Source organism: Streptomyces sp. NPDC048506 (assembly GCF_040651315.1).
Classification (GTDB): Bacteria; Actinomycetota; Actinomycetes; order Streptomycetales; family Streptomycetaceae; genus Streptomyces.
On the sequence record NZ_JBEZIX010000069.1, the window covers coordinates 1 to 43,844 of the forward strand.

Below are 43,844 nucleotides of genomic sequence, written 5' to 3' on the forward strand. Positions count from 1 at the left end.
GGGCCGACGGGCCAATTTCGGGCGACTTCGCGTACAGCTCGAAGAGGTCCGACTGTCACTCAGAGTGGCCGTTTCACAGAAGTTGAGCCAGAGCCGGTTCTCGTGAACATAGCCACGTCGTGGGCGCACAGCGTCGTCAGGTCGAGGAAGAACCGTTCGCCCGGGATGAGACCGTCGTCGAAGGTGAACTGGATGAACACCGGTATCTCGGCGCGGTTGCGGTACCTGTACAGCGCCGTCACCGAAGCGGAGGTGACCGCCGCGACCGACGAGGAGGAGACTGCCCTCGACGGCTTCACCGAACTCCTCGTCCGCCCCGACGGCCACGTCGCCTGGGCCACCCGCACCACCGACCCCCGCGCCCTGCGCTCCGAGCGCGGACGAGCGCTCCGCGCATGGATCGCCCCGTCCCCGCGGTAGTGCTCGATGCGCGTCGACGCCCGAAGGGCACCGAACGTGACCCCGGCGCCTCCCAGCGTCACCAGGCCAACGCACCCTGATCTGAGGTACTTTCGATTTATAGCACCTTGTCCCGCATGTCCGCATGCCTGCGCCGCATCCCCGATGCGGCGCACGGGAGCAGCACCGCGGGTCATGAAGGTGATGAGAGGAGATGTGTACCGATGCGAGCTCGGAAGATGAGGCGCTCGCTCGCGGTGGCAACGGCCGGTGCGCTGCTGGCCGGCGGGGCCGCCGTCGGAACCGCAGGCACGGCGGTGGCGGCGAACACCGCCGCACCGACCGCCACCGTGGCGGCAAGCCACAAGATCCCCGCGAAGTGCATCTGGCACTCCGGTTACTGGACCAAGCGCTGGTACCCCGGCCACAGGGAGAGGCTCTGGCGCAACGGCCACTGGATCGAGCGCTGGTATCCCGGCCACTGGGAGAGGCACTGGCACAACGGGTACTACGTCTGTTACCGGTGAGCCGATACGGCACTCCCCCGCTCCCCCGCTCCCGTGCCGCCGCGCCGAGCGGGAGAACGCAGGGTAGGGGGCACGGGGGTTGGAGGAAGTGGGGTAGCGGGAATCGAGGTTCCGTCAGACCTTGCTGAAGCACATGGTGTAGCCGATCCTGCGGTGGGGGACGACCTCGATCGCGTAGTCGTACGACGAGCCGCACTGCTTGCCGGCCCCGTAGAGCCGTTCACCCGTCTTGTACTCGGCGTCACGGGAGGCGCAGTCGACGATGGTCGGCAGCGGTTCGCCGTTGACCTGGTCGACCTTGACGCAGTCGCCGGTCTGCGGGTCGTGCGTCTTGCCTTCTGCGACCCGCGCGGCGCGCTGGGCCTCCTTCTTGGCCTTGCCGCCGTTGGGGTTGGTGTTGTAGTCCCACACGTACCAGGCTCCGCCGCCGAAGACCGCCAAGACGATCACGGCGGTGATCAGGCCCCGCAGCGGGCTGCGTTGGGGCTGCCGCCGCGGGGCCGGCGCGGGCTGCTGCTGTGGGTACCCGTACGGCTGCTGCGGCTGCCCATAGGGTTGCTGCGGGTACTGTCCGTAGGCCTGCTGGGGCTGCTGCCCGTACGGCTGCTGCGGAGGGTGGTTCTGGAACGGCGGCGGTGCGGACATGGAGCAAATCCCCCTGAAATCACGGTAAAAGCAGGTCAGCGCGGCACTGACGGGACAGCAGGCTACCTTCCGTGCGAGCGCGTCGACGATCCGGGGCGCTGGGCCGGGTCGGGCAGTGGTGATCGATGAAGGGTGATCGATGAAGGGATCGTGGACGCGCCGGGTCGTCGACGACGTCGTCAGGCCCAGCGCCCCCCGCGAGCACGTACGCGCGTAGGCACGTAGACACGTGGGCGCGTGGGAGCTCGGGCGCGTAGGCACCGCCCGGCATCTCCCTGACCGCCCGCGAGTTACCGGTCGGCGAGCAGTCCATCGAGGATGCGGCCGTACAGCAGCCGCGCGCACCGGGACGTCACCGGGCCGAGCCGCTCGGGGAGGTGACGGACGCCGACGTCACCGCTCCAGACGACGCGGCAGCCGCCGCCGGGCCGCGGGCGCACCTCGATCTCGGCCCACCCCGTGACCACCCGCCCGCACTTCTCCAGACGGCACCGGCCCGTCGCGGGCGTGGCGTCCCCTGGCGGTTCCCACCGCACCACCCGCATGACGTCGTCGAATCCGAGGCCGCCGAGGCCGGTGCGGGCGACGAGGGTGGTTCCCACACGTGCCGGTGGCGCCGTCGTCACCGTGATCGCGGTCAGCGGCACGTGCGCCGCATGGCCTTCCCAGTGCGCCAGACGCCGCCATGCGCACGCGGCGGACAGGGGCGAGCCGCGCTCGATCCGGAACGTTGCCACTCTCCGATCGTACGGACTTCCGACGCCCGGTCCGTATGATCGCGGCCATGCCAGCGCCTGAGCCGACCATCGTTGCGACCTCGGGCTGATGAGGGACGGTGTCCGTTGATCCGCCGGCTCGGGGAAATGACCGGCGGCGCGTGCGTCAGGTGGTGCTGTGGGGGTGGCAGGCCGTCGCCGAGCGGGGTGGCCAGGCCTGGGGGGCGAGGATCCCGAGGACGTAGGCGCGGGCGACCAGGGCGCACCGGGTCGGGGCGTCCAGCAGGTCCCGGAGGCGGCTGAGGTGGTAGTCGACGGTCTGCCGTGACAGGTGCAGCGAGGTGGCGATCTCCCCGTTGCTGCGGCCGGCCGCCAGCAGGGACAGGATGCGGACCTGACTGGCCGTCAGGGGTGGGTGCGCTTCGTGGGCGAGGCTCTGGTGGGTGACCACCGCCCAGACGCTGGCCGCGCGGGACGCTCCCCGGCCCACCGTCGTGAGGTGCAGTCGGGCGCGGCGCTGTCGGCCGCCGCCGTCGACGAGGACGGCGGAGGTCTGGATCCGCCGGCTGCGGCGGGCGACGAGGGCGTGCCAGCTGCGCTCCAGAGCCGGTAACTCCGGGGCGGGTGCCAGCAGGGTGTGCGCCCGGCGGCCGACGAGCTCCGAGAGCCGGGTGCCCAGCAGTTCGGCGGCTGCCGCGCTCGCCTGAAGGATCCTCCCGCCTGCGGAGATCAGGGCGCACGGCAGCCCGCTGTGGTCGCGCAGCGCGCACAGGCTCTCCTCCGCCTCGCGGCGCTGGTGCAGCGCGCGGGTGTAGTCGCTGATGTCGATGTAGATCCCGGCCACACAGGCCTCGGTCCCCTCGTGCACCGGGAAGCGGTGGCCGGCCGCGTGCCCGCTGGTGCCGTCGGCGCGGTGGTAGGTGAGGGTGTGCCGCACCGGTTTGCCGCGAGCGAGCACGTCCTGGTCGAGCGCCAGCACCCGGTCGGCGTCGGCCGGGGCGTCGACGTCGCGCACGTGCTTGCCGATGACGCCCTCCGGCGTGGTGCCGTAGAGGTGGGCGTAGGCGTGGTTCGCCCAGCGGTAGCGCCCGTCGGCGTCGCGTATGAAGGCCGCGGCGGGGGCGAGGTCGGCGAAGGCGTCATAGCGGCGGGTGGTGGACGGGCAGGGGCCGACCTCCACCGCCATGCCGCGGGTGCGGTCCTGTCGGGGCGGGTCGAGGGGCCAGTTCACGTCGAAGAGCCGGCCGTCGAACTGCGCCTGCCAGCAGTGGTGTCCGGACTGGGCGGACGGCGCGGGCAGCTCCTGGCGCAGGGTGTCGAGGAATCGCTGGGCCGTCCGGATGTCACCGAAAGCCCCTCCCCCGCTGTCGACCACCCGCAGCTCACGGTCCGCCTCCCACCAGGACACCGGTAGGTGTTGGAGCAGCGACTTCAGAACGGTCTCGTCCACGACGACCTCTCTGGGCTGAGGAGTTCAGGTACGCGGCGCTCGCCACGGCCATGCGTTTCCCCCGCCCGCACGGCGTATGCCCGGTTCTCGGCCGATCTGGAGCGCGGGTGAGACCACTCCCATAGGGCATCACAGAACCTTCACAGCGGAGCGACGACCTCCACAACTCTGGCATTTGCCTGAGCGCTCGCGGCCCTCGGCGGCGTTCCGGGGCCCGCCCGACTGGTTCGCTGGAGGTACGGCGTCCGGGCATCGGGGGCGGACGCCAACCGCCGTTACGACGGCCCCACCCACCTGCGAAGGAGTCGAATTCCAGTGAGCACGGTGCTGTTTGTGTATGCCAAGGGCGGACCGCCCTTGGGGTATGCCCTGTCACGGGTCGCCGCGCGTTCGGCAGTGCACCTGCTGGCGCTCAGCACGCTGCCGCCCGCCGTCGCCGCGTCCGTCGGGCGCCGGTGCGCCTCCGTACTGACCGCCACCGGGCCCGAGCGTGGCGACCTGGTGTCGCTGATCGTCTCCCAGGCCCACGAGGTGGGCGCGGACGCGGTCATCACCTTCTCCGAGTACGCCGTCGTGGCGGTCGCGGAGGCTTGCGCGAAGCTCGGGCTGGCCGGCCCCGGCAGCGCCTGCGCACTCGCCCGCGACAAGCGGCTCATGCGGCGCGCCTGGAGCCGACGGGGCATACCGCAGCCCCGGTTCCGCGCGGTCGCCGACGAGCGGGAGCTGTCCGACGCGGTCGCCGAGCTCCGCCTCCCGCTGCTGCTGAAGGCCGCCTGGAGCGCCGGCTCCACCGCGCACCGGATCATCCGGTCCGCCGACGAGGTACCGGCGGCCTGGCGACGGGCCGTCGAGGTGATGGCCGAGTCCGCCGAGCTGGGCTACGCCGAACTGCACGTGGCGGGCGCCGGCGCCGACTTCCTCGTCGAGGAGATCGTGCCGGGCACCGCGGACGGCTGGTTCGACCAGGCGGGCTGGGGCGACTACGTGAGCGTCGAGGGCGTGGTCGTGGACGGCGCGTTCCGTCCGGTCTGCCTCAGTGGCCGGATGCCGACGGTGGAGCCGTTCACCGAACGCGCCGGCATCACCCCGGCCGCACTGCCGCCGGAGGCCCAGCAACGCGTGGTGGCCCTCGCACGGGAGGCGGTAGACGCCCTGGGCCTGGAGAACTGCGGTACCCACACCGAGATCAAGCTCGGTGCCGACGGCCGGATGTGGGTGATCGAGACCGCCGCCCGGTTCGGCGGGGCAATGACCGTCCCGCAGATCGAGGAGGTCTTCGGACTTGACCTCATCGGCCTGCTCGTCGACCACCTGCTGGGGCGTCCGGTGTCCTGGCCGGCGCGGGCCCGCACCCCTCAGGAGGCGCGCGGCGCGGCCGGCTCCCTCGTCGTCCTGGCCGTGAACGGCGACGGCGCCGCCTGGAGCGACCGGCGGCGCTGGGACTTCCCGACCGTACGGGACACGGTGCCGCTCAGCGCCGGCAGCCGGCTGTCCGTGGTGGCCGAGAACTCGCTCCCGGACGGGGCACCGGTACCGGTCTACGACCCGGCCGCCGGCGCCAACACCATGGCGGCCCTGTGCCTGCTGTCCGCCGCCGATCCCGAGACCGTGCTGGACGACTTCCGCACCCTCGTCGACGCCCTGCCGCACGCGCTCCCCGAGGCCGAGCCGATGGAGGCCCACTCATGAGCACCACCATGACCACCGCCACCCTCCCCTCCGGTACGCCGGGCCCGGCCCGCGACCGCACGACCGTCGGAGCACACCTCTCCCTCCCGCTCTTCCGCACCCTGGCCGGGACCCTGGCCGGACACCCCTACCTCAAGGTCGTGGTGGACCGCGCCGAGCACACCTGGCACCTCCTCGACACCGCCGTCCACCCCTTCCACGTCGACTACATCGCCACCCGGGTCCTCGGCATGGACCTGGCGGCGCTCGACTCCTGCCTGGACGCCTTCAACGCCTCGGTCTACGCCGACCCCGAGCGCCGGTTCCTGCTGGGGGTGCTCTCCCTGCATGCCGACCGGAACGCGGACGGCCGGGAGCGGCCCTTCCTCGTCCTGGAGACGACCGAGGCCGACACCATGGCCGGCCCGCTGCTGGAGGAGTTCTACACCTCCGTCCGCCACCGGCTCGACGGCCGGCTGCCGCTGCTGCTGAAGCCGGCCAACCACGGGCAGGAGCACGAGCTCGCCACGATCAGCGACGTCCGGGTGCCGCGGATCCTCAGTCATGAGCTCTTCGGCAGCCGCACCCGGACCCCGCTGAACCCCGGTGAGGCCGTCGGCCGGCTGCGCTACTTCCGGACCGCCGGTGAGTACGCCGCCGAGGCCGGTGCCCTCGGCTGGTCGGACATCGTGGCCATGCCGTGCCTGCCCGACGACGTGCCGCGCGTCGCCGGATTCATCAACACCGCGCCCACCACCCCGCTCTCGCACACCAACGTCCTCGCCTCCGGTTGGGGCATCCCCAATGCGATTGTCCGCGACCTGGAGCACCTCGCCGCGACGGACGGGCTCGACGGCGCATGGGTCCGATACGCGGTGGGCGACGACGACATCACCCTCGTCCGGCTCGCCCAGGCCCCGCCGCCCACCGCGCCGGCGTGGCACCAGCAGCGGGTGCGGCTGCGCTCCCCGCTCCTGGAGGACGTGCCCGCGCTGCCCCTGCACCGGCTGCGCCGCACCGACCAGGACCGCTACGGGACGAAGGCGGCCAACCTCGGGGAGCTGCACCACGTCCTCGCCAGCCGCACCGCGGACCTGACCGCGTTCCACGGCCGCCCGAGGCCGCCGCGGGCGGACCTCTACACCCACCTCACGGCACGCCTCGGCGTCGCACACTCCCTTCGCGGCGCGGAACTACGGGCCGCTGCCGCCGACTTCGTCCGCAGCACGATCGCCGCTCCCGACGGGATCGCGCTCCCCTTCGCCCTGCAACACCGCTTCCTGGTCTCCTGCCCCGCAGTCCAACAGGCCCTGGGGAAGCTGAAGATGGCCCTGGAGCTCGATGCCGCGGACGCGGTGGACGCGCTCTGCCGAGAGGTGCAGCGCATCGTCCGCCACGCCCCGATGCCCGACGAGGTGGCCCGGCACATCACCGGAGCACTGCCCGCCGGACCGGGCGCCGCCGGTCGTCTCGTGGTGCGCTCCTCCTCCAACGCCGAGGACCTGCCCGGGTTCTCCGCAGCGGGCGTCTACGACTCGGTCACCTCGGTGCACGGGACCGACGAACTCCTCGACGCGGTACGCCAGGTGTGGGCGTCCCTGTTGTCACCGCGCAGCGTACGGCTCCGCCACCAGGCGGGCATCCCTCTGGACGACACCTACATGGGCGTGATCATTCAGCGCTACCAGCCCGCGGACCTCGGCGGCGTGCTGGTGACCTGCAACCCGACCCGGCGCGCGGACTTCCGCAACGTCTACCTCAACTGCACCCCGGGCTCGCCGGAGACGGTCGTCGACGGCACCGCGCTGCCGCTCCAGTACCTGTACAACACGGTCGAGGGCGGCGGCCGCACCGTGGCACTGGGCTCGTGCGGCGCGGACCTGCCCGCCGGCACCCGGGACCGACTGGCCCAACTGGCCCTGGCCGGACGGCTGCTCCAGTCCCACTTCAGCGACCAGGACGTGGACATGCCTCTGGACATCGAGTGGCTGATGACCGAGCAAGGTGCCTGCCACCTGCTCCAGGTCCGACCCTACGCGCGGTGATCGGCCGCATCGGTCGCGGCCGTTCCCGCACGCCCCGTACCCCGGGCGGCGCGCCCCCGTCGCCGAGGGCCCGCCGCATCATCCGCCTCAACAACGGCTTCCAGCTCCTGTTCAACCTGCTGTGGTGGATGCCGGTGTTCTACGCCTACCAGCGACAGGCCGGTCTCACCGACGGCCAGATCTTCGGCATCCAGAGCATCTACTACATCGCGTTCTGCCTGTTCGAGATCCCCACCGGGCTGGTGGCCGACCGCATCGGGGCCCGCAACTGCCTGCGGGCCGGCGCGCTCGTGATGACAGCGGCGAACCTGGCCCCGGTCCTGACGCCCAACTACTCCGGATTCCTGGTCCACTTCCTGCTCATCGCCGCCGGCCGCTCCCTGACCTCCGGCGCCGCCAGCGCCTACCTCTACGACGGCCTGCGGGCCGAGGGCGCGCCCGAGCACTACCTCAAGGCCGAGGGGCAGGCCCGCGCGCTGGGCCTGGCGGCGAAGGTGCTGTGCTGGCCGCTGGTCGGCCCGTTGATGGCACTCGCGCACTCCGCCCCGTACGTGCTGAGCGCCGCGAGCGCCGGTGGCTCACTGGTCTGCGCCGTCCTGCTGCCACGCCAGTTGACGCCCGGCGGCCGCGACGCAGGCCGGCGCACCGCACCCCGCGCCCACGGCGGCTCCTTCCGCCACGAGGCGGCCGCCGCGCTGCGCTCGGTCCGCGCCACGCCCTGGCTCGCCCTGGTGATGGTGCAGGGCGTCGCCCTCTTCACGCTCTCCCGCATCTGCCAGGTCAACCTCTTCCAGCCGGTGCTGCTGGACCACGGGATCGCCGAGGACTCACACGGCGCGGTGCTGGCCGCCATGACCGTCGCCGAGGCGGTGGCCTCGGCCCGACCGCACTGGCTCACCGCACGGCTCTCCCCGGTGGCCTGGGTGTCACTGCTCAGCCTCGCGATGGCGGCGGCACTGGCGGGCAGCACGCTCGGCGGCCCGTGGACCGTCGTCGGCCTGCTGTGCCTGTTCGCCGCCGTCACCGGCTTCGCATATCCGCTCCAGCGGAAACTGGTGAACGACGCCATTCCCGCGGGTGCGCCCCGTGCCACCCTGCTGTCGGTCGAGAGCATCATCGACCGCGCGGTGTGCGCCCTGGCGGCGGTCGCCGCGGGCGGCTATCTCGCGGCCGGCCGCCTGGACGCCCTCCTCTGGCACAGTGCACTGGCCACCGTCGCCCTGTTGGCCGTGCTCCACCTGCTGCTGCGCCGGCACCGCAGATCCCCTGCCGCGCCACGCCCCGACAGGAAGGCCCTGGGCATCGCGGCCATACTGGAACTGTGCGGCCTGAGGAGGCCGGGCGGTACGGCGAGGACGCCTTCCGCCCGGAGGACACCGGCGAGGCCGACCGCATCGACCTGGGAGCGCTCGCCTACGACGCGCTGAGCACCGCGCGCCTCGCCGCGCTGGGGGCCGGCCCCGGATGGCACTGCCTCGACGTGGGCGCCGGGACCGGCACCCTCGCGCGGTGGCTGCTGGAATCGGCGGACGTCACCTCCGTCCTCGCCGTCGACCGCGACACCCGGTTCCTCACCACCGGACACCCGCCGGGACTCGTCGTCCAGACCGCCGACATCACCGCACCGGACTTCGACCCCGGCCGCTTCCACCTCGTGCACGCCCGCTTCGTCCTGATGCACCTGCGCTCCTGGCGGCGCCTGATCGCCAGGCTGAGTTCGCTGCTGGTGCCCGGCGGCGTACTGGTGCTCAGCGACGCCGTCGACCTGACCACCGCCTCCGCACCCACCACCCCGTACACCAAGGTCATGCGTGCGATGTGGCAGGCGCTGCACGACACCATCGGCACCGACGTCTCCTGGGTGCCCGACTACCCCCACCTCCTCCTGGACGAGGGGCTGCGCTCCGTGGCTGCCGAGATCCACGTCCCCCCGCTGCTCCCTGACAGCCCCGTCAGCCGCTTCTGGGCGGACACCTGGCAGCACATCCGGGACGCCGTGCTGGCGACCGGTCAGGTGGACGAGGCGGAGTTCGCCGCGGCCCTGGAGTCCCTGGTGGCGCCGGAGTGCGCCGCCCTCTCGCCCGGGATGCTCACCGCCTGGGGCTGGCGGCCCCGGCACGCGTCGGCGTCATGACGCACTCGGGTGCCGGAGTTGCCGGCACACCGTCCGGCTCGCCATCAGCGGCCCGGCCCCGATATGACGTCGGTCCGCTCCGTCGCCTCCTGGTCGGCGGTGGTTGCGGCGGCCGGGGCCCGCACGCCGAACAGCGGTATGCCCCACCGACTGCGGAACGTGCGGCTGCGGCGCACGGTGAGCACCGCCACCGCTCCCAGGATCGCCAAGGACTGGAACCTGCCGACCACCGGCACCAGGTCGACGGGCATCGACCACGCCTCCACGGCGCTCAGCGCCGCGTCGAGCACCTCGGCCCCGCCCCACAGCGCGGTCAGTCCGCGCAGCGCAGCCCGGAAGTCCGGCAGGTCGCGCCAGACCCGCTCCGCCTCCGCCTCGCCGTCACGCCCCCGCAACCGGCGTCCGAAGTGGAACGCGAACGGCCGTGCCGCCCACAGCGAACTCAGGATCCACGCCCCCAGGGCAGCGGGAATGCCCGCGTCCTTCAGCAGCAGCACCCGCGGACTCCCGCTGATCAGTGACAGGGCCGCCGACGCCGCCAGCAGCACGACCACCAGGAGATCGAAGACCTCCACACGCCGCCGCACCACGGCCGACACCAGGGCGTGCGCCGCGGGAACGGCACCGCTCAGCAACAGCGCCAGCCACGCAACGGCACCCTGCGACCGCAACGCGTAGTACAGGACGAGCGGCAGCACGACGTCGACCACCAACGGCACGGCCACCGCACGCCGCTGTCGCCCGTCGCGCACCCCGACAGCTTCCATGAGAACCCCCAGCCGTCCGGCAGCCGGACCATCCGGCCCAGGACGACCATCACCGACGCTAGAAGCCCAGCAGGTGGAGACGCCTCAACCCCAGGACCGGACTCCCGCGAGCCCGCACTCCACCCGAGCCTCCACCCGCGGGTGCAGGACGGTCCTCACACCGTCTTCTCGTGCTCGCCCTCGTGCTCGCCCACGGCCCCTGCATCCGGATCGGGTGCACCAGCACCGCGCAGCCGCCCGATGAGCGCCGTACCGACGATCACAAGGCCGATGGCCACTGCCTTGCCCGCTCCGTAGAGTGCCGTGGGGACGGCGTGCCCCTCGGGAAGACCGAGGAACGACAGCACCCCGGCGACGACACCCAGCAGGACCAGCACGGCTCCGCCGACCGGCCCCAGCCCGGCCCACCAGGGACTGGCGTCGTACGACACCCGCTCAGGAGCGTCCGGCTGCTCCATGGGCACCGCGCTCTTCCCGGCCCCCGCGTCCCGCTCGGACACCGCGCTCTTCTCATACACTCTGTTCTTCCCGGACACCCTGTTCCTCGCTCCCCTCGCCCCGGGCCGTCGGTGGGCGCCGGCGAGCCCAACTCCCCCAGCCCGTCCGCCCGTCCGTTCCGGCCCGGCACCCCACCCTGCCGAACACGCTAGCGCACGCCCTACCCGCGGGACCGTCGGCCACGGTCACCGGCCCGCGGCGCGGACACCCCTCGCGGAGGTTGCCGCACCGCAGGCCGCGAAGTGACCGTCCAGGTGCCGGGCGCCGCCCTCAGTGGGCAGCGGGGACCGCCGCGTTCTGCTCCACCTCACAGGGGCACGGGCGGAATTCCAGGCCGAGTTCGTGGTCCACGGCCTCGTTGCTGCGGGTGGCGGCGGCGCTGACCTCCGCCCAGGAACCGTACTTGGCGTACAGCTGGTCCGCCGTCGGCCCGAGCGGGTTGCCGTACTTCTTCTGGTTGCGCTCTTCCAGCCGCTTGACCTGCTCCGGGGCCACGCCGGCGCGGGTGATGTCCTTGGCGTCGTTGCGCATCTCGACCAGCCTCCGGGCGACCTCCTCCTCGGAGCGCCCCCGCACCCGCATCGCGCACGCCGTGCGGTCCATGTCCCCGAGCAGCCGGTGGTAACGCATCCGGGTCTCCCGGGACTCCATGCGCCCGTGGGGCGTCTCACGGCGAATCGTGCAGACGACCGGCTCGGGGCTGGTGCACGGCCCTCGCTCAGCGGCTCCTGAGAGATCGGGGCCGTGACGACCGAGCCACCGCAGGCGTGGTGCGCACACGCAGACATCGGGCGGCGTGGGTACGGCCAGGACCGCCTGAGCGGCCAGGAGGGCGGGCAGGGCACGACGAGCGAACGAGCGCAGGGTCGCGAGGCGGGGCCGGCGGGGTGCGCTACGGGTGGTACAGAGCCCGGGCACGTGCCAGGTCGACGGGCCCGCCCTCCCCCAGGGACAGGAAGTGGACCACCTGCCATTCCTGCGTCCTGTGCGCCTGACGATTGGTCGTGGTCACCCATGGCGGGTAGACACGGAACCCCCGCTTCCCACCGGAGCCGTTACGGGACACGATGCCGCGCTCGCACAGCACCTCCCGCGGGAACACGAACTGTCCGAAGTGGGCGCCGTCCCTGCTGCTGATGACGAAGACGTCCACCCCGTCGTCCGCGTCGAAGGGCCGGATGGGCCCTTCCGTGGAGCGCTGCCACACCGTGACGAACTGGCCGACCTTCGTCGGGGTCGTCTTGGCCACGCGGAACCTCACCGAGAGCCCGTCGAGCATGAACCCCTGAGCCGCGTACTCGGCGCTCTCCGGTTCGGGAACCGGCGGTGAGCAGACAAAACCGCTCGGGTCGTACACCATGTCCTTCGCCGCCAGCAGGTCATCGTGCAGCCCCGCCCACGGTTCGTTCCTCGTCATCCCCTCATCCTGCCACCATGGCCGGCGAGCACGATGCGCACGGGTGGGCGGAGCCGCACCAGCACGGCCGTGATCACCCCGTTCACCCCGTGGTCACCACTTCACGGGGAGCTCGCGCAGCGGAGTGGTGAGGAGTCCCTCGACGCGGCGCAGGTGCGCGGGGTCGACGGCGAGGTCGAGGGTGGGCAGGCGGCGCAACAGCACCCGCAGCACGGTTTGGAGCTCGGTGCGGGCGAGCGGCTGGCCAAGGCAGGAGTGCGCTCCGGCGCCGAAGGTGAGATGGGTGTTGGGGGTGCGGCCGAGGTCCATCTCGTCGGCGCCTTCGAAGGCGCCCGGGTCACGGTTGGCCGCGGCCATGCTGCACACCACGGTGGTGCCACCGGGCAGCACGTCGCCGCTGGGGACCTCGGTGTCCTCGTGGACGTAGCGGAGCATGCCGAAGCCGGTGTGGGGCTCGTAGCGGAGCACCTCCTCCACGGCGGAGCGGATCAACGAGGGGTCGTCCAACAGCCGTTGCCAGCGCCGCCGGTCGGCGAGCAGGACAGCCACCATCGTGGTGAGGAAGCCGGCGGTGGTCTCGTGCCCGGCGAGCAGCAGTGCCTGCCCGGTCGCAGCCAGGGCGAGGTCGGACATCGGCCGGCCCTCGGCGTCCGTGGCGACGATCAGCCGGCTGATGAGGTCGTCCTGGGGGGCCGTCCGCTTGCCGGCGATCAGGGTGGACATGTAGTCGGCGAAGTCGCGGTGTGACGCGTCCATTTCGGCCGCGGTGTACCTCGACAGGTTGAGGAAGACGTCCGACCAGTGCTTGAAGGCCTCCCGGTCGCCCTCCGGCACGCCCAGCATGTCGCAGATGACGAAGACCGGCAGTGGGAAGGCCAGGTGGGCCACCACGTCCGCCGGGTGCCCCTGCGCCAGCATTCCGTCGACGAGCCGCTCTGCGGTCGCCTCGATCTTCGGCACCAGCGCCTGCATGCGCCTGGCCGTGAACCACCTGCCGAGCATCCGCCGCCAGCGTGCGTGCCCCTCGGCGTTGAGCGCCTGCGCCATCGGGCTGTCGAAGACGCTGCCCGACTCGCCGGCGGTGATACGGGCCGCGTCGGGCCTGCTCAGCCCCTCCCGGGTGAGGCGGGGATCGGAGAGCGCGAGCCTGACGTCGTCGTAGCGGGTGAGCAGCGCCGCCCGATCGCCACTGGGGAGCGTCACGTGCGCCACCGGGCACGCCTCGCGCAGCTCCGGCCACTCCGCCGGCGGCTCCAACGCCCCCGGCGCGGCGAGCGGATACCGCAGCGTGCCGTCCTGCTGAACCTCGGTCACCGAGTCCTCCTCAGTCCGTGCCTGACTTCCGCTGCTCAGCGAACCCCCATCCCGAAATTAAATCAAGTGACTGACTTAATGAACCGCTGCACATCGGATCGGCGCCTCTGGGCCTAAGGTGTCGCCGTATTGCTGTATTGCTGCATTGCCGTGTTGCCCTATCGCTGTGTCGACCTCGGCGCCAAGGGCCGCTGAGGGACGTGCAGGACACCGCCCGGGTGTTCGCCACGTGCCGGCGCCACGCAGCGTCTTGACCCTCACACCGTGTCAGACGGTCAACTCGGAGACACCATGTTCACCATCGGAGACTTCGCCCGGCACGGCCGCGTATCGGTCCGGATGCTGCGCCATTACGACGCGACGGGACTGCTGCGCCCGGCCCACGTCGATGCCACCACCGGCTACCGCTACTACACGGCCGGCCAGCTCAGCCGCCTCAACCGCGTGATCGCCCTCAAGGACCTCGGCTTCACCCTCCAGCAGGTGCAGGACATCGTGGACGAGAAGATCAGCACCGAGGAACTGCGCGGCATGCTGCGGCTGCGACAAGCCGAACTGGAGGCCACCATGGCCGCCACGGCAGCACGGCTGGTCCGCGTCGAGGCGAGGCTCCGTTCGATCGAGAGCGAGGGGCACATGCCCAGCAACGACGTTGTCATCAAGAGCGTCTCGGCGATCCGGGTGGCGGAGCTGACGGCCACCGCCGCGAGCTTTGCGCCCGAGGACATCGGCCCGGTCATCGGGCCGCTCTACGACGAGCTGTTCTCCCGCCTGGCCACGGCGGGCATCACGCCGTCGGGACCCGGTATCGCCTCCTACGAGGACGCCCCGCAGGGCGGCGGCGCGATCATCGTCCACGCCGCCGTCCAGGTCGCCGCCCCCGTCCAGGACGGACCCGTGAGAGTGCTCGACCTGCCGCCCGTCGACGAGGCGGCGGCCATCGTGCACCGAGGGTCGATGGACACCGTGCTTCCGACGGCCCAGGCCCTGGCCCGTTGGATCGACGGCAACGGGTACCGGTCGACCGGATATCCCCGGGAGGTCAACCTGGAGTGCCCGGAGAACCGCGACGACTGGGTGACCGAACTCCAGGCCCCGGTGGCCAAGGCCTGACGTCGACCGGTCCACCGCAGGGGCACGGCGAGGGTGAACGACCTGGCACGGCGCTCCGGGTTGATGCGGCCCCGCCCTGGTACGGGTGGGGCCGCCGCGGTATCGGGCGCGGGGTCGCCGGCCGCAGGTCAGCCGCGGCTGCGGCTGCGGCTGCGGCTGCGGCTGCGGCTGCGGCTGCGGCGAACTGCGGTCCGACGAGACCTACTTCCGGTTGTCCTTCCCGGGCCAGGGGTAGCCGAGCGACTCGGCGTCCTCGCGTCTGCCGCCGGCTACCTTCGCGTAGCGCTTGGGGTCGGCGGTCGCCAGGCGTTGTAGCGCGGCTTCGGCTCGCTCCTGGGGAGGCGTGCCGTCATCCGGGAGGTTCCAGATGAACTGGAGCCACGGGCCGTCCTCGGCACTGTGCCCGGCGGCGAAGCCCGGCCGGAAGACGAAGGACAGCTGGGTCGTGTCCGGGTTGGTGTAGTCGGTTCCCACCCATCCGAGTTGGGCGTCCCACTGGATGAGGAGCTCGGGCCTCGCACGCAGTCCCGCGGTGATCAGGCGTGCCGTGGTGCGGGCCGGCCACGCCCAGGAGCGGTCGTTCTCGGCGCGCGTGATCTCGGCGTCGTATGCGGCCGCGTCGAAGCGGTACTCGGGGAGGTCCGGCGGCGGTTGCTGCGAGGGAGGCGCGGGCGGGCGGCTCCAGTCGCGCCACACGACGTGGTTCCCCTCGCGGCAGATGGTGACGTAGAGCGCACCGCAGCAGCCTTCGGTGCAGTACGCCTCGGCGAGCTGCACTTCGTGGGGCTCGTCCGTGGCGCGCAGGCGGCCGCTGTCGAGCAGGTGTTCCGGGGAGTTGGCGGAGCCCCGGCCGAAGGCCTCGGGCACCAAGGGGCGACCGTCCAGCAGGATCCGGGTCTCCACGACGTCCGGGTCTGCCGGGTCGCGCACGGTGGGCTCGATGCGAAGGCGGGTCGGTTCCGTTCGACGGGTGAAGGGTTGCCCGGTTGCGCGGCGTGCCCAGTGGGTGCGGTGGCGTAGGGCAGGGTCGGTCGGCTCCACGGCCAGGACGGCGGCCCAGGCGGGCGTGTGCAGCACCGACTCCAGGGTGTTCAGCAGTTCCTCGCGGTGCCCGGGCGGCCAGTCGAGGAGCGCGCTGGGGCCGCTGTGCAGGTCGAGGGCGAGGGAGAGCAGGATCGCGTAGTGGTCGAGGGTGGGGGGCAGTTGGGCGGCGCGGGTCACCAAGGCGTCGTAGGCGGCCACGGCGTGTGGGTAGGCGAGGACCTCGGACCGGTAGTCGCGCACGCTCGTCATCCTGGACAGTAGGCGTCCTGCCTGCGCCAGGAGGTCGGGGTCCACCGGATCCCGACGCAGGACGTCCGCGAGCCGGACGGCTTCGGCGATCCTGCGGGCTTGCGAGGGGGACGCCGCACGGGGCCCAAGGGGCAGCGCCGACAACCCTCTGTGCACGGCCTCGTCATCGCGGCCGGCCAGGGCATCGACCAGATGACGCAGCTCCCGTGTCGAGGCGCAGTCGGCCAGCCACACCAGGGCCGCGGTCGAGCAGTCGAGGGTGCTGAGCGCCTCGACCGCCGGTGCGGTGAAGCCCCGTAGCAGGCCCAGGACCTTGAGGTACGGCACGTCTTCCGGCTCGCCGAGGCGGGCCAGCAGGCCGATGCCGACGGTCACGGCCGCCGTACTGGTACCGGCGCGTGTCAGGCGGCGGCCGAGGGCGCGTGCGGTCGTCTCGTCCGCCACGGGCAGTTCGGCGGTGACGCGGCGGACGTAGCGGTCGCGGGCACCGAGCGCGCAGAGACGGCGGTGGACCTGCGCGGCGGCCCGGGTCGTGTCCGGCTCGGTCAGGAGCGGGACGATCGCCTCGGGGACGGCCACTTGGGTCTCGGTCCAGCCGAGGTTGCCTTCGCCCTGCCGCGGCGGCAGGTCCGGCAGGGGGTAGCCGCCTTGGGGCAAGCGGCCGTCGGGTTCCGCGCGATGGAGTTGCAGCGCGTAGTCGTACAGGGACTGGCGAGGGGCGAGCGCACGGCGCTCTTCCTGGGCGCTCACCAGGCGGGGTGGGACTCGATTCGGTAGGTCATGCCAGTGATCTTGCCATGGCGGCCGGACCAGGACCAGAGACTTTTTGTGGCGGGCCCGCGGGCGGCCCCTCGTCCGCTCCCTGCCCTTCACACAAAACATGCATTTCTCACGACCTCTTCGTGACACTCATGACTGGTTCACGCTTCCGCGGCGTGACAGCGTCGTGGTGTCACCGGCCGAGGGAGAGGGAGTGGGATGAACAAGGGATACGCGGTCTTCTGCGACGCTGACCGACAGTTCTACGACGCTCCGCACCGGCTGTCCGCGGACGCCCAGGGCCGCGGCGCCGAGTATCCGGTACTGAGCCGGGAGCTGCCGGCCGGTTGGCAGCGCCACCGCTCGGGTGACTGGCTGGCCTTCCGGCCGCTCGACCGTGAACTGCCCCGTCAGGGCTGGAAGATCCATGTGTCGGCCTGTCTCGACAACGCCGAGCGGGTGCTCACGAAGGTCTGGGAGTACTGCGTACCGCGCTCGGTGGCCTTCAAGTGCATGCCGAGCCGGTATCTGCTGCACATCCGCAACGCCAAGTACACCGATCGCGGCGCGAGCGGAAAGTTCATCACGGTCTATCCGGCCGACGAGGAGCAGTGCCGGGTCGTCGCCGAGGAGTTGGCCGCACTGCTGGACGGTGAGCCCGGTCCGTACATCCTCAGTGATCTGCGCTGGGGCGCCGGGCCGGTGTACGTCCGTTACGGCAGCTTCACCGAGCGGCACTGCTACGACGACAAGGGCGAGCTCTGTCCTGCCGTGGAGGACGACAGGGGCCGGTTGGTTCCCGACCGTCGGGAGCCCGCGTTCCGGGTTCCCGAGTGGGTGTCGCTCCCGGAGTTCCTCAAGCCGCATCTGGAGGCGCGCTCCGCCACCACCGTCGCCGACCTCCCGTACGCCATCGAGCGGGCGCTGCACTTCTCCAACGGCGGCGGCGTCTACGTCGGCCGGGACCTGCGGACGCAGCGGCGGGTGGTGCTGAAGGAGGCACGTCCGTACGCGGGTCTGGCCGCGGACGAGGCGGACGCGGTGGCCCGGCTGGCGCGGGAACGGGACGCCCTGCGGCGACTGTCCGGGCTGGGGTGCGCCCCCGAGGTACTGGACTGGTTCACGCTCGGCGAGCACAGCTTCCTGGTGCTGGAGTACGTGGAAGGGCGTCCGCTCAACAGCTTCTTCGCCCATCGGCACCCCCTGATCGAATCCGATCCGAGCCCGGAGCGGCTGGCCGAGTACACCGCGTGGGCACTGCGCGTCCACCGGCTGGTGGAGGAGGCCGTCGAGGCGATCCACGCCCGGGGCGTGGTCTTCAACGACCTGCACCTGTTCAACATCATGCTCTCCGAGGACGAATCCTCAGTGGTGCTGCTGGACTTCGAGGCCGCTTCCATCGACGACCCGGGCAGTCGGCAGGTGATCGCCAACCCCGGGTTCGTGGCCCCGGCCGACCGCCGTGGCGCCGATGTCGACCGCTACGCCCTGGCCTGTTTGCGGCTGGCTCTGTTCCTCCCGCTGACCAGCTTGTTCGCGGTCGATCGGGCCAAGGCACGGCATCTGGCGCAGATCGCCGCCGAGCAGTTCCCGGTGCCCTCCGAGTTCCTGGATGCGGCGGTCGAGGAGATTCTGCGTGGCCCCGGCGGTCCTGACGGTCCTGGCGGTCCTGGCGGTCTTGGCGGTCCTGGCGGTCCCGGCGGTCCTGGCGGCGCGGCCGGGCCGGAAGCCGCCTCGCGTTCCGCTTCGGAGGCCTATCTGCCGGTTGCGCTCGCGGACTGGCCGCACAGCCGGGACTCCGCGGTGCGCGCCGTGCTCGCCTCCGCCACCCCGGAGCGGGAGGACCGCATCTTCCCCGGAGACATCGCCCAGTTCGCCATCACGGGCGGCGGGAGCTGCTTCGCCTACGGTGCGGCCGGCGTGCTGTACGCCCTCTCCGCGACGGGCGCCGAACGATGTCCGCAGGCGGAGGAGTGGTTGTTACAGCGGACGAAGGCGCCCGCCTCGGGCACTCCCCTCGGCTTCTACGACGGTCTGTCCGGCGTCGCCTGGGTCCTCGACCGGCTCGGGCACCGCGCACGGGCCCTGGACCTGGTGGACGTGGTCACGGCACAGAGCTGGCGGGACGTCGGCCCCGACCTGCACGGCGGACTGGCCGGGATAGGCCTGGCGTTGGACGGGTTGGCCGAGTCCACCGGCGCCTCCGGGCTACGGGAACAGGCGCTGCGCTGCGCCGAGTTGGTATCCCGTCGGCTCGATCGGACGGATGCCGGGGAGGAGCCGGCCGGGCCGTCGCGTGCCGGGCTGCTGCACGGCGACAGCGGTGCCGCACTGCTCTTCCTCCGGCTGTACGAACGCACCGGCGACGACGCGCTGTTGGATCTGGCCGGCGACGCCCTACGACGTGACCTCGCGCGCTGCGTTCGGAGCGCCGGCGGGACCCTCCAGGTCGACGAGGGCTGGCGGACCATGCCCTACCTCGGCGCCGGCAGTGTGGGCATCGGGATGGTGCTCGACGACTACCTCGCCCATCGACACGACGACGCCTTCGCGGCGGCGCAGCGCGACATCGTGCAGGCCGCGCAGGCCAAGTTCTACGCCCAGCCCGGTCTGTTCCGCGGCGCCGCCGGCATGGTGCTGTACCTGAGCCGGACCACCGCCCCGGGACCGGGTACCGCCGCCCCGGACCTGCGCCGCCAGATCGACTCCCTCTCCTGGGGAGCCGTCCCCTACGGAGGGCATCTGGCCTTCGCCGGGGAGCAGATGATGCGGCTCTCGATGGACCTGAGCACCGGCACTGCCGGATGTCTGCTCGCCCTGGGCAGCGCGCTGCACGAGGAACCCGTGCACCTGCCCTTCCTCCCGCCGCTCCGGCGGCCCTGAAGCCGGCCCCAGCCGGGGTCGATCACGAAAGTCATCCCCGTCCCCATAACGAAAGGAATGATCATGTCGCTTCTCGACCTGCAGACGATGGAGACCCCCAAGCCCGAGGCCACCGAGGAGCTCCACACCGGCAGCCGCGCGAGCCTGCTGCTGTGCGGTGACAGCAGCCTGAGCGTCACCACCTGTAACTGACTGCCGGTCGCCGCGGGGCCGTGGGTCCCGTAGCGACGTGGTGACGAGGTAAGGCGGGTTCCGGGCAGCTGTTGCCCGGAACCCGCCCACGCGCAGGGAGCCCACCCTATGGAGCCAACCCACAAGGAGCCCACCCACGGGGAGCCCACCGGCATGGATACCTCCGAAGGAGGCGCGGTTCCTCGCATGATCCATCGCCCGTTCTCCCGCACGGGCCCTCGCACGGCCCGTCGCGAGACCCCCGTACCCGGGCCCTCCGCACCGACGCGGCAACCGGCCGCCGGGCGGCGATCGTTCTCCGGTGACGGGCCGCGTCAGGCCTCCGACACCGGGCCGCGGAAGGACGACGGCACCCACCCACGGCGGCAGGCCTCGGACACCGGGTCCAGCCAGAAGTCCGTCACCCGGCCACGGCAGGCCGCCGACAGCCGGCCGCAGCAGGGCTCCGGCGCCAGGCCCGTGCTGGCCGGTGCGCTCCGGTACAGCCTGGTGGGCACCGTCGCCGTCTGCGTCTTCGGTGCGGCCTCCGCCACCACGAGCGTCGCCCTGCCCGTCGTGCTCGGCCACACCCTCGACCTGGTTCTCGGCTCCGCGCCCGGGGTGGGCAGCGCCCTCGCGCTGAGCGCCGTCCTGCTGGTGGCGGAGGTGCTGCTGGACGCCCTGGTGGCGCTCGCGGGTGGCATCACCACCGCCCGCAGCGCCGCCTGGCTGCGCCGGCGCGGCACCGACCATCTGCTGTCGCTCGCCCCGCATCGCGCCACCGACCGTTTCACGACCGGCGATCTGGTGAACCGCTTCACCGGCAATGCCGCCGAGGCCGGATGCGCGCCCACCACCGCGGCGTCCGGCCTGGCCGCGCTGCTCACTCCGGTCGGGGCCCTGGTAGCCCTGGCCGTCACGGACATCTGGCTGGCGGCCGTGTTCCTGGCCGGGCTTCCGCTCCTGACCCTTCTCCTGCGCGCCTTCGCCCGGGGCTCCTCCGACAGCGTCCGGCGCTACCAACGCGTACAGGCGGAGATCGCCTCCCGGCTCGTGGAGGCGCTGGGCGGTGCCCGGACGATCGCCGCCGCGGGCTCCGCGGGCCGGGAGCACGCCCGCATCCTGGCCCCACTGCCCGAACTCGGCGCGCAGGGACGGCTCATGTGGCAGGTCTACGGGCGGGCGGTGGTCGGCAGCAGCATTCTGGTGCCGTTGCTGACCACGGCCGTCCTCGCGGTGGGAGGGGTCCGGCTCGCCCACGGCGCACTGACCGTCGGTGGGCTGCTGGCGGCCTCCCGATACGCGGCACTCACCGCGGGCCTGGGAGGGGTGACCGGCCAGCTCAACGCCTTGGTGCGGAGCCGCGCCGCGGCCCGGCGCATCGACGAACTGCTCGCTCTGCCCCCGACGGGGCACGGCTCCCGGCCGCTGCCCGCCGACGGCAGCGGACGGCTCGAAATGCGCGGGGTCACCGTCGTTCGCGACGGTGCGCCCGTGCTGCGCGGGGTGGACCTGGTCGTGCCGGGAGGAACGACCATGGCGGTGGTCGGGCACTCGGGCGCCGGCAAGTCCCTGCTGGCCGCCGTCGCGGGACGGCTCACCGATCCCGACGACGGTGCGGTGCTGCTGGACGGGGTACCACTCGATCAGGCCGACCCGGTGCAGCTGCGCCGGGAGGTCGGCTACGCCTTCGAACGGCCGGCGCTCTTCGGCGACACCGTCGGCGCCGCCATCGCGTTCGGGCCCCGGCGCGCGCCGGCACACCGCGTCGAGGCCGCGGCCCGTGCGGCCGGCGCCGCACCCTTCGTACGGCTGCTGCCGCGCGGCTACGCCACCCCGCTGACCGACGCCCCGCTCTCCGGGGGCGAGCTCCAACGCCTGGGCGTGGCAAGGGCGTTCGCCCATGCCGGGCGTCTGCTGATCCTCGACGACGCCACCTCCAGCCTGGACACCGTCACCGAACACCACGTCAGTCGGGCGCTCCTACAGGACGTGCGGCCGGGCACCCGGCTGCTCATCACCCATCGGCTCTCCTCCGCCGCCCGCGCGGATCAGGTCGCCTGGCTGGAGCGTGGCCGGATACGGGCCGTCGCGCCGCACGCCCTGCTGTGGCAGGACGCCGACTACCGCGCGGTCTTCGCCCCCGCCACGCCGGCCCCGGATGCCGACTCATGACCGCGGCGACGATCCGACTGCTGCCGCGAGCGCTCCGCTTCCTCCGGGCCCGTACCCGGGTGTTGCTCCTGATGGGCGGCTGGTCCCTGCTGGAGTCCGCGCACACCTTCGTCAGCGGCTACGCCGTGGCCAAGGCCCTGGACGACGGCTTCCTCGCCGGCCGCACCGGCACCGGAATGGCCTGGCTGACGGTTGCCGCGCTGGCCGTCGTCATCAGCGGGGCCGCTGGACGGGGCGTCTTCCGCGGGCTTGCGGACCTGGTCGAACCACTGCGTGACGTCCTGGTGCGTACCGTGGTGGCGCGGGCGCTGGACGAGGCCGTCGCCGATCCGGCTCGCGCCGCCGACACCGCGGTGGTCTCGCGGTTGACCAACCAGACGGAGCTCGCGCGGGACAGCTTCGCCGGACTCGTCCTGGTGGCCCGTTCCTTCGTCTTCACGGTGGCCGGGGCGCTGCTCGGACTGCTCTCCCTGGCCCCACAACTGCTGCTGATCGTGCTGCCGCCCCTCGTCGCCGGACTGCTGCTGTTCCTGGCCACCCTGGTCCCGATGGCACGTCATCAGCGCGCCTTCCTCCACGCCGACGAATCGCTGTCGGCCCACTTCGGAACCGTGGCATCGGGGCTGCGCGATATCACCGCCTCCGGAGCACACCCCACCGTCAGGGCAGGCACACACCGCCTGATCGACGCCGAGGCACGGGCGGCCCGGCACCTCGCGGGCTGGGCCGCGGCCCGCTGCCTGGCCCTCGGCGTCGCGGGCCAACTGCCGGTCCTTCTCCTGCTCCTCAGCGCGCCCTGGCTGCTACGGCAGCACCTCACCGCGGGGGATGTCCTGGGTGCCCTGACGTATCTCACCCAAGCCCTGCTGCCCGCCCTGCACACCCTGATGAACGCCCTGGGCTCCGCCGGCACCCGGCTCCTGGTCGTACTGGACCGGCTCACCACGCCGCCCCGGACGCGGACACGCCGCACGCGGACACCTGGGACGCGGACACCGCGGACCGGACCGGTCGCGGCCGATTCCGCACACCCCACCCCCGTCACCACCTCCGGCAGCGACGACTCCACGTCGAGCAGGGCCCATTCTGTGGCGAGTAGAGACGATTCCGTGGTGAGTAGAGCCGATTCCGTGGCCGGCAGGGCCGCTGCCGTAGCGAGCGGCGACGAGACTCCGTCGGGCCGGACGGACTCCGTGCCCGGCGACACCCACGCCACCTCCAGAGGTACCGCAGTTCCGTCCGGCCCCCGGGTCGAGCTTCGGTCGATGACCTTCGCCTACGGCCCCGACGCACAGCCGGTGCTGCACGACCTCGATCTCGTCGTCGAGCCGGGTGAGCACCTCGCCGTCGTCGGCCCGAGCGGCATCGGCAAGTCCACACTGGCCTGCATCATCGCCGGGCTGCTGGCCCCGACCTCCGGCGCGGTACGGGTGAACGGCCGACCGCCGACCGCACCCACACCCGCACCCCATTCCGATCCATCCCGGCAATTCCAGCCTTCCCAGCAATTCCAGCAATTCCAGCTTTCCCGGCTAACCCGACTTTCCCGGCTGAGGGTCCTGATCCCACAGCAGGCGTACGTCTTCTCCGGGACCGTCCGGGACAACCTGCTCTATCTCTGCCCTGACGGTGCGTCCGACGCCGCCGTGGGCACGGCATCGGACGCCGTCGGCCTGAGCCGTCTGGTGTCCCGGCTGGGTGGACTGGATGCGCGCATCGACCCGGCCACGCTGTCCCAGGGCGAACGCCAGCTGATCGCGCTCGGCCGGGCCCACCTCTCGCCGGCGCCCCTGCTCCTCCTCGACGAGGCCACCTGTCACCTCGACCCCGCGGCCGAGCAGCACGCCGAGCAGGCCTTCGCCGACCGTCCCGGCACGCTGATCGTCATCGCCCACAGGATCACCTCGGCCCAACGCGCCGACCGCATCGTGGTGCTGGACGGCATCCGGGCCACCGTCGGCAGCCATACCGAGCTGCTGGGCTGCTCGGCCCTCTACCGCGAGCTGACCGGCGCCTGGCAACCGGAATCCGTCGAACGGGGCCGGTGACCGCGCGGACTCGACGCCTGCTCCCCGCGGTGCCTCCCCCTACACCCAACCGGCCCCCTGCGATATGCGAATGGCGTCGACCCGGTTTCGGGCACCGGTCTTGCGATTGATCGCGGCCATGTAATTACGCACCGTTCCGCTGCTCAGATGCAGTTCGCGCGCGATCTCCGGAACGGACGCCCCGCCCGCGGCCAGCGACAGCACGCTCAACTCCCTTGGTGTCAGTGGCATATCGGCGGCCTGGAGAAAGTCCAGCGTCAGTGTGTGGTCCACGTAACGCTGTCCCGCCGCTACCAGGTCTATGGCGTGCCGTAACCGGGCCGGCGGTGCGTCCTTGTCCACAAACCCGCGCGCCTTTGCGGCGACGGCCCGCCGGAGGGTACCGGGACGGCAGGCGCTGGCGAGCACGAGCAGCGCGCAGCCCGGCCCCCCGGGATGGCTCGCCGCCTGCACCGATCCCGCACAGTCGCCGTCCACCACACACACCTGAGGACGGAAGGAACGCGCCTTGTCGGGGGCGCTCGCCCAGCAAGCCGCGATCGCATCGATGTCCTCCTCGCCGCGCAGCAACGCAGCAAGTCCCGATCGCACCAGCCGTGTCTCATGAACCACCAAGACCCGGATCACACTCGCCCCTTCGTTCGGCCATGCGGTTTGCACTGCTGAATTGTCACGGTCCGGATTTCCGCCAGAGGGAGCTTCGAGGGAATTGACTGGAAACCGCATACCTCGGCCGTGCTGACGCTCCGTTCATTACCGGCGTGAATGGCAAGAGTCCACAACTCCTGCCGTATTCCAGCGATCACGGCCGTGTCCTCCTCCCTCGCCAGCGGTCCCGTACGCACGGGACTCGCCGCCGCGCGCCGTCGAGCGCGCCGATACCCCCGCCTCCCACACGGAAGCGGAATCAGAGGAACCTCACACACCACCCACGACGGCGCCGACGGCGACATGTCCCGGTAGGCGGCCTCTTCCCGCCATCGTGGACCTGGCCGCAAACCGCGCTCACGTCGACCTCGGATGCACATGTGACTGCTGCGCCCCGTGTGACGGAGCGGCATTGGCCGGCACTCGACACTCGACACCCGCACTCGAAACCCGGCACCTGACACCCGACGCACCGGCTCCGCCACGCCCAACGCCTCTCCAGGGCTCTGCGCCAGGGCAGCCACGACCGTTGCGCCCAGGCCGCACCGCCCAGCCCCAGGCCGCACGCCCAGCCCGGCCCAGCCCCGGCCCACACCCCGACGCCGTACGTGGTCACCCCGGACAGCCGGCCCATTGCCGGTACCAGTGCCGCAGCCCCGAATCAGCGGCCGACCGTGCCGTGCGGAGTGGCCGGAGGCGTGGAGTCACCACCACCGCCGATTTCCCCCGATAATCGTTCGCGCCGCAGCGCCACCTTCGGCTACACAAGCTCGGTGACCGATCCCTACCTCCTCCGCCCCGTCACCGACGGCGAGTTCGCCACCTGGGCCCGCGTGATCGCGAACACCTACGGCAGCGACCGGACCGATGAGGAGCTCGCCCTGGAGCGCGCGTCCATCGAGCTGGAGCGCACCATCGCCGCGTTCGACGGCGGTACCCCCGTGGGCGGTGCCGCGACCTGTACCCGGTCCCTCACCGTCCCCGGCACCGTGCTCCCGGTCGCAGGCGTCACATGGGTGGGGGTGGCCTCCACCCACCGGCGCCGCGGCATCCTCACCTCGCTGATGCGCCGGCAGCTGACCGACCTGCACGAGTCCGGAGGAGAGCCGATCGCCGCACTCCGCCCCTCCGAGGCCGCGATCTACGGCCGCTTCGGCTACGGCCCCGCCACCCGCGGGAACCAACTCCGTTGCGAGAAGCGGTCCATGGCCTTCCGCCCCGGAACCGACTTCGGCGACGGGACCCTGCACCTCCTCGGCCACGACGAGGCCCGACCCGTGATCGAGGACATCTACGACCGGGTCCGAACCGGCTCGATCGGCTGGCCCGACCGGGCCGAGCAGTTCTGGAACAACCGGTTGGACGATGCGCCGAGCTCGCGCGGGGGCGCAACTTCGTTGCGATACGCCGTACACCGCGACCCGGGCGGTCAGGGCACCGGGTACGCGCTCTACCGGATCAGCAGCTCGCGCGATGCCGTGGGCAACGACACGAGTGCGGTGCAGGTAGTGGAGCTGGCAGCGGCCACCCGGTCGGCATACGCCGCGCTGTGGCGCTTCCTTGCCGGGATCGACCTGGTGCCGTGGATCGAGTACGAAGCCGCCGTGGACGAGCCACTGCCGCACTTGCTCACCGAGCCGCGGGCGATCCGGTCGACCATGGTCGACCGGTTGTGGGTACGGCTGGTGGACGTCGACCGGGCCTTGGCCGGACGCCGCTACGCCACCCCGCTGGACGTGGTCCTCGACGTCGAAGATGACTTCTGCCCCTGGAACACCGGGCGCTACCGGCTACAGGCCGAAGGGGACACTGCTCTCTGCGCGCGCACGAAGGCGCCCGCCGACCTCCGCGTGGGCGCCGCCGAACTCGGTGCGGCCTTCCTCGGCGGCACGACACCGGCCTCCCTCGCGGCTGCCGGCAGGATCCAAGAGTTGCGCCCCGGCGCACTGGCCCGGGTCACGCGCGCGTTCCGCGCCGACCGGGAACCCTGGTACCCCGGCGGCTGGGCGTTCCCCGCGTACTGACCGCACACTGCGCTGATGGCCCAGGTCGACGCCGACGGGGACCTGAACCGGGCCGTCTCGGTGGACTCCGCGACGACTCCGCCGACCCCGAGCAGGGCGACCGCAGGCCCGGTCGCGACGGGCCGAAGTGCTGCCCGTTACGCGGCATCCACTGGGCGACCAGCATCCGCACCCCACCCCCACCCCGTTCGACCGGCCGGCCGTCAGCCTGGCGAGTTGGGGGCGGTGCGGACGGTGCGGCCCCGGGCAAGGCTGGCGCCGGCGGAATCACCGACCAACCACTCACATGGCGAGACGTCGGGCTTGGAATGTGGACACGTGGACACGGATCCGCTGTGTTGCCTCAACGGATCTTTCTCTGTTGCGACTTGAGCCTGAAGGTGGCGATCCGTGGACCTGATGATCGACGGCAGGGTCTTCCTGGCCACTGGAGGGACCAAGGGACTTGGACGGGCAGCCGCGCGGGCTCGCGCTCCGGCACCGAACTGCCCGCCCGAGCCTGCCCGTTGTCCCACGTCCCCTTCAGGACCCGCGGCATCCCAGCAGCTCAGCGCCTCTGCGTCCCACGGCATCCCTGCGTTGCGGGCGGCAGTGTTCCCTCGCTGGCTCCGGCCTCACCCTGTTGCCCAGGAGGTGGGAGCAACTGCCCTCCCCTGTCCAACCCAGTCCAATCCAGTCCGGCCCAGTCCGATCAAGCCCAGCCGAATCGGGTCCATCATCCGCGGCCTGGGAAGCAGGCAACACCCACCGACTCATCCCGCACAGTCGTCACGAAGGGAATCCCATGATCTCCACACGGCTGCCCGTCCGCAGTGGCCTCGCTGCCGCTGCCCTCACCGCCATCACGGTGGTCGCCCCCCTGGTCACCGCCGACACCGCGGCCGCCAGCGGTACGAAGTTGACGCACGCCCAAGCCTCCAGCAGGCTGCGGGCGGCCGGAATCAGCTGGACCTCCAGCGGCCACTGTTCCAACCGCTACAACCGGCACTGCACCTCCTTCAGCAACATCAACTCCGGCACCATCAGCGGGATCATCACCTTCAAGCGGGCCAGCCACTGCGCGGTCACCATCACCGGTGGCACCGAGACCGGTCACGCAGCCGGCCGTTACAGCCACTGGAACGGCTACAAGGTCGACATCGCTCCGACCGGTTGCGTCACGAACTACATCAAGCACGCCTTCCGGTACATCGGCAGGCGCGGGGACGGCGCGCCCATGTACAAGTCCTCCGCGGGCAACATCTACGCCCGTGAGAGCAGCCACTGGGACATCACCTACAAGTGACGGGACGTAGGTGAGGGAGCGGAACGGAAGTCGGAAGAGAAGGCAGAAGCGAGAAGGAGAGTGGAGAGGATGGAAAGGGTGGAGGCATCGTGGGCATGAGAGGACTCGCACGTCTTGGGGTCGCTGCGGTTGTTCCCCTCCTGTTGGCCGCTTCCGGGACGGCACCCGGGCATGCAGCGGCTCCCGCCGCGCCCATGGCACAGTGCTCGGGTAGCGGCTGCGCCGGAAAGAGCCCCGTGCGCACCCACTGCGACCAGCACGCGCGCACCGTCCGCCGCAGCGCCGAGATCGGTCCCCTGATCGAACTGCGTTACAGCTCGGCGTGCCGCGCCGCCTGGGTCCGTGTCACCCACGCACGCGCCGGTGACCGTATCGAGGCGCGGAACAAGGGCGGTGCCTGCCGGCACACGTCGTGCTACGCGAAGACCGTGGCGTCGGGCCAGACTTCCGCGTACACCGCCATGGTCAACGACAAGGGGATCAAGGCCTGGGGTTGCCTCTACCGCCGGAACGGCAACGTCGTGTGCACAGAAGGCTATTGAGTTCAGGCCGGTCGGCTCAGCGCTTCCCGAACTCCACGTTCCGGGAGGCGCTGAGCCATTCGCCCGGCCCGTTCCGGAGGCAGGCCCCGCTCCTGCCAGTGCTGCGCCCCGGCCCTCCGCCGGGATAATCGCTGGCTTGCGTCTCCGCTGCGCCGATAGGTTCCTGCGATGCACGTTGACGACACGACGGTGATCCGGCTCGCGGAGGCGGAGGATGCGGCGGCGATCGCCGGTATCCATCTGGCCTCACGAGCGGCGACCATGCCATACCTTCCTCCGCAGCTGCGGCCGCATGACGAGGTGACGCGGTGGGTGCGGGACGTCGTGCTCAGGGACTGCCGGACCTCGGTCGCGGTGCGCGGCGCGGAGATCGTCGGCTATGCCGCCGTCGACGGTGACGTGCTCGAGCAGCTCTACCTGCGTCCGGACGTGCTGCGCCAAGGCATCGGCAGCTTGCTGCTCGACGAGGTCAAGCGGCACCGCGCTGACGGGTTCTCCCTGCACGTCTTCCAGCAGAACACCGGCGCTCGCGCGTTCTATGAGCGTCACGGCTTCACCGTCGTCGACACCGACGACGGCAGCCGCAACATGGAGAGGCTGCCCGATATGACCCTGTGCTGGAGACCGGACGGGGCGTAGGCGTGCGGGGGGCCGGGGCGGTACGGCGCTCGGGTCCTGCGCCGTGCGCCCCTTTCGGCCGCACGCCACGCGGTCAGGCCAACGTCAGACCAATGTCAGGCCAACAGCGCGGCAGCGTGCCGACGCGCCTCGTGCAGCCACGTGGCGCGGGTTTCCTCGGTTGAGTCGGTGACCGTCCGGAACACGACGCGGCGCACGTCGGCAACGCCCACGTACGGCAGCACGCAGGCCGACCAGATCCGGTCCAGCGGGTCCCCGAACTCGTCCGCTTCCCGGTCGGCGGGGGTATCGGAGGTGTTCAGGACGAGCGCCCGCCCGGCGTTCAGCAACCCCTCCGGCTCGCCCTGCGCGGTGCCCAACTTGTAGGCGACGCCGGGCACGAGCACACGCTGCACCCAACCGGCGAGAACCGCGGGCGGCATGCCCCACCAATTGGGGTGCACGAACACCATGGCATCCAGAGTGGCGACCTCCGCCCGGTGCAGTGCCACCTGCTGATCGCGGGCGCCGTCCACCGACTGGACCGTCTCGGTCTCGTCGGCGGCCAGCACCGGCGCGAATCCCTCCGCGCACAGGTCATGTGCGAGAACCTCACACCCGCGGACCCGCAGTTCGTCCACCACGGCCTCGAACACGGCGTGGTTGAAACTGCCCGGGCGCGGGTGTGCAAGGTAGACACCTATGCGCATGACTCATCCCCCAAGGGCCAAGGGCCAAGACCGTGGACGGACTGACGAACCGTGGACTGACAGACAAGGAGAGCTGTCGGAGCTGTGGAGCTGTCGGTCAACGCTCCGCGGCGAACGCGGGTCCGCCGCCCCCGAGATCATCATGAGCGGTAGGGAACAGATAGTGGAAGCACTTCACGCTCCTGGCGAAACCACCGCCGAGGCGCTCCCGGATTCCCTTCGGCGACGTGGTCAACCGTCGCCGCCCCGCCAGATGTTGTCGAAGGCCGCCTCTTCGATGGCTCGCCGTTGCCGCTCGGCCTGGAGTTCCACCAGTGCGGTGTTGACCTCGGCCAACACCGTTGCCACCGCGTCATCGGACACGTCCGGGGCGTCTTCGGGCAGCTTGCTGCCGACGCCCAGGCCCGCCGCGAGGTGGGCGAGGACGGGCTCCTCCGATGTCCAACGGTGCGCTGCCTCCCTGCGGGCGGGCGAGTCGACCAGGGCGATCTCAACGCTGCGGAAGGGCATCCCCCGACGGCGTTGCCGAGTGAGGAGTCCTTCGGACTCCAGGGCGGTCCGGTAGGCCGTGGACAGACGGTTCCCTCGGCGCCACAACCAGTCGCCAACCGACTCGTGCGGCGTGTCTCGGACCAGCGACTGCGCAGCCTCGTCCAAGAGGTGATCGGCCAGTGCCGGTCGGTAGCCGGGCACGATGTGCTCACCGTCCAGCGTGACGGCCTGGGCTTCGAGCAGGTCGATCAGCTCGGCTCCGGCCAGTGCGAGTGACAGGTCGCCCCGCTCCACCGGACGACTGGACTCCACGTCCAAGGTGACGATGAACAAGTCCCGCGGTGTGGTCATGAAGGGCTCCTGGTCAGGGGCATCCCCGGCGGTGCGCCACCGTCGAGTCGGCCGGACGCCCGACGCCTGCCTTCCTACGCCTGCCGACCCTCGTCCGGCCTCCGACCTCCGACTTCCGACCTCCGTCATGGCGCCGAGAACCGACCGTGATCGGCTGTCGCTGTCGGTGTGGTCGCTGTGATGAGCGTGTCGCCGTGATGACCTTGGTCGCCGTGCGGGGCAAACGATGCGGCGCCCGCCCGCGCACGGCGGATTGTGTGAGGCGCCGAGCGCTCCGGTGCCGAGTGGAGGGCTCGGCGTACATGGACTCCTGCTTACGAGCTTAAGGAGCGCGAGCCGCGGCTGCACCAGCACGCATGGCGGGGTTCCCTCTCCACCGTCGTCCTCGCTGTCGCGGTGGTTCTGCCACGCCTGCCAGGCGGCCTTGATGCCGAGGGCGAGCGGCAGCAGGCCGAGGTAGGGGATGGCCGCCTCGGGCAGGAAGGTCGCACCGAACGCCGCGGCGACGGCAACGACGAGGATCGCGGCGAAGCCGAGGTACTGGCCGAGCACGACACGGCGGGCGGAGCCGCGGTGGCCGGCACCCTGGGCGAAGAACAGGGACAGGATCACGATGTCGTCGATGTTGGTGACGGCGAACAGACCTGCTGCCTGCCCGATCGTGCTCAGGTTCACTGCCAGCCCACCCTGTTCGTACGGCACTCGACCGGACGACCCTACGTGGCGACTGCCGGAGCCCGGGGGGCGGAGCACTCCAGTCGGCGCGGGTGGCCGACGGGAGTGCCCACGGGCTCGCGGCGTCGTGTCAGGCGGTGCCGGGCACACAGGAGACTGCCGCCGAGGTACCGGAGGAAGGCGTCCTCGTACCCGGCGATGTTCGCGGCGGGACGGTGCGTTCTCCGCCGGGCTCAGCTGATGTGAGCGCGGCGCGAGTCGGGGAGAGTGCTGGTCGGCCAGAGGGTGTCGGGGAAGGCGGCGTCGTCGGAGTCGCTGTCGGGCATGAGGGTGGCGAGCATCTGCTGGGCGGTCTTCGCGTTGTCGACGGCGCGGGGCAGCATGGCGCTTTCGTAGGCGTCGAGCGCCTCGTCGATGGTGGGGCGGCCGATGACGGCTTGGGCGAGTTCGGCGCCGTCGAGCAGCGCGAGGTTGGCACCGACGCCGGCGGGCGGCATCAGGTGGGCGGCATCGCCGAGCAGGGTGATGCCGGGGACGCGCTGCCACGTGTGGGGAACGGGAAGGACGAACATGGGTCGGTTGACGAAACCGCCGTCGTTGCCGCGCAGGACGTCCAACAGGCTCTCGTGCCAGCCCTGGTACTGGGCGAGGAGGCGGGCGCGTACTGCTTCGGTGTCTGCGAGGTCGAGGCCGGCGTGCCAGTCCTGGGGACCGCGGAAGGTGATGTAGGCGCGGACGTGTCCGTTGCTGTTGCGCTGCATCACCAGGCTGCGGCGGCCCGCCTTGGCGGACATGGTGCCGGGACCGACCAGGTGGGCGATGCCGGGGTGACGGTGGTCGACGTCGTCGAAGTGGGTTTCCACCATCGTGACGCCGGCGTAGGAGGGTGGGGCGTCGGAGAGTGCGGGGCGCACCCGGGACCAGGCGCCGTCGGCGCCGATGACCAGGTCGAAGTCCTCGACGGTGTCGTTGTGGTGGTGCAGGCGAGCGGTGCCGTGGGGCAGCGGGGTGACTGCCCTTACGGAGTGGCCCCAGCGGACCGTGCCGGGGGCGAGGGAGTCGAGCAGGAGGGTACGCAGCTGGCCGCGGTCGATCTCGGGCCTGCTCAGATCGCCGTCGACGGCCTGGTCGTGGCGTATCAGGGTCGCGTGGCGGTCGTACAGGCGCCACTCCTGGCTTTCGGGCCGGGACAGGGCCAGGAACTGGTCGAAGAGTCCGGCTGCGCGCAGGGCGACTTGCCCGGTGTCTTCGTGGATGTCGAGGGTGCCGCCCTGCGAGCGGGAGTGGGGGTCGGTCTCACGCTCGAAGACCGTGACCGGCAGGCCGTGCTGCTTCAGGACGCGTGCGCAGACGAGGCCGCCGAGACCGGCGCCGACGATCGCGATACGAGGGGTGGTGGACATGAGAGGGTCACGCTCCGTTCTACGGATGAAGAAATCGCTGGTGTCTTGTGGTGACGCCCCGAGGGATCTCCGTCGGCGGGCTGTTGCTGGTCGAGCCGGCCCTGCTTGCTTCCGTCATCTGTGACATCGCCATCCCGGCTCCCTTCCTGCTACCTGCTACCTGCTACCTGCTACCTGCTACCTGCTACCTGCCGAGGAGCCCGCTTTCGGGCATGGCAAACCAGTCGTTCCGGTGGGGGACGCGCCCCGGGTGCCGGCAACTGAGTGCCGGTCAGGCGCCCTCACCCACAGAAACACAGTCACTCCAAAAGTACAACTGCTCCGACTTTCTATCCGATCGCCTTTGCAATCGAATTCCTTCAAGGGGGTAAGGTGGCGGCATGGCCGAGACGACGACAGGACGCCGCGAGCGCAAGAAGGCACAGACCAGGCAGGCCCTGGCGGATGCCGCAATGCGACTGTTCACCGAGCACGGCTTCGACAACGTCGGCGTACGCGAGGTGGCGGAAGCGGCCGACGTCTCACTGAGCACGCTCTTCAAGCACTTCCCCAGCAAGGAAGCCCTCGTCTTCGACCTGGACGCGGACGTCGAGAGCGCCCTGGTCGCCGCCGTTCGCGATCGAGCTCCCGATCAGTCCGTGCTGCACGCCCTGCGCGACCACATGGTTCACAGCCGTACCGCCGTGCGAACCGACGACCCCACGTTCGTCCTCGTCGAATCCACTCCCGCGCTACGGGATTACGCCCGGCGCATGTGGTCGCGCCACGAGAAGACACTGGCCGCCACCCTCGCCGACGCCACCGGGCTCGCCCCGGACGCCCCGGCCGTCACCGGCCTGGCGCGCTTCGCCCTGGAAGCCCCCGGCATCGCCCGCGCCAGTGAAGACCCGGTCCGGACCATGCGCGAGTTGTTCGCCCTGCTGGAACACGGCTGGGGCGCCACCCCCCTGGCACGACAGGAAGACCGCCCCGGCCAGGACGGGTGACCGCAACCAGGTACCGCAGCACGGCGCCACCGGAGCCTCCTCGAACTCCCCCGTTCCGTCACCGACTTGAGGCGTCCACGCACCTCGCTCTACAACTGGAACACTCACAGGCCAACTGGAGCGCGGCACCCCACTGAGCTGTAACCGAGCGCTCAACTTGGCCCGTTGGGCCAACCAAAACGCTCCGCGCCCCAGGCTTCCGACCAGGGCCTTCCGCAACAGGGAGAGCAGCGGCTTTGCAGGCGAGCCCTGGCACCGCTTGTCGACGAGTTCAGAGAGCGCTTGCCGATCACAGCGCCGCGAAATGCCGGTGAGAAGTGACACCACCTCGGAGCTGGAGCCGCACTCGCGGGCGGGGTGTGATCTCCCAAGGGGCGGTCGGGGATGCACTCGTCCTTCCACACCGGACTGGCCACCAACACGGTGAACACGGCGCCCGAGGCGCCGCGCGAACCCCACCCCCTGTAAAGCGAGCTTGACAACCATTCAGGGGTGACAAGTAAGCTTTACACGTGCGAAACAGCGTCAGGAAACTGCGGTCGTCGCGCGGGCTCTCCCAGGGCCAACTGGGCACAGCCCTCGGGGTCTCACGGCAAACGATCAACGCCATCGAGACCGAGCGGTACACCCCTTCCCTGCCGCTCGCCTTGTCCATGGCCAAGTTCTTCGAGGTCAGCGTTGAGGAGATGTTTCATGTCGATCAGAGCCCAGCAGATGACCAGTAACAGAGCCAGGCGGTCCGTCCCCGGCTTCTTCCTCGTCCTCGGAGCCGCCTGCCTCGTGGCCGCGACTTTCGGCGGCCGCCTCGTTCTCGGCCTGGTGACGTTCGGGATCCTGGCGGTCTGCAGCCTTGCCTTAGTGCTGCTGAGCCGCCGAAGCGAGACCTATCAGGGCCTCACCGAGAAGGATCCCGACGAGCGCTTCGCCCGGATCGGAGGGCGAGCCTGGGCCGGCACGGGCGTGGTGCTTACCGTGGGGAATCTCTACGCCTTCATCGGTGACCTGACATCAGGAAGAAGCGGCGATCCGTACTTCTGGTTCGTGGCCACCGCTGCCATCAGCTACATCGCGTTCGTCGCCTTCTGGTCTCGGCGCACCTGAGACGCCATCACCTCGAACGGCTCGCCACCGACCGCGTTCAACCAGGCAACGCGATCAACGAACACTCAGTCACAACCAGCAGGAGATTCACCCTTGCGTGCGCTGCGAGAGAATTCGAACACGTGATGCAATTCAGGGGTGACGACCTACGCCTTCCCAGACGACCTCCTACAGGCCCAGCGCGACTGGTACACCGCGTACCAGCAGCTCGCCGAGACGGAGAATCCGAGTCAGACCACCGTGCTGCGGCGCACACTTCAGCGCCTGTCCGTGCAGATCACCACGCATCCGTACTGGGCGAGCATCCCCGGCCGGGCACCGGCGGCACGGATGGCGCTCAAGCAGGCGGTGTGGGAGCCGGACCCCGAAGGGGCCAGGCCATGACGGCCCACCGCAGATGATCGGCGCGTGGCGCGTGGCGCGGCAGAGCATCGACCGGGACGGGCGAGGGTGCACGGCATCCGACCGGTCGGCGTTGCGGACGGTGCCGGCTGTTGGCGCCGATACGGCCCGGGGTGAAACGAACGGGAGCAGCCATGAGATTCAGCAGCAGGTAACCACGGCCACCGGCCCGCACTCGCATGGCTGTACGATGCCGCGGTGATCTTGCTGACCGACCTCGGCCAGCCTCGGGATCCACATTCACCTTCGCCCCGTCAGGAGTTGACGGGTGCGCGTACACGGGGGAACGACATTTCCGCTCGCCATGCCTTCCTTGCTGCCCTGACCGCTGCGGCAGCACTCACCTTGACCGCCTGCGGGCCGGAGGACGCCGGCACCGCCGCCGATGACCCCAGCCCCGCCGCGAGCCGCGGCTCCTCCGCGAGCGCCGCTCCCAGCATCCCGCCGGACGGCGGCCAGGCCGGCGCGAAGTGCCCTCAACTCGCCGCCGGCCACCGCTTCGTGTACGTCACGGGCGTCGAAGGCGCCATGAACAACGTGATCGCCCGTACCGCGACGCTGTCCTGCAACGACGGCGTTCATCTGCGCCCCCACGGCCCGGAACGCACCTTCAGCTTCTCCCCCGACGCCAAGATGACGGTGATCGAGCAGCACGGCCCCAAGCTCCGCACCGACAAGACGGGTCCGCACACCGGTATCGCCCACGTCAAGCAGTGCGCCGACCCGAACGGCACCAGCTACGACGGCGGGCAGGCCAGGCCACAGCAGAAGGAGTACTGCAACGGCGGCAACTTCTACGACGTCGGCCTCGCCGGCGGCACGATCACCGAGATGACCGAACTCCCCGTCATCCAGTAACCCGCAACCCCGCAACCGTCATCCAGTAACCACGCGGTGGACTGACGTAGGACATGGACGCGACGTCCCCAGGGCGCCGGCGCAAGCCGCCCCCTGGGGACGTCCCGGTAACGACGCCGCCGAACGCGGCGCCCCCTTCAGCTCACCGTCGTCACCTTATGAGCCAGTTCGATGACGTCCGCGGCGACGAGGTCGACACCGGCGGGTGCCGGCACCGGGGCGGCGTCCGGGCCCCACTCCAGCGGGCGCGGGATGTAGGCGGTACGGAGTCCCGCGCCGGCCGCCGCTTCGAGGTCGTCCGGGTGGCAGGCGACCATCAGGAGTCGCTGCGGCGCCACGCCGAGCAGCTCGGCGGCCGAGAGGTAGACCCGCGGATCAGGCTTGTACGACTTGACCAACTCGGCCGAGAGGATGCAGTCAAAGCGGAGGCCGGCCTGCTTGGCGAGGCGGGTGACCAGGCCGATCCCGCCGTTGGACAGCGTTGCGGTGATCACCCGGCTGTGGTGGAGCCGTTCCAGGCCGGCCGCGGCGTCGGGCCATGCACGCAGTCGGTGCCAGGCCTGGACGAGTGCACCCCGGTCGGCCTCATCGAAAGCTTCCAGCCCGTGGTCGGCGAGCGCTTCGTCCAGCGTGAGGCGGTGCAGCTCGTCCAGCGGCGCCCAGGACAGCCCCCCCGACACCATCTTCAGCAACGCGGGCCGATAGTGCCGTCGCCAAGTGTCGGTGACGGCGGGCCAGTCGGCGTGCAGTCCGGCCCGGCCACCGATCCCGGCCAGTGCGTCGGCCACGCTGGACCGCCAGTCGGTCAACGTACCGAACACATCGAACACCACGGCATCGACGTCCATGCCCGTCCCCGCACCTATGCCCATGCCCATGCCCATGTCCATGTCCATGTCCATGTCCATGTCCACGCCTGAGTCCGTACCCGCACCCACAGCCGTACCCCTCTCCCCCTCATTCCCTGTTTTTCCACCTTCCTGGACCTTACTGGGCAGTACCAACGGCGCCTCACCGGGGAGCCGCGTTTACCAATGGAAGGGGAGGAGTCGATTCCGCCTGCGGGTTCAAAGGGCTCACAGGGGCGTTGCCTCGTGGCTTTTATGTCGTTGAGAACGGCATGACCAAAATGTACCGAACGTTCGTAACTCTCGTCCTCGCTTCCGGAGCCATGGCCGTCGTCACACCCGCCGCGAACGCCTCGCAGACCGATCAACCGCTGCTGTTCAGCACGGAACACGGTACGACCAGGCTCAACGACCTCGGTCCCGGCGGAAGGGTGGCGGAGGCAGCGACGTCGCTCGTTCCCGTCTTCGGCCTGCTCGCCCCCTTCTCCCCCGTCTCCGCGGCGCTCCCTCGGTGATACGCACGGTTCTGCTGCGGCGCGTTCGGCTCACCGATCGGGAGGGGATACCTGCGCCTTGAGGGAATCGATGGGGAACCGCTCAAGGAAGAACGAGCGCAGGAAGAACGAGCAGAGGCAGAACGAACCAAGGCGAGCCAAGGCGAAATAAAGGGAGGGAAAACGGGGAGCACGGGAGAACGGGGAAGGCGAGGTCCGGTGGGCGACACGGCGGTCCGTGAAGACGGGGCGCCGTCGCCTGCCGGACCGGTCCTTTACGTCAAGTGATTGGCGATCGCGTAGATGACATAGGCCGCATACGCGATGAGCACCAGGCCCCAGAAATAGGAACTGCTCTGTTCGTTTCGGATGTTCCACATCTTCTTCAGGCAGCTGATGGTGGCCAGGATGCCGAGGATGCCGATTGCGGCGGAAATCCAGAAGATGACCGGTGTTCCGGAGGCGAAGCCGGTCCCGACGTTCGCCACGATGAACAGCAGCACCGGCCAGGTGTGGTTCAGAGGTGATTCGTCGGCTCCGACTGCCTGCTGCGTCTCTTCCGCCATGGTTCTCCTCGGTGGTGTGGTCGGGCAGATGAAGTGTCGGGGCAGTGGTCCGGTCCGGGGCCGTCCCCGCAGGGAATTCCGAGGAGGCGGCGAGCCGGGGCCGGGCACCGCCGTCGGGAGCGGATCGGCGGGCGGGCGATTCACCGGCAACTCGCCCCGCCCCGAGGGGGATTCGGGGGATACGGCGATGCGCCCCGGGTCGCCGGAGCGTACCAGGGGCGCACGTCGTTTCAACCTGGGAATCCCCTACCGGGTGGGCGTCACAGGATGATGTCGATCAGCCATTCGATGGCCTGCTTCGTGGTGATGATGCCGCCCAGCGTCAGGGTCTTGCGCAGCCACTTGGGCAGCTTGTTCCACTGCTTGGTGAAGTAGCCCTTGCCCTTCTTGGCCCAGCCGGTGAGCTTCTTCTGCCAGCTCTTGGGGAGGCGCTTGAAGGCGGCCTTCAGGGCCTTCTTGCGGAGCTTGTCCAACCAGCTCTTGGGGGTGACCTGGTTCGCGCCGGTCTGCGCGGCGGTGCCGGTGCCGTTGCCGGACTTGGCCGCAGCCTCGGAGATCTGCTGGGCCAGGCTCGCCGAGATGGCGCCGGTGCGAGCCTGGTCGACGGAGACGGTCTGGGCCACGGCGGTGCGGGCCGGGGCCTCGGTGGCGGCGGAGGCGGCCGGGGCGGCGACGCCGAGGGCGACGGCGGCGGCCAGGGCAGCAGCGGTTATTCGCAGCTTGTTGGACATGGAAACTCCTCAATTCAGCATGGCGGCACGGCCGTACACACCTGCAACCCGTAGCGGCCTTACCTGGACCGGGTGTTCCGATCGACTGGTGAAGAGTTTTGCGAGTGCGTGGTCTTCTGGGTATTGAATCTTTGGGCAGTTGACCGGGCGGGCAATGCCCTTGGGGACAGTGCGCCGTTCTCGTCTCTGCGCGTTCTCGCCACTCATGCCCGAATGGTCGGCCTCATGGCGGTGTAGGGAATTCAGTGGATCGGTGCCGGTTCGGGAATCGGTGCCGGTTCCGAAATCGGCGCCACCGGAGTGTCCGCTGCCCGATTCATCCGCTTCTTTCTGGTGGGCGGCTCCCCTGCCCCGACCGCCCCGCAGCTCCGGCACACCGTCATGGGATGCTGAGACTTCCCTGCTCAGGGCAAGAATCGGGAGTGTAGAGCGGCGTGATGTCAGCGATACGACGGGCTGTGACCGGCACCTGGGACCGCTTCGCGGCATCCGACCCCGGACTGCTGCGGTTGATGGCGGGGCTCCGCACGGTGGGGGCGATCGCCCTCACCCTCGTCGCCCTCGCCCTGCTGCACACCAGCGTCACCTTGATGGTCGCCGGCGCCATGGCGGCCATGGTCGCGACGTTCGCCATCACGGAGAAGGACGTGCGCGGCCAGGCGGTCACACTGGCCCTGGGCCTGCCCGTCGCGCTCTCCGCCATGGCGCTGGGAGCGCTGCTGCACGCCAGGGTGATCGCCGGCGACCTGTTCTTCGTCGCGCTGATCTTCGGCGCGGTCTACTGCCGGCGCTTCGGCGACCGTGGCACGGCGCTCGGGCTGATCGGCTTTCAGGTCTACTTCGTGTCGCTGTTCGTCGGTGCCACCGTGCCGACCCTGCCGGAGCTGTCACTGACCCTGACCGTCGCGCTGGCGTGCAGCGCCGTCGTACGGTTCTCCGTCGTCCCGGAGACCCCGCAGCGCACCCTCGACCGGTTGCGCGCTGCCTTCCGGGCGCGCCTCGCACAGCTGGTGGACACACACCTGGCACTGCTGGACGCGGATCCGGACCGGCTGGACGACGTGCTCGACGACCTGCGGCGGCACACCGCACGGCTGCACGAGGCGGCCCTGATGATCCAGGGCCGCCTGGAGGAGGGCACTCCGGACTCCGCTACGGCGGGGCTGTTGCAGCGCCGGATCGCCGATGCCGAGATCGCGGCCGAGCGGCTGGGGATGCTGCTGCTCAATGCGCGCACCGCGGAGCGCGCGGACACGCTCACGCTGCACCTGCCGCACGCTCCGGTGCCGGCCACCGCCAGCCGGTTGCTGGACGAGGGGGATGTGCACGGCAGGCTGTGCCGGGACCTCGAAGCGTTGAACCTGTTGGTCGCACGACGGGCGCCGGACGACCGCGGTACGGCTCTGGCCCACGTCCGCAACCGGCTGCTCGGCTACCGCGACGAGGACACGCTGCCGCAGGCGCCGCCGGCCGTACAGGACGCCTTCCGTGGGATCGGTGAGGCCGCGCGTGCCGTGCTGGGCCTGCGACTCGCGCTGGACGGACCGCAGGACGAGTCCGACGACTCCCCCGCCACCACGCGCTCGCGCGAGGAGTTCGACGCCGAGGACCTGGCGATCGTCGGGGCCGGGTCGGGCGCAGCGGACACGGAGCCCGCAGACGACCGTACCGGGCTACAGCGGCCCACCACCCGCGCCGCGTTCCAGGTCGCGGTGGGATCGGCGTTGGCCATCGTCGGTGGGGAGTTCCTCTCCACCCAGCGCTGGTACTGGGCGGTGCTGACCTGTTGGGTGGTCTTCCTCAACACCGCTTCCACGGGTGAGATCCTCGTCAAGGGCTATCGCCGGCTGATGGGCACGGTCTTCGGCGTGGTCGCCGGTGTCGCACTGGCCGGTGTGGTCGGCAACCACACCTGGACCGCCTTCGCCCTCGTCCTGCTCTGCATCTTCGGCATGTTCTTCACCGCGCCGCTGTCGTATGCGCTGATGTCCTTCTTCGTCACGGCGATGCTCGGCCTGCTCTACACCCTGCTGGACACCTACAGCCTCGCCGTGCTGGTGCTGCGCATCGAGGAGACGGCGCTGGGTGCCGCCTGCGGGATCATCGCCGCGGTGCTGGTGCTGCCGGTGCACACCGACCGCCGCACGGACGAGCAGCTGGGGGCCGTGCTGGTCCGCTTGCGGGAGGCGGTGGCCGCCGCGGTGGACCAGCTCAGCGGCGGGCCCGCGGTCGAGCTGCTGAGCAGGGCGCGTGATCTGGACACCGCGCTGGACGAGTTCCGCGCGTCCACCCGGCCGTTGACGCACCCCATCACACCGCTGCGCGTACGGCGCCAGACCGCGCGCTATCTGGTGGCGCTCCTGGAGACCTCCGCCTACCACGCCCGTTCGCTGGCGGCGACCGCCGAGCTGGTGCCGTACAGCAGGACCGTCGCGGCCGACCCGCGCCTCGCGCACGCCGGAGAGCGCATCGCGCGCAACATCGATCTCATCGTTGCGCGCGTCGGCGACGAGCCCACCGAGGGCGAGGTCGAATCCGGGGCCAGCATCGCCGCGATGCTGGAAGCGAGCGACTCCCCTGCGCTGCGGTCGGGGACCGTCACCTTCCGCGTGCTGCGACACCTCCAGCGCCTGGACGAGGGCGTGGTGGGCATCGCCCGGGCCCTGGACGTGCCGGTGGCGGGGCGTCGCGAGGGCGCTGCCCGGTAGGCGGCGGCGAGGAGACTCGGGCGGTCGAATCCCTGAGGGGCGGGGGAAGTTGTCGCGCTGCCCGACCGGAATGGCCGGGACCTTCAATTCCCCGTAATGGGCGGGATGTTACCGGCCGGTCGCTGTTGTGGTGTGGCGGGCCGGCGCTTCCGTCGTCGTGACCATGAATTTCCGCGGTGAAATGTGCTGAGCGGACCTGGGTTCGCCCGAGGAATGGGGTGGCGTTCGGGGGGGGTGTGGCCCCGGGCGGCTCGTTGTACCGGGGGGGGAACGGCGATGAGGCCGGCCGGATAACCGGCCGACCTCATCAGGGGTGTTGAGTTGTCAGTTGAGGGATGGGGGTGTCAGTGGCCGCCCTCGTCGACGACCGCGACCTCTTCGATGTTCTGCTCGATGGCCTCGGTCGAGACGGCGGTGGAGCGGGCCCAGAAGTAGATCGCCACCGAGAACAGCGTGACGATGGCCATGTCCCACCACAGCGGGATGTGGTTCTGACCGCCGAAGCCGCCCTGCCAGGAGATCAGGCCCATGCCGATCAGGTAGACGGGCAGCCACTGGGCGGCCTTCCAGTCCAGGCGGGGGGCGTTCGGCAGCCGCTTCTTCGTGGCGTACCAGGCGTAGCTGCCGAGCAGGACGTAGCCGATGATGATCGCCCAGCCGAGCCGCTGGAGGGTGCTCCAGCCGGCCCAGTAGATGATCAGGCTGGCGACGACGAAGGCCACCGGCGAGATGATGTTGCCGCCGGGCAGTCGGTACGGGCGCTCGTGGTGCGGCAGCCGGTTGCGGAAGACACCGAACGCCAGGGGCGCGCCGGCGTACATCAGGACGCTGGCCGAGGTGATGAAGGAGACCAGCTCCTGCCAGCTGGGGAACGGCAGGAAGCAGATCACGCCGGTCACGAACGAGATGATCAGGCCGAACCACGGCACGCCGCGGCCGTCCGTCTTCTCGAACAGCCTGGGGGCGTAGCCGTTCTTGCTGAGGCCGTAGGAGATGCGCGAGGTGGAGGTGGTGTAGATCAGGCCGGTGCCGCCGGGGGAGATGATCGCGTCGGCGTACAGGACCCAGCCCAGCCAGCCCAGGCCGATCACGGTGGCCAGACCAGCCCAGGGGCCGCTGATGCCGACGTAGTCGAGCTTGGCCCAGCCGTGCGCGAAGGAGGCCAGCGGCAGTGCGCCGATGTAGACGACCTGGAGGAGGACGTAGATGACCGCGCCGATCAGGACGGAGCCGATGGTGGCGCGGGGCAGGTCGCGCTTGGGGTTGCGGCTCTCACCGGCGAGCTGGATGGCCTGCTCGAAGCCGAGCAGGGCGAAGATGATGCCGCTGGTGCTGATGGCGCTGAGGACGCCCTTGGCGCCGAACGGGGCGAAGCCGTGCGACGTGAAGTTGTGCGGGTGGAAGTTGGTCGCGGCGATGATGAAGATCGCCCCGAGGGGTACGGCGATCTTCCACCAGGTGGCCGCGCTGTTGGTGTGTGCCAGGACCTTCACGCCGAGGAAGTTCACCGCGACGAAGATCGCCATGAGGATCACGGCGACGATGAAGCCGCTGGTGGTGAGGGTGCCGTTGGCGTTCTGGAATCCCTGGGCCCAGGACCAGTGACCGGCGTAGCCGATCATGGCTTCGACCTCGATCGGGGCCACCGTCGCGGCCTGGAGCCAGGAGAACCAGCCGAAGGACATACCAGCGAGGCCGCCGAAGGCGTAGTGCGGGTACCGCGCCGTGCCACCGGCCACCGGGAAGAGGCCTCCGAGCTCGGCGTGCACCAGTGCCAGGAGGATGATCGCGACCGCTCCGATGATCCAGGAGATCAACGCGGCAGGGCCGGCCACTACGACGGCCTTCTGGGCGCCGTACAGCCATCCGGATCCGATGATGGAGCCGACGGAGGCCCACATCAGGCCGATGAGTCCTACGTCCCTACGGAGGGTGCCCGATGCTCGCGTCCCTGAGGGAGCGATCTCGTCAACGCTTGCCATAAGAGGCCTTTCAAGACAGGGCTGGCCGAAAAGTTGCCTCAGACTAGAGAGCATTCAGAGCCCTGCAAAGAGTTGTTGACTGAATAGTTATATTCCACGGAAATTCTCGCCCGGCTCGCGGCTCTCCACCCTGGACATTCGGTGAGCGGGGCCCGAATGGGCAGCAGGGACCTAGCCGAATACCAGACAGTGACCGCTTGACTACCCATCCCACCAGGGCATGAAATTTGACTTGGCGAAAATTTTTAACTTTCATGCCGCCAGCATTGCCATCCATGGCGGAACGTTTGCTTTTCGTGTCACTACTGAGATTGAACTCGTGGTGTCGTAGGGACTGACAGGTCGTGGCTTCCTGCGATATCACCGGGGCATGCGGTATCCACAGGGCGGCGGGCTGA

Annotated in this window: 38 protein-coding genes and 2 pseudogenes; 22 read left to right on the plus strand and 18 right to left on the minus strand. The window is 70.6% G+C overall.

Annotation, left to right across the window (positions count from 1 at the left end; all coding sequences use genetic code 11):
- Positions 1-252: 252 nt before the first annotated feature.
- Both AB0C96_RS37870 and AB0C96_RS37875 read left to right on the plus strand, forming a co-directional pair.
- Positions 253-420 (plus strand): annotated as a pseudogene (locus AB0C96_RS37870) (monooxygenase); the annotation flags it as partial.
- Positions 421-623: 203 nt separating this feature from the next.
- Positions 624-926, plus strand: a complete 303-nt coding sequence (locus AB0C96_RS37875) for a hypothetical protein (RefSeq protein ID WP_362924174.1) — start codon at positions 624-626, stop codon at positions 924-926.
- Between the two features lie 114 nt (positions 927-1,040).
- Here AB0C96_RS37875 and AB0C96_RS37880 read toward each other — a convergent pair whose 3' ends face one another.
- From AB0C96_RS37880 to AB0C96_RS37890, 3 genes are all read right to left on the minus strand, one after another.
- Entirely contained in the window at positions 1,041-1,571 is a 531-nt protein-coding gene (locus tag AB0C96_RS37880) for a hypothetical protein (RefSeq protein WP_362924176.1), read from the minus strand.
- Positions 1,572-1,861: 290 nt separating this feature from the next.
- Positions 1,862-2,308, minus strand: coding sequence for an SRPBCC family protein (locus AB0C96_RS37885; protein WP_362924177.1), 447 nt, complete (start codon positions 2,306-2,308; stop codon positions 1,862-1,864).
- Between the two features lie 145 nt (positions 2,309-2,453).
- The gene (locus tag AB0C96_RS37890; protein ID WP_362924179.1) at positions 2,454-3,737 is read right to left on the minus strand and encodes a PAS domain S-box protein; all 1,284 of its coding nucleotides are present in this window, start codon (positions 3,735-3,737) and stop codon (positions 2,454-2,456) included.
- Positions 3,738-4,052: 315 nt separating this feature from the next.
- Here AB0C96_RS37890 and AB0C96_RS37895 point away from each other — a divergent pair, with 315 nt between their 5' ends.
- From AB0C96_RS37895 to AB0C96_RS37910, 4 genes are read left to right on the plus strand one after another with little or no spacing between them, the layout of a single operon-like run.
- Positions 4,053-5,426 (plus strand): ATP-grasp domain-containing protein, encoded by a 1,374-nt coding sequence (locus AB0C96_RS37895; RefSeq protein WP_362924181.1) that lies wholly within the window; start codon positions 4,053-4,055, stop codon positions 5,424-5,426.
- 8 nt (positions 5,427-5,434) lie between these two features.
- Entirely contained in the window at positions 5,435-7,450 is a 2,016-nt protein-coding gene (locus tag AB0C96_RS37900) for a PEP/pyruvate-binding domain-containing protein (protein WP_362924228.1), read from the plus strand.
- An 8-nt stretch (positions 7,451-7,458) separates the two neighbouring features.
- A complete protein-coding gene (locus tag AB0C96_RS37905) occupies positions 7,459-8,877 on the plus strand; it encodes an MFS transporter (protein ID WP_362924230.1) in 1,419 nt (472 codons plus the stop codon).
- The gene (locus AB0C96_RS37910) at positions 8,772-9,584 is read left to right on the plus strand and encodes a methyltransferase domain-containing protein (RefSeq protein ID WP_362924182.1); all 813 of its coding nucleotides are present in this window, start codon (positions 8,772-8,774) and stop codon (positions 9,582-9,584) included. The genes AB0C96_RS37905 and AB0C96_RS37910 overlap by 106 nt, the downstream gene beginning before the upstream one ends.
- A 44-nt stretch (positions 9,585-9,628) precedes the next feature.
- Here AB0C96_RS37910 and AB0C96_RS37915 read toward each other — a convergent pair whose 3' ends face one another.
- The 5 genes from AB0C96_RS37915 to AB0C96_RS37935 all read right to left on the minus strand — a co-directional run bounded on the left by AB0C96_RS37915 (position 9,629) and on the right by AB0C96_RS37935 (position 13,580).
- The gene (locus tag AB0C96_RS37915) at positions 9,629-10,351 is read right to left on the minus strand and encodes a VC0807 family protein (RefSeq protein ID WP_362924184.1); all 723 of its coding nucleotides are present in this window, start codon (positions 10,349-10,351) and stop codon (positions 9,629-9,631) included.
- Positions 10,352-10,506: 155 nt separating this feature from the next.
- A complete protein-coding gene (locus AB0C96_RS37920) occupies positions 10,507-10,869 on the minus strand; it encodes a hypothetical protein (RefSeq protein WP_362924186.1) in 363 nt (120 codons plus the stop codon).
- 250 nt (positions 10,870-11,119) lie between these two features.
- Positions 11,120-11,479, minus strand: coding sequence for a hypothetical protein (locus AB0C96_RS37925; protein ID WP_362924188.1), 360 nt, complete (start codon positions 11,477-11,479; stop codon positions 11,120-11,122).
- A gap of 262 nt (positions 11,480-11,741) precedes the next feature.
- Positions 11,742-12,266, minus strand: coding sequence for a MepB family protein (locus AB0C96_RS37930; protein ID WP_362924190.1), 525 nt, complete (start codon positions 12,264-12,266; stop codon positions 11,742-11,744).
- 93 nt (positions 12,267-12,359) lie between these two features.
- Positions 12,360-13,580 carry a cytochrome P450 gene (locus AB0C96_RS37935; protein WP_362924192.1) on the minus strand — a complete coding sequence of 407 codons (1,221 nt, stop codon included), beginning with the start codon at positions 13,578-13,580 and terminating at the stop codon, positions 12,360-12,362.
- Between the two features lie 291 nt (positions 13,581-13,871).
- Between AB0C96_RS37935 and AB0C96_RS37940 the strand changes: the two genes are divergently transcribed.
- Positions 13,872-14,693 (plus strand): MerR family transcriptional regulator, encoded by an 822-nt coding sequence (locus AB0C96_RS37940; RefSeq protein WP_362924194.1) that lies wholly within the window; start codon positions 13,872-13,874, stop codon positions 14,691-14,693.
- A 201-nt stretch (positions 14,694-14,894) separates the two neighbouring features.
- Here AB0C96_RS37940 and AB0C96_RS37945 read toward each other — a convergent pair whose 3' ends face one another.
- On the minus strand, positions 14,895-16,736 hold the full coding sequence (locus tag AB0C96_RS37945; protein ID WP_362924196.1) for a hypothetical protein: 1,842 nt from the start codon (positions 16,734-16,736) through the stop codon (positions 14,895-14,897).
- A gap of 228 nt (positions 16,737-16,964) precedes the next feature.
- On the opposite strand from AB0C96_RS37945, the gene lanKC reads away from it, so the two are divergent.
- The 4 genes from lanKC to AB0C96_RS37965 all read left to right on the plus strand — a co-directional run bounded on the left by lanKC (position 16,965) and on the right by AB0C96_RS37965 (position 24,022).
- Entirely contained in the window at positions 16,965-19,628 is a 2,664-nt protein-coding gene (gene lanKC / locus AB0C96_RS37950) for a class III lanthionine synthetase LanKC (protein WP_362924198.1), read from the plus strand.
- Between the two features lie 63 nt (positions 19,629-19,691).
- Positions 19,692-19,820, plus strand: a complete 129-nt coding sequence (locus AB0C96_RS37955) for a SapB/AmfS family lanthipeptide (protein WP_136738041.1) — start codon at positions 19,692-19,694, stop codon at positions 19,818-19,820.
- A 186-nt stretch (positions 19,821-20,006) separates the two neighbouring features.
- Positions 20,007-21,974 (plus strand): ABC transporter ATP-binding protein, encoded by a 1,968-nt coding sequence (locus AB0C96_RS37960; RefSeq protein WP_362924200.1) that lies wholly within the window; start codon positions 20,007-20,009, stop codon positions 21,972-21,974.
- Positions 21,971-24,022 carry an ABC transporter ATP-binding protein gene (locus AB0C96_RS37965; RefSeq protein ID WP_362924202.1) on the plus strand — a complete coding sequence of 684 codons (2,052 nt, stop codon included), beginning with the start codon at positions 21,971-21,973 and terminating at the stop codon, positions 24,020-24,022. Before AB0C96_RS37960 ends, AB0C96_RS37965 begins: the two co-directional genes overlap by 4 nt.
- Positions 24,023-24,061: 39 nt before the next feature.
- Here the strand turns inward: AB0C96_RS37965 and AB0C96_RS37970 are convergent, their stop codons facing one another.
- Positions 24,062-24,649 (minus strand): response regulator transcription factor, encoded by a 588-nt coding sequence (locus tag AB0C96_RS37970; RefSeq protein ID WP_362924232.1) that lies wholly within the window; start codon positions 24,647-24,649, stop codon positions 24,062-24,064.
- A gap of 794 nt (positions 24,650-25,443) precedes the next feature.
- Here AB0C96_RS37970 and AB0C96_RS37975 point away from each other — a divergent pair.
- From AB0C96_RS37975 to AB0C96_RS37990, 4 genes are all read left to right on the plus strand, one after another.
- Positions 25,444-26,694, plus strand: a complete 1,251-nt coding sequence (locus AB0C96_RS37975; RefSeq protein WP_362924204.1) for a GNAT family N-acetyltransferase — start codon at positions 25,444-25,446, stop codon at positions 26,692-26,694.
- A 784-nt stretch (positions 26,695-27,478) separates the two neighbouring features.
- Entirely contained in the window at positions 27,479-27,979 is a 501-nt protein-coding gene (locus AB0C96_RS37980) for a hypothetical protein (protein WP_362924206.1), read from the plus strand.
- Positions 27,980-28,173: 194 nt separating this feature from the next.
- Complete coding sequence (locus AB0C96_RS37985) at positions 28,174-28,521, plus strand: DUF2690 domain-containing protein (RefSeq protein WP_362924207.1); 348 nt, start codon at positions 28,174-28,176, stop codon at positions 28,519-28,521.
- A 168-nt stretch (positions 28,522-28,689) separates the two neighbouring features.
- A complete protein-coding gene (locus AB0C96_RS37990; RefSeq protein WP_362924209.1) occupies positions 28,690-29,160 on the plus strand; it encodes a GNAT family N-acetyltransferase in 471 nt (156 codons plus the stop codon).
- A gap of 95 nt (positions 29,161-29,255) precedes the next feature.
- Here AB0C96_RS37990 and AB0C96_RS37995 read toward each other — a convergent pair whose 3' ends face one another.
- The 4 genes and pseudogenes from AB0C96_RS37995 to AB0C96_RS38010 all read right to left on the minus strand — a co-directional run bounded on the left by AB0C96_RS37995 (position 29,256) and on the right by AB0C96_RS38010 (position 32,770).
- Positions 29,256-29,849, minus strand: a complete 594-nt coding sequence (locus tag AB0C96_RS37995) for an NAD(P)H-dependent oxidoreductase (RefSeq protein WP_362924210.1) — start codon at positions 29,847-29,849, stop codon at positions 29,256-29,258.
- 231 nt (positions 29,850-30,080) lie between these two features.
- On the minus strand, positions 30,081-30,692 hold the full coding sequence (locus tag AB0C96_RS38000) for a GPP34 family phosphoprotein (RefSeq protein ID WP_362924234.1): 612 nt from the start codon (positions 30,690-30,692) through the stop codon (positions 30,081-30,083).
- Between the two features lie 423 nt (positions 30,693-31,115).
- A pseudogene (locus tag AB0C96_RS38005) lies at positions 31,116-31,517 on the minus strand (cadmium resistance transporter); the annotation flags it as partial.
- An 83-nt stretch (positions 31,518-31,600) separates the two neighbouring features.
- Positions 31,601-32,770, minus strand: a complete 1,170-nt coding sequence (locus tag AB0C96_RS38010) for an NAD(P)/FAD-dependent oxidoreductase (protein WP_362924211.1) — start codon at positions 32,768-32,770, stop codon at positions 31,601-31,603.
- A 380-nt stretch (positions 32,771-33,150) separates the two neighbouring features.
- Between AB0C96_RS38010 and AB0C96_RS38015 the strand changes: the two genes are divergently transcribed.
- From AB0C96_RS38015 to AB0C96_RS38035, 5 genes are all read left to right on the plus strand, one after another.
- Positions 33,151-33,756 carry a helix-turn-helix domain-containing protein gene (locus tag AB0C96_RS38015; RefSeq protein WP_362924212.1) on the plus strand — a complete coding sequence of 202 codons (606 nt, stop codon included), beginning with the start codon at positions 33,151-33,153 and terminating at the stop codon, positions 33,754-33,756.
- A 512-nt stretch (positions 33,757-34,268) separates the two neighbouring features.
- Positions 34,269-34,481 carry a helix-turn-helix transcriptional regulator gene (locus AB0C96_RS38020; RefSeq protein WP_362924213.1) on the plus strand — a complete coding sequence of 71 codons (213 nt, stop codon included), beginning with the start codon at positions 34,269-34,271 and terminating at the stop codon, positions 34,479-34,481.
- Entirely contained in the window at positions 34,450-34,857 is a 408-nt protein-coding gene (locus AB0C96_RS38025) for a hypothetical protein (protein ID WP_362924214.1), read from the plus strand. The genes AB0C96_RS38020 and AB0C96_RS38025 overlap by 32 nt, the downstream gene beginning before the upstream one ends.
- Before the next feature lie 138 nt (positions 34,858-34,995).
- Positions 34,996-35,241, plus strand: a complete 246-nt coding sequence (locus AB0C96_RS38030) for a hypothetical protein (protein ID WP_362924215.1) — start codon at positions 34,996-34,998, stop codon at positions 35,239-35,241.
- Positions 35,242-35,604: 363 nt separating this feature from the next.
- A complete protein-coding gene (locus tag AB0C96_RS38035) occupies positions 35,605-36,117 on the plus strand; it encodes a hypothetical protein (protein WP_362924217.1) in 513 nt (170 codons plus the stop codon).
- A 137-nt stretch (positions 36,118-36,254) separates the two neighbouring features.
- Here the strand turns inward: AB0C96_RS38035 and AB0C96_RS38040 are convergent, their stop codons facing one another.
- Positions 36,255-37,025 (minus strand): haloacid dehalogenase type II, encoded by a 771-nt coding sequence (locus tag AB0C96_RS38040; protein WP_362924235.1) that lies wholly within the window; start codon positions 37,023-37,025, stop codon positions 36,255-36,257.
- 263 nt (positions 37,026-37,288) lie between these two features.
- On the opposite strand from AB0C96_RS38040, the gene AB0C96_RS38045 reads away from it, so the two are divergent.
- Entirely contained in the window at positions 37,289-37,480 is a 192-nt protein-coding gene (locus AB0C96_RS38045; RefSeq protein ID WP_362924219.1) for a hypothetical protein, read from the plus strand.
- Between the two features lie 254 nt (positions 37,481-37,734).
- Here the strand turns inward: AB0C96_RS38045 and AB0C96_RS38050 are convergent, their stop codons facing one another.
- Positions 37,735-38,025: a hypothetical protein gene (locus AB0C96_RS38050; RefSeq protein ID WP_362924221.1), complete on the minus strand. Its 291-nt coding sequence runs from the start codon at positions 38,023-38,025 to the stop codon at positions 37,735-37,737.
- Positions 38,026-38,285: 260 nt separating this feature from the next.
- Positions 38,286-38,756: a hypothetical protein gene (locus AB0C96_RS38055; RefSeq protein WP_362924223.1), complete on the minus strand. Its 471-nt coding sequence runs from the start codon at positions 38,754-38,756 to the stop codon at positions 38,286-38,288.
- A gap of 437 nt (positions 38,757-39,193) precedes the next feature.
- On the opposite strand from AB0C96_RS38055, the gene AB0C96_RS38060 reads away from it, so the two are divergent.
- A complete protein-coding gene (locus AB0C96_RS38060) occupies positions 39,194-41,464 on the plus strand; it encodes an FUSC family protein (protein ID WP_362924225.1) in 2,271 nt (756 codons plus the stop codon).
- 344 nt (positions 41,465-41,808) lie between these two features.
- Here the strand turns inward: AB0C96_RS38060 and AB0C96_RS38065 are convergent, their stop codons facing one another.
- Positions 41,809-43,446 carry an APC family permease gene (locus AB0C96_RS38065; protein WP_362924226.1) on the minus strand — a complete coding sequence of 546 codons (1,638 nt, stop codon included), beginning with the start codon at positions 43,444-43,446 and terminating at the stop codon, positions 41,809-41,811.
- Positions 43,447-43,844 lie beyond the last annotated feature (398 nt).

Excerpts from the sequence above, each read along its gene's own strand:
- AB0C96_RS37980 (WP_362924206.1), top strand. The coding sequence starts at position 27,479 with ATGATCTCCACACGGCTGCCCGTCCGCAGTGGCCTCGCTGCCGCTGCC.
- AB0C96_RS38015 (WP_362924212.1), top strand. The coding sequence starts at position 33,151 with ATGGCCGAGACGACGACAGGACGCCGCGAGCGCAAGAAGGCACAGACC.
- AB0C96_RS37925 (WP_362924188.1), bottom strand. The coding sequence starts at position 11,479 with ATGCGTTACCACCGGCTGCTCGGGGACATGGACCGCACGGCGTGCGCG.
- AB0C96_RS38065 (WP_362924226.1), bottom strand. The coding sequence starts at position 43,446 with ATGGCAAGCGTTGACGAGATCGCTCCCTCAGGGACGCGAGCATCGGGC.
- AB0C96_RS37930 (WP_362924190.1), bottom strand. The coding sequence starts at position 12,266 with ATGACGAGGAACGAACCGTGGGCGGGGCTGCACGATGACCTGCTGGCG.
- AB0C96_RS37985 (WP_362924207.1), top strand. The coding sequence starts at position 28,174 with ATGGCACAGTGCTCGGGTAGCGGCTGCGCCGGAAAGAGCCCCGTGCGC.
- AB0C96_RS37955 (WP_136738041.1), top strand. The coding sequence starts at position 19,692 with ATGTCGCTTCTCGACCTGCAGACGATGGAGACCCCCAAGCCCGAGGCC.
- AB0C96_RS38050 (WP_362924221.1), bottom strand. The coding sequence starts at position 38,025 with ATGGCGGAAGAGACGCAGCAGGCAGTCGGAGCCGACGAATCACCTCTG.
- AB0C96_RS37965 (WP_362924202.1), top strand. The coding sequence starts at position 21,971 with ATGACCGCGGCGACGATCCGACTGCTGCCGCGAGCGCTCCGCTTCCTC.
- AB0C96_RS37940 (WP_362924194.1), top strand. The coding sequence starts at position 13,872 with ATGTTCACCATCGGAGACTTCGCCCGGCACGGCCGCGTATCGGTCCGG.
- AB0C96_RS37915 (WP_362924184.1), bottom strand. The coding sequence starts at position 10,351 with ATGGAAGCTGTCGGGGTGCGCGACGGGCGACAGCGGCGTGCGGTGGCC.
- AB0C96_RS37900 (WP_362924228.1), top strand. The coding sequence starts at position 5,435 with ATGACCACCGCCACCCTCCCCTCCGGTACGCCGGGCCCGGCCCGCGAC.
- lanKC (WP_362924198.1), top strand. The coding sequence starts at position 16,965 with ATGAACAAGGGATACGCGGTCTTCTGCGACGCTGACCGACAGTTCTAC.
- AB0C96_RS37880 (WP_362924176.1), bottom strand. The coding sequence starts at position 1,571 with ATGTCCGCACCGCCGCCGTTCCAGAACCACCCTCCGCAGCAGCCGTAC.
- AB0C96_RS37990 (WP_362924209.1), top strand. The coding sequence starts at position 28,690 with ATGCACGTTGACGACACGACGGTGATCCGGCTCGCGGAGGCGGAGGAT.
- AB0C96_RS37995 (WP_362924210.1), bottom strand. The coding sequence starts at position 29,849 with ATGCGCATAGGTGTCTACCTTGCACACCCGCGCCCGGGCAGTTTCAAC.
- AB0C96_RS38040 (WP_362924235.1), bottom strand. The coding sequence starts at position 37,025 with ATGGACATGGACATGGACATGGACATGGGCATGGGCATGGGCATAGGT.
- AB0C96_RS38025 (WP_362924214.1), top strand. The coding sequence starts at position 34,450 with ATGTCGATCAGAGCCCAGCAGATGACCAGTAACAGAGCCAGGCGGTCC.
- AB0C96_RS38055 (WP_362924223.1), bottom strand. The coding sequence starts at position 38,756 with ATGTCCAACAAGCTGCGAATAACCGCTGCTGCCCTGGCCGCCGCCGTC.
- AB0C96_RS38010 (WP_362924211.1), bottom strand. The coding sequence starts at position 32,770 with ATGTCCACCACCCCTCGTATCGCGATCGTCGGCGCCGGTCTCGGCGGC.
- AB0C96_RS37875 (WP_362924174.1), top strand. The coding sequence starts at position 624 with ATGCGAGCTCGGAAGATGAGGCGCTCGCTCGCGGTGGCAACGGCCGGT.
- AB0C96_RS38060 (WP_362924225.1), top strand. The coding sequence starts at position 39,194 with ATGTCAGCGATACGACGGGCTGTGACCGGCACCTGGGACCGCTTCGCG.
- AB0C96_RS38000 (WP_362924234.1), bottom strand. The coding sequence starts at position 30,692 with ATGACCACACCGCGGGACTTGTTCATCGTCACCTTGGACGTGGAGTCC.
- AB0C96_RS37960 (WP_362924200.1), top strand. The coding sequence starts at position 20,007 with ATGATCCATCGCCCGTTCTCCCGCACGGGCCCTCGCACGGCCCGTCGC.
- AB0C96_RS38045 (WP_362924219.1), top strand. The coding sequence starts at position 37,289 with ATGGCCGTCGTCACACCCGCCGCGAACGCCTCGCAGACCGATCAACCG.